Raw genomic sequence first — 55,944 nt, 5'->3', positions numbered from 1 at the left:
AGTGCTCGGCGATCTCTGAGCCGCCTTTGGCAATCGTGGATCCGGTACGGAGGGCCGAGCTGAGCCGTTCCAGTCCGAGGTCCTTCGACGGCAGTCGCTCTGTGGTCAGGAAACGATCGACAGCCGCCGGATGTCCGATGACCGCCAGGCCATCGCCGTCACTGATCAGCTGGATCTCGCTTTCCAACGTCTGCTCCTCAGGGTATGCCGTGAATGGCCACACGCTACCGTCAGCGTCGACGACCTCACCATGGGCTACTCGACTCACCGCCGCGACGTTCGGTCGCCGTTGAGGCTCCTCCTGATTGCGTTGTTGCCGGCCGGAGTTGTCGGATCCGGGCCGCGCTGTTCGTAGCTACGGTGAACGCCGCCCACGAGGGCGTCGTCACGATCACCGGAGGTGCCCGCCGATGTCGCATCCACAGGTCAAGGTCCACCGCATGTTCGAGCTCGTCGAGCCGATCGCCACCGTCACCTTCTCCGAGGTGCCGAACGAGGCGTTCCTGGCCCTGGGCATGCGCAACTACTGGGACGGATACTTCGCGGGCCGCGCGGCGCCGCTGGGGCTGGCACCGGCCGCGGTGGTGCATGCGGTCTTCTACAACTTCGCCGACGGTGAGGTGACCCGTCACATCCCGTGGGTCTGGGGGAAGATCACCCCGCAGGAGGCGATCGCCGTGCGCGAGCGGGGCAGCGCCTCCGCGCTGCGGCAGCTGATCGGGGAGCTGGCCGACTCGCCGGGCCTGGCGCGCGCCGCTGACCTCGCCACGCGGGCGGCGGTCAGCGCACCGACCGAGGGCCGGGTGCTGTATGCCGGACTCAAGGCGCTCGAGGTGCCGGCGGAGCCGGTGGCCCGGCTCTGGCACGCGGCGACGTTGCTGCGGGAGCACCGCGGGGACGGCCACAACGCCGCCCTGGTCGCGGACGGCATCGGCGGCACCGAGGCGCACGTCCTGCTCGCTCTGTCGCTCGGCATGAGGGCGCACGAGTTCGGCCGGGTCCATCACCTGCCCAGGGCGCAGCTGGCCGCTGTCGTCGACGGGCTGCGGGGCCGTGGCCTCGTGGACGCCGCCGGCGGGTTCACCGACGCCGGCCGGGAGCTCAGGGAGCGGATCGAGTCCCGCACCGACGAGCTGGCGGCGCCGGCGTACGAGGTGCTGAGCGCGGGCGAGCTGGACGAGCTGATCGCCGGGCTCGAACCGATCGCCGCCGCCGTCCAGGCCGCAGCCGACTGAGCGGCGACGAGCCGGCGACCGCGACCCAGCTGAACTTCCGGACCGCCGCCGACCGCAGCAGCGGCGGATGGAATGGGCATGCAGGTGCCGGGGAGGGCACCGGCATGCCGGCCGGGCCGGACCGCCGCCCCGCCCGCAGGGTCGAGCGGGGCATGTCACTCCATTCTCTCGGGACGAGCAGTCACCGGATCTGCTAACGGGCCTTGAGGGACCCCAGGGTGAGCCACCCGGACACGGTGTCCTGACCGGTGTTGGCGAAGCGCAGCGGGATACCGCCGGGCATGGGGTTGGGCAGCCGCATGACGATGTCGTAGCGGCCCGGCCGCAGGCCCAGGGTGTTGATCCGGGACGACAGCTGGGTGGGCTCCTCGCCGGGCTGGATGCCGGCCACCGTCCAGCGGGTGGGCCAGCGCCGCACGATGCGGCCCGAGCGGTCGACGGCGGCGAGCTCGGCGGGCCAGTCGTAGTAGAACGGCGCGGTGCCGCGGTTCGCGATGCCTACCGATACGCGGTCGCGGGTCAGTTTCGTCTCGGTGACGGTCAGTTCGTAGCCCAGCGACTTGGCCGCGGTCACGGCCCGCTGGTACTTGTCGCCGGTGAAGCCTGCCCCGGCGAACGCGGCGTGGTTGATCAGCCAGGAGGCGTGCGTCGCGTGCACGGATGCGGTGTAGTCCTCGTACTGGTCGCAGCTGACCGGCTGGTCCCACAGGCACGACTGGATCTCGGGGCGCAGCTCGCCGCCGATGGGCTGGCGGCGCCATTTGTCCGTGACGCCTTCGTCGATCAGTCGTTGGACGAAGTGCCAGGACGTGGGCGGCAGGGTCTCGAAGGCGAACGAGTCGTCGTGGTAGCCGATGTCGAGGTTCTTGTTCTGCGCGCTGGGATAGCGCGCCAGCAGCCGGGTCTCGTCGAACGCGGACTCGTAGCGCTGCAGGATCCGGGTGAGGATGTCGTCGCCCGGCATCCAGTTCTCCGGCTCGGTGGTGCCGTCGTGGGGCCAGGTGTGCCACTCGCCCCAGAAGCCGATCAGGCCCAGGGTGATGAAGCCGATCCGCGGATCGCCGTCGTACCGCCGGCCGAGGGCGGTGATGAAGTTCTCCAGGGCCGCGACCAGGCGGGGGTCGTTGTAGTCGGGGGCGACGCTGACGCCGTCGTTGCCGAAATCGGCGTACGGGCGGGTGAGCAGTCCCTGGTCGAGCAGGTACCGCGGGATCCCGCTGGGACGGCCGGGATAGTCGAGATAGAACCGGAACACGCCCTGGTGCCCGCGGCCGGCGATGGCGCCCAGCTGGGTCTCGAACGCGGTCCAGTCGAACTGTCGCGGTCCGGTCATCACGTCGCTCAGCGGCAGGTAGAACCATTCCATGCTGTGCGGGAAGGTCCGGTGGTCGCCGGCGAACGGCAGGAAGCCCTTGAGGGGGTTGTCCGCCGGGGCGGAGGAGTAGGGCAGCGACGTCCACGCCGGATTCGCGACGGCCGGCGTGCCGGCGGTCAGGGTGAGGGCGGTCAGGACGGCGACGGCCGCGCGCAGTGATCTTCGCATGGGGGCTCCTCGGTTCAGGGCGGGCGTCAGCCGACGGTGATGCGGTCGATGTCGGGTGCCCAGCCGGTGGGGTTCGCGATGGTGATGGCGGCGGTGCCGGCGGGCAGGCTCAGCGTGACGGTGGCCGAGCCCACGGTGTTCCAGTCGGCGGTCGGGGCGAACGTCACCGTCTGCCCGTTGACCACAGCCGTACGGGTGACCGCCGACGAGTAGTGGATGGTGACCGCGGCCGCGCCCCGCCGGTGCCTCCGGCGACACCGTTGACGGTCAGGGCCGCACCGTTGCCGATGTAGCCCACCTTCGAGCCACCGGAGCACGCCGCGCAGGTCGCCACGACAGCGCCGTTGGTCAGCGTGTTGCCCGCGGCCTCGGCCTCGTAGCTGACGGGCGAGCCGCCGTTCGAGGAGCCGACGGTGACGGCCCCGAGGCCGAGCCAGCCGTCGGACTGCTGGGTGGCGTTGGCGAAGCGCAGCTTCTTGGCGTCGGCGGTGACGGACTCCAGGGGGTTCTTGACCCGCAGCACCCACTGGTAGTTGCCGGCGGCGACGCCGGAGAGGTTCACGCTGTGCTGGAAGTACTGCCGGTGGCCGAAGTCGCGGTAGCTGGGGTCGGCACCGGCGTTCCACTCGGGGAAGTTCCGGATCGTCAGCGGCTGGACGGTACGCAGGTCCCAGGGCGTGTCCCAGGTGCCGACGACGCCGGCGCTGTTCTTGAGGCCGAGGGTGACCGTCCAGGGGTAAGAGAACGGCGCCACGCCGGTGTTGGCGATCCGGACGCCGACCTTGGCCGTGCCGCTGGCGGTGTCGGTGTCGGTGTAGTAGGCGTTGTCGACGGTGAGGTTGTAGCCCATCAGCCGGACGGCGGCGGCCACGTTGGCGTCACCGGCGGCGTAGTTACCGCTCTGCTCGTTGATCATCCAGGTCGGGTGCAGCAGTTCGATGCAGGCCTTGAGGTTGTCGACGGCGCCGGAGCCACCGGGCCAGTTCTGGAAGGCAGTCGACTGGATCTCCGGCCGCAGCTCGCCGCCGATCGAATTGGTGATCCACTTGTTCTCGGTGCCGGCGGCCAGGGTCCGGGTCAGTTGCGAGTAGGACGCTCCGCCCAGCGACGCGGGCAGGGTCACGCCCTGCAGCGGTGAGCCCTCGCGGTAGCAGAACGAGTCGTCGTGGTAGCCGATGTCGCGGCTGTTGGCGGCTCCGCCCGCGACGTCCGGGTACCGGATCTCCAGCTTCGTACGGTTGAAGGCGTTGTCGAACGCGGCGACGAGCTGGGCGCCGTTGGCGTCGGTGGGCATGTAGTTCGGCCGCCCGTCGGCCGTGTCGGTGTCATAGGGCCAGGTGTGCCACTCGCCCCACAGCCCGACCAGTCCCATGTGGATGAAGCCGAGGCGGGGATCGCCGTCGTAGCGGGCGCCGAACGCGGCGATGAAGTTCTTCAGCGCGGTGATCGCGAACGGGCTGTCGTAGTCGGGGTGGGTGACGTTCCAGTAGGTGTCGGCGCGGTTGGCCACGGTGCCGGTGAAGCACGGCGGGATGGCGTTGGCGGGGTGGGTGCCGGTGCCGCCGGGGTAGGTCAGATAGACGCGGATGGCGGCCTGATTGCCGTTGTTCGCGGTCTCGGCCAGCATGCTGTCCACGATGGACCAGTTGTAGCTGCCGCAGGTCGACGCGTTGGTCATGATCTCTGACAGGCCGAAGTATCCCCAGGTCAGCGAGTGGGGGTAGCCGACGTTCTGGCCGGCGCCGGGGGAGTAGAACTTCGCCCATCCCTTGAGCGGGTTGTCGACCGGGCCGGGCGCCGCGGTCAGTGGGTGGGCCTGGAGCGCCGGGTCGGGGGTGGCGGGCGCCGCCGGGCGTGGGGGCGGGCCGGCCGGGGCGGCCTGCGCACCGGCCGGGGCGAGCAGGACCGATGCGGCTCCGATGAGGGTGGCGGCGAGAGCCACCAGGACGGGGCGAGCTGACTTCATGGGGATCTCCGATGGGGGTCGGGGTCTTGACGTTACGGGCTCATTTCGAGGAGCTATTGACAAAATATTGAAGGTCTACATCATTATTCGAGAACGGGGCGGCTGGCAAGAGCTGACCCGGATCCGGATATGAGGCGACCGATGAGCTCGACGAAACAGCGCGACGACCGTCGTGCGGCGTGGTGGTTCCTGCTGCCGGTGGCGGCGGGTTTCGTGATCTTCTACGGCTATCCGGCCGCCCGCGGCGCCTGGTACTCGGTCACCGACTACACCATGCTCAACACGCCCTCGTTCGTGGGCGCGGAGAACTACACCAAGCTGCTGGCCGACGACCAGTTCTGGCGCTCCTTGCGGGTCACGGCCTGGTACGTCGTCCTCAACATCGTCTCCCAGACCGTGCTGGCGCTGGGCATCGCGGCCCTGATGCACCGGCTGACCGGCTCGGTGCTGTTACGGGCGACGCTGCTGGTGCCGTGGCTGGTCCCCAACGTCACCATCGGCCTGCTCTGGATGTGGCTGCTCGACACCAACCTGGGGTTCGTCAACCACCTGATCACCTCGTTCGGCCTGGCCCCGGTCGGCTTCCTCACCGACGCCACCCTGGCCATGCCGTCGGTCGCCGGCATCAACACCTGGGCCTACACCGGCTACACCGCGCTGCTGCTGTACGCCGGGATGCTCCAGATCCCGTCGTACCTGTACGAGAGCGCCGCGATCGACGGCGCCGGCGAGTGGCGGATGTTCCACCGCGTCACCCTGCCGCTGCTGCGCCCGGTGCTGGCGCTCGTGCTGGTGGTCTCCCTGATCGGCTCGTTCCAGATCTTCGACACCGTCGCGGTCACCACCCAGGGCGACCCGGCCTCGGCCACCCGGGTCATCTACCTCTTCATCTACGAGCAGGCGTTCAAGTACTTCCACCTGGGCTACGCCGCCGCCGCGGCGGTCTGCCTGGCGCTGATCCTCGGCGTGTTCACCGCCGTACAGATGCGTCTGCTGCGGGCGTCCCGCTCGGACCTGGCGTAAGGGGCCTTACTCATATGCGCAAGACCTTCCGTCCCGGCCGGTTGCTGGCGTGGACGCTGCTGGCCGTGGTCGTCGTGGTCACCGTCTTCCCGTTCTGGTGGATGGTCCGCACGGCGCTCACCCCCGCCGCCGACCTCTACACCGACAACGCCGGCCTGCTGCCGCACGACCCGACCCTGATCAACTTCGCCCGGGTGCTGGGCCTGACCGCCGAGGCCGAGGCGCGCGCCGCCGGCGGTTCGGGCGCGCAGCTGCACTTCACGCGGTACCTGCTCAACTCGGTGGTCTACTGCACGTTGATCGCGGTGTTCCAGACCCTGTTCTGCGCGATGGCCGGCTACGCCTTCGCCCGGCTGCGCTTCCCCGGCCGCGACCTCACGTTCGCCGTGGTGATCAGCGCCCTCATGGTCCCGCCGATCTTCACGCTGCTGCCCAACTTCGTCCTGGTCAAGGATCTCGGCCTGATCAACACCATGGCCGGGATGGTCGCGCCCTCGATCCTGATGACCCCGTTCGCCGTGTTCTTCCTCCGCCAGTTCTTCCTGTCCCTGCCCCGCGACGTGGAGGAAGCCGCGATCCTCGACGGCAACGGCCCGTGGGGCGTCTTCTGGCGCATCGCCCTGCCGATGAGCCGGGGCCCGCTGATCACCATCGGGATGACCACGACCGTCTGGGCCTGGAAGGACTACCTCTGGCCGCTGCTGGTCGGCCGGGGCGAGGAGAACCGCCTGGTCACCGTCGCGCTCGGCGTGTTCCTGCAGCAGTCGCCCAACACCCAGCCGGACTGGACCGGGCTGATGGCCGCTTCGACGCTGTCGGTCGTTCCCGTGCTCGTGCTGCTCGGCTTCGTCGGCCGGCGGCTGGTCCAGTCGCTGAACTTCACCGGCAACAAGTGATCCCCCCACCCCGCAGAGAAGAGAATCCGATGATCCGTAAGACGCGTGCCGGTGCGGCACTGCTGACGCTGGCCATCGCGGCCGGCCTGACCGGTTGCTCCAGCTCGGGCGACGACGCCGGTGGTGCCGTCACCCTGGACTACTGGCTCTGGGACGACAACCAGAAGGCCTCCTACCAGGCGTGCGCCGACGCGTTCACCGCCGCCAACCCGAATATCAAGATCCAGATCACCCAGTCCGCCTGGGAGCAGTACTGGCAGGGCCTGACCACCCAGCTCGCCGCCGGCGAGGCCCCCGACGTGTGGACCAACCAGGGCTCCTACTACCCGCAGTTCGTCAGCTCGGGCCAGATCCTGGACATCCAGCCGTACGTGACCGCCGACAAGATCGACCTGGCGCAGTACCAGAGCGGCCTGGCCGACCTGTTCACCAAGGACGGCAAGCGCTACGGCCTGCCGAAGGACTGGGACACCATCGCGCTGGTCTACAACACCGACCAGCTCAAGGCCCAGGACATCACCCCGGCCGACCTGAAGGACCTGAGCTGGAACCCCGCCGACGGCGGCACCTTCGAGAAGATCATCGCCAGGGCCACCGTCGACACCGCCGGCCGCAACGGCCTGGACCCCGGCTTCGACAAAACCAAGATCAAGACGTACGGCTACCTGCCCGAATGGGGCGACGGCGCGCAGGGCCAGAACGGCTGGGGCATCTTCGCCGCCGCCGACGGCTTCACCTATCTCGACAAGAACCCGTGGGGCAGCCGGTACAAGTACGACGACCCGAAGCTGGCCCGGACCATCGAGTGGTTCAAGTCGCTCATCGCCAAGGGCTACAGCCCCCCGCTGGACAAGTCGTCCACGCTCAGCCGCGACGCGCTGCTCAATGCCGGCAAGGGCGCCATCACCACCGCGGGCTCCTGGATGATCAACAACTATCTCGGGGACGGAGCCAAGGCCACGTTCGCGTTCGCGCCGCTGCCGGCCGGGCCACAGGGCCGCAAGACGCCGATCAACGGCCTGTCCGACGCGATCTGGGCCGGCACCGAGCACAAGGACGAGGCCTGGAAGTGGGTCAAGTTCCTCGCCTCATCCAGCTGCCAGGACCTCGTCGGCGGCAACGCCGCGGTGTTCCCGGCCATCAAGTCGGCCAGTGACAAGGCCTTCGCCGCGCACAAGAGCAAGGGCCGCGACGTCCAGCCGTTCGTCGACGAGGCGCAGGCCCCCGGCGGCACCTTCTTCCTGCCGATCACCGAGCACGGCAACGAGATCAGCCAGATCGTCCAGGACGCCATCCAGTCCTCGGTGCTCGGCCAGAGCGACTCGGCCACCGCGCTCAAGAAGGCCAACGACCAGGTCAACGCCCTGTTCAAGTAGCACCGACCGGACAACCCGGCGCGGCGGGAACAGCCTCCGCCCGCCGCGCCGGAGCCTTCACCTGACCGCGCAACCCTGCCAAGGAGAACCATGGCATCGCTCATCGAGCTGGCCGGCCGCACGTTCGCCCTCGTCCACGAAGGCCCCGGCCACCCGCGGGCAGCCGACGGTGGCCTGATCCTGCCGCCGGGCCGCGTCGCCCTGCTGCACGAACTGGGCGACGCCCTGTTCTACCGGCACGGGCAGAATTCCTGGAGTCCCTGCGGCTGGCGGCGGCTGAGCGAACCGCCGCTGCGCATCGCTGATCCGCGGCGGCGCCTGACCGCCGACGACGACGTCTGGGACGACCCGGCGCGCCACCACTCCTCGGCGGTGGCCGCCCTCGACGGCGGCGACGGCAACATCCTGCTGCTCGGCGGGCTCGGCCTGGGCACCGCCCGCCTCGCCGCCGACCACGACACCCTGGCCGGCTGGTACGAACACGGCGCCCAGCCCTGGTTCGCCGCCTACGGCCCGGAGGACGAGGTGTTCGCCGCGTACACCAGGCAGCTGGCCGGGCGGCTGGGCCGGCGCAACCGTCGTGCCGGCAACGTCTGGTGCTCGTGGTACGCGTACTACGAGGCGATCACCGAGCAGCAGCTGGCCAAGGACCTGCAGGACCTGCACGGCCTGCCCTTCGACGTGGTGCAGGTCGACGACGGCTGGGAGCTGATGGTCGGCGACTGGGAGCCCAACGACAAGTTCCCGGCCGGCATGCGGGCGCTGGCCGACCGGATCAGCGACGCCGGCATGACCCCCGGGCTGTGGCTGGCCCCGTTCATCGCCCTGCCCGGATCCCGGTTCGCCCAGCGGCACCCCGAGCTGTTGCTCAGAGACACCCGCGGCGAGCCCGTGGTCGCCGGGAACAACTGGGGGACCGGCTACCACGCCCTCGACCTGTCCCGGCCGGCCGCCCTCGACCACCTCGCCGAGGTGATCCACCGGGTCGTGCACGACTGGGGGTTCAAGTACCTCAAGCTGGACTTCATCAACGCCGGGGCGGTGCCGGGCCGGCGCGCCGACGGCGCCGAACGCGAGCAGACCTACCGCGACGCCCTCGCGCTGATCCGTCAGGTCGCCGGTGACGACGTCTACCTGCTGGGCAGCGGCGCCATCCTGTTGCCGTCCCTCGGGATCCTCGACGGCCTGCGCAGCGGGCCCGACGTCGCCCCGATGTGGCAGAACTACGCCAGCGACGACCCGTCCGACGCCATGGCCCGCAACGCCGTGGTCAACACCGTGCACCGGCTCTGGCACCAGCCGCTGACCGAGGTCGACCCGGACGTCGTGTATTTCCGCAGCCGCCTCAACCTGCTCACCGACCAGCAGCTCGGCTGGCTGCGCGACCTGGCCGACATCTGCCGGTTCCGGGCCCTGTCCGACCCGCCCAGCTGGCTCAGCGCCACCGAGCTCGACGACCTGCAGACCTATCTGGCGGCGCGACCGGAGATCCGGCGACGCGGCCGCTACCTCTTCACCGTCGACGGGAGGGAGGTGGACTTCGCCCCGGCGATCACCCCGGCCGCGCAGGCGTACCCGATCACCTGACCCGGCGCCTTGCCATCCCCCCGCTGTTTTGTAAAGCTCGAAGCGTATTTGGGCGGCTACCCGCCGCTCAACGATGAGGGACATACCTTGACGGAACTGGTGACGGCCGGGGCGGACCTGCCCCGGCTGCGTGAGCTGAACTCCCTGAGCGTCGTGCGGGCGCTGCGCGCCCACCCGCCGGCCACCGTCACCGAGCTGTCCCAGCGCACCGGGCTGTCCCGGCCCGCCGTCGACGTCATCGCCCAGGGGCTGGTCACCGACGGCTGGGCCAGCCTGCTGGAGCCCGGGGCCAGCAGCGTCGTCGGGCGGCCCGCCCGCCGATACCAGTTCCGGGCCACCGCCGGCCACGTCATCGGCGTCGACGTGGGGGTGCACAAAATACTGGCCCTGATCGCCGACCTCGACGGCACCATCGTGTGCAGCGTGCGCCACTCGGTGGCCGCGGACGCCGGCCCCGATGCCCGCCTCGCCGAGCTCGACGCGGTCATCAACGCCTGCCTGACCGAGGCGGGCATGACCCCGTCCGACATCTGGGCGGTCACCGTCGGGGTCACCGGCGCCGTCGACGCCACCGGGCGGACCAGCTACTTCACCCCGCTGCCGGGCTGGCGGAGCGTCGACCTGACCGCCCACCTGGGCGGCCGGTTCGCCTGCCCGATCCTGGTCGAGAACGACTGCAAGCTCGCGACCCTGGCCGAACGGTGGAAGGGCGCGGCCAGCGACGCCGATGACATCGTCTATCTGCTCGCCGGCATGCGCACCGGCGCGGGCCTGATCATCGACGGCATCCTGCGCCGCGGCTTCGGCGGCGCCGCCGGCGAGGTCGGCGCCCTCAAACAGGTCCGCTGGCTCGACGCCCCCGCCCACCTGCAGAACTGTCCCGGCGTCCCCGCCACCGTCGGACCCGACGACGCCGCCGCCTGGGTCTTCAACGCCGCCCGCGAGGGCGACAAGGCCGCCCACCGCGCCGTCAACCGCTACGTCAAGGACCTCGCCGTCGGCACCGCCGCGCTGGTGCTGACCCTGGACCCGCAGGTCGTCATCTTCGGCGGCGGCTTCTCCCGCTCCGCCGACCTGATGCTCGACCCGCTGCGCCGTGAGCTGGAGCGCCTGTGCCTGCGCATGCCGGAGGTGCGCGCCTCCACACTGGGTGCGGACGCCGTCGCCCTCGGGGCGCTGAAGCTGGCCCTCAACGAGGTCGACGACCGGCTGTTCAGCGCCGGCCTCTCCGCCCCCGTGGCCCCCCGCCGCCGGTGACGCCGGACGACCTGGCCCAGGCGAGATCGCTGATCGGGGGACGTCAGCCGGCCACCGGCGTCCGGGTTGATCGCGCCGGCGGTGCCGGGTCCGGGGCCGGCGGGGGACCGCTCGGCCCGGCCGGGCCGGGCGCGCCGTCGATGCGGGCCGCGGCCAGCGCCGCCAGCGGCAGGAGCAGCGTGGCCGTGCCGGGCACGAACGACAGCCCGTCGAACGAGTAGCCGCTGCCGTCGATGTCGAAGACCAGGTTCGGCACGAACATCAGCGGCAATCCACCCACCAAGAACGCCAGGAGCGTGCCGGGCAGGGCGGCCACGGCCAGCCCGGCCCACAGGGCGGCGGTCCGGCCGCGCCCGCGCGCCCGGTGCCGGCGCAGCAGCGCGAGACATCCGACGGCGAGCGGCAGGGCGAGGAACGCGGCGTACGCGGCCGGGCCGGTGTCGTCGTCGGACAGCGGCGGCGGGATCAGCCCGGCCGCGACGGTGAGCACGATCGGCGACCCGAGCAGCAGGACCGCGGCCCAGGCCGGCACCGGGCGGCGGCTGAGGGCCAGAGCCGGGACGACAGCGAGCAGGATGCCGGCCACCGCCAGGCCGATCGTGGTGACCTCCAGGCCGATCGGCAGGTACGGGTGGTTCACTCCCGGGGTGCCCTGCAGCATGATCAGAGGCAGGACGCCGGCCGCCATCAGTACACCGACGGTGACCCGGCGCAGCGCGGCACCGTGCAGCCGGCCGGGCAGCGTGCGCCCGGACACCAGCCAGCCGGCGACCACCGGCACCACACCGGTCAGCAGGGCGAGCCGCAGACCGCCGGGCCCCGTGACGTCCATCCGGTGCAGCACCGCGTTGGCCAGCGTCATCCCGGCACCCACCAGCAGCGCTGCGGCCGGGCCGGACCGGCGGTCGGCGGTGAGGACCAGCATGGCCAGCCCCGCCAGCAGGATCGCCGTGGCCCGCAGCTCCGCGGTCCACATGGCCAGCTCACCGTCCCCGCCGGGCATCGGCGCGGACTGCGAGACGTCGCTCATCCCGGGGGTCAGGATGGTCAACGTGTACGCCCAGCCGATCACGGCCACAGCGAGCGCACCGGCCCCGGCGACCACCACGGCCACCGGCATCGGCCGCACTTGCGCAGGTGCCACCCGCACCGGGGCCGCCACCGTGCTGCGGTGCGGGCGGAGCGCGCCGAAGCCGTACGTCAGGGTGAACGCCGCGAAGCAGGCCAGCGTCAGCGCCCAGGGGCCCTGGTAGGAGAACGCGCGACTGGTGGCCCCGTCGATGATCTCCTCGAATTCCGGGGGCGCCCCGCGCATGGTCAAGGACGCCACCATCGTGGCCGACCAGTCGCGGCTGCTCAGCGCGAGCGGCACGGCGGACGCCACCGCGGCGAGCGCGCAGACCACCGGTACGCCGATGAGCGTCAGCGCCGCGGCCCTGGCCCGCCCGGCGGCCCGTACGGCGGCGGCACCGATCGCCGCGATGCCGGTCGCCCAGATCAGCAACCCGGTCAGCACGCCGGCCACGTAAGGCACCTCCCCGCCGGGGAGCGCACCGAGCAGGACCATCGGCGCGAAGGTGAGCGGCGCGAGCACGGCCGGGCCGGCATCCCCGAAGCGGCCGGAGCGCGAGTACGGCAGGCGCCGGCCCAGCCACCGGCCGGCCGGCAGGCACCAGGCCAGCGTGATCAGGGCCCCGGCCACCAAGGTCAGCCACTCGCCGCCGGGCGAGAAGGTATCCACGCCGACCAGCTCCAGCAACCGGCCGGCCAGGCTCCCGGAGTACGCCGACACGGACAAGGTGATCAGTGCGGCGACCAGCAGGCCCACGGCCGGAGCGCCGGGTGCCAGTGATTCACCCCAGCCCCGCGGGGCCCCGCCGGCGTCCCGGATCGGCGGCGCGGCGACCAGGCTGAACGCGTACCGCAGGCGCTCTTGGGCCGTGGCCCGCTCGGCCTCCAGCGTGTGCAGCTCGGCGAGCCACTCCGCGTGCATCTCGTCGCGCAGCTCGGCCGGCCAGCGCCGGGCGGCCCGGGCCAGGCACCAGCGGGCGAAGCGGTCCACGGGCCTCATGCCGTCGCCGGCTTCGTCACGCCGAGGCCCCGGTTCAGCTGGGCCTGCAGCGCCGCGACCTCGGCGTACGCCGACGCTCGCCCGTCCGGCGTGAGCCGGTAGTAGCGGCGGGCCGGGCGACCGGCCTGGACCGGGTCGATGTCCTCCCAGTACGCCTCGACCCAGCCGGCGTTCTGCAGGCGCAGCAGGATCGGGTAGAGCGTGCCGCTGGGATGACCGCTGGCCCGCATGAGGTCGAGGCCGTACCGGTCGACCTCGGGATCTTCGAGGAAGGCGGCCAGCACCTTGGAGACGGCGGCGGTGACCCGGAGAGGAGTTGCCATGCCGGCACCGTAGCGGACCCTCACCAGTTTTTCTACATAGGGTCTGCCGCGCCGGGCCGCAACGAAAGTACGCTGGCCCGGTGATCGACTTTCGGACCGCGGTGGAAGCGCGCGACCCCGACGCCATCGCGGCGACCCTGGCCGACGAGGTGGTGTTCCGCAGTCCGGTGGCGTTCAGGCCCTATCCGGGCAAGGCCCTCACCGCGGCGATCCTGCGCGGCGTGCTGAGGGTCTTCGAGGACTTCCGGTACGTGCGTGAGCTGGGCGGCGACGGCGGCCGCGACCACGCGCTGGTGTTCGAGGCCCGGATCGGCGACGTCGCCGTCGAGGGCTGCGACTTCCTGCACCTGGACGAGAGCGGCCTGATCGACGAGTTCACGGTCATGGTCCGTCCGCTGTCCGCCGCCCAGGCCCTGGCCGCCGCGATGGCCGAGCAGTTCGAGCGGATCCAGCGCGAGGCGGTCGCGTCCAGCGGGCCGCGGGAGGGTCTCTAGGCTGGGGGGATGAAGGTTCTGTCCATCCAGTCGGCGGTCGCCCACGGCCACGTCGGCAACTCCGCGGCCGTGTTCCCGCTGCAGCGGCTCGGTGTCGAGGTCGTCCCGGTCCTCACGGTGAACTTCTCCAACCACACCGGCTACGGCGCCTGGCGCGGGCCGCTCATCCCGCCGGCGGACGTGGCCGAGGTCCTGCTGGGCGTGGAGGAGCGGGGCGTGTTCCCGCAGATCGACGCCGTGCTGTCCGGCTACCAGGGCGGGGTCGGCATCGGTGACGTCATCGTCGACGCCGTCCGCCGGGTGAAGGCGGCCAACCCCGCGGCGCTGTACGCCTGCGACCCGGTCATGGGCAACGCCAAGTCCGGCTGCTTCGTGGCGCCGGAGATCCCCGCTCTGCTGCGGGACCGGGTCGTGCCGGTGGCCGACATCATCACCCCGAACCAGTTCGAGCTGGGCTTCCTGACCGGCACCGAGCCGGCGAGCATCGAGTCGACCCTCGCCTCGGCCGACCAGGCCCGGGCCATGGGACCCTCGACCGTCCTGGTCACCAGCGTGGAACGCCCCGACCGGGCGGACGGCACGATCGAGATGCTCGTGGTGGACACGGCCGGCGCCTGGCTCGTGAGCACCCCGCACCTGCCGTTCAAGGCCAACGGGTCCGGCGACGTCACGGCTGCCCTGTTCACCGCCCACTACGTGGCCACCAAGGACGCGGCGCTGTCGCTGGAGCGTACGGCCTCCAGCGTCTTCGACCTGATCGAGACCACGTACCGCTCCGGCGAACGGGAACTGCAGCTGGTGCAGGCCCAGGAGTTCTACGCGACGCCGCGCATGCAGTTCAAGGCCGAGCAGGTGCGCTGAGCCCCACGGGCGGTCCAGGCCGGCGCCTCCAGCGCGGCAGTCACCTCGGGCAGGGGCTGACCGCACGCCGGCCCGGCCGCTGGGCCGGGCCGGCTGTCCGCCGGGTGGTGGGTCAGGCCTCGGCGGCCTGCAGGATGAGGTCGGCGACCTCGGCCGGGTGCGAGGCGAAGACCGCGTGGGAGGCGCCGTCGATGCTCACGGTCCGGCCCTTGGCGCGTTCGGCCATGAAGTGGTGCGCGGCGGCGGGGATGTTCTTGTCCGCCTCGGCGATCAGGAAGAAGCTCGGGACCGTCGTCCAGGCCTGCTCACCCTCGGCCGGCTCCTGCAGCGCGGCCAAAGTGATCGGGCGCTGGGTGGCGGCCATGATCCGGGTGGTCTCCTCGGGCACGTCGGCGGCGAACTGCTGGCGGTAGAGCTCCTGGGCGACGTACATGTCCTGGTTGCCGTCCGGCAGCGGGACCGGGCGCAGCGTCTCGGCCAGCGTGCTGCCCGGGTATTTGCCCGACAGGGTGGCGGCGCTGTCGCCGGCCTCGGGGGCGAACGCGGCGATGAAGACCAGCGACCTGACGTTGCTCGCGCCGGCCCCGGCCTTGCTGATCACCATGCCGCCGTACGAGTGCCCGACCAGCACGACCGGCCCGCTGATCGAGTCGACCAGCGCCCGGACCTGCGCGGCGTCGAACGCGACCGAGCGCAGCGGGTTGGGCGCGGCGATCACCTGATGTCCGGCGGCCTGCAGCCGCTGCGCGACCGGACCCCAGCCGCCCGACTCCGCGAAGGCGCCGTGGACCAGGACGACGGTGGGCTTCTCCGACATGACTTCCTCCTCATAGCTGCCGACGGGTCCATTGTCGGACAGTCCGGCGGCCGGTGGCATCCGTCAGATGACGGGCCGACCCCCTGGGATCAGCGGACCTCGGCACCCAGGGCGAGGCCGAAGCCGGCGCCGTTGCGGGCCAGGCCGACCAGCAGCAGGCCGGCCCATTCCAGGGCGTGGGCCATGTCGAGGCCCCCTGCGTCGAGGCCGCGCAGACCCAGGCTGTCCAGGAACTCCGCGACACGGGCTTTCGCCTCGGCGCTGTCGCCGGCGAAGAACGCGTCCAGCGGCTTGTCTCCGGCGAGAACGCCACCGAACACCGTGTTCAAGGCCTTCACGACGTGTGCACCCTCGGGGGCGGCCGCGGCGATCTGCTGGGCGATGGAGTTGCCCGCGGTGGTCACGAGTCCACTCGCGTCGGCGTTGAACGGGTTGGTGATGTCGACGAGGATCTTGCCGGCCAGCGCCTCGCCGTAGCGCGCGACTGCTTCCACCGCACCGGCGTACCGGACGGCCACGATGACGATGTCTCCCGCCGGCCTCGCGCCGAGGGCGCCGACGGTGGCGCCGTTGCCGATGCGGTCGGCGAGCGCCCGGGCCTTGGCGGTGTCGCGGCTCATGAGCTCGACGGCGTGGCCGTGCCGGGCCGCCCGGGTGCCGATGGCGGCGGCCATGGTGCCCGCGCCGATGATGCTGATGGTGGTCATGAGGTGTCTTCCTTTGTTCGTCCAGGGACGGGTTGTCGTGGGGGACGCGCTCAGATCGCCGTGGTGCCGCCGTCGACGACCGTTGACGTATCTCCCGCCGCGGGATCACGGACTCGAACTGACTCCATTCGCCTGTCGTGCCGATTTTTCTGATACCGAATGCGCTCCGGCCCATCAGGTCCTTTTGAGCGTCCATCGGCCCGAGTTCGGTGTCCAAGACCTCTTTCAGTCATTGCGATACCTCAGGACATCGCCGGACCGGGAGGCTCCATGGATCTGGACCTGCGCAAGGTGCGCTACTTCGTGGCCGTCACCGGCAAGTGCACTTCGGCCGGGCCGCCGAGGAGCTGCACATCGCCCAGCCCGTGCTGAGCCGGCAGATCCGCGCGCTGGAGCACGATCTCGGCGCCGCGCTGTTCACCCGGGACAGCCACGGCGTCGCGCTGACCGACGCCGGCCGGCAAGGAGCAGATCACCGAGGCCGACCTGGACGGCGAGCCGCTGCTCTGGCCCGCGGCCCGAACACGCAGCCCACCCGGCGCACCCACCCCAATGCCGGCTACCTGGTGCACGGGGTGGACGAGACGCTCGAGCATGTCGCGGCCGGCCGAGGCATCTCGTTCCTGGCCCGTTCGACGACGGTTTTCTACGCACATCCGGAAGTCAGCTTCGTTCCCGTTCCGGATCTGGCGCCCGACCAGGTGTGCCTCGCGGTGGCGGAATCGCGGAATTCTCCCGTGCTCGACGATTTCCTCGCCGCGGCCCGGGCCACGGCCGAGATCACGGCCGAATGCGGCAATCAGGAAATGTGGCAGCGCCCCGATAACTCCGTTGAGCAAACCGCAGGCGACTGATCCGCGAGCGCGCTTCGTCGTGACGGGTCAGGGCATTTCAGTTCTCCTTGCTGCTGGTGTCCGCCATGGTGAGCCAGTGCTCGGCGTCGAGGGCGGCCGCTGCGCCGGTGCCGGCGGAGGTGATGGCTTGGCGGTAGGTCGGGTCGGCGAGGTCGCCGGCGGCGAAGACCCCGTCCAGGTTCGTCCGGGTGGAGCGGCCGGTGGTCCGGACGTAGCCGTGCTGATCGAGGTCCACCTGCCCGCGGAACAGCTCGCTGGCGGGGTCGTGCCCGATCGCGACGAAGACGCCGGTGACGGGCAGGCTTCGTTCCCGGTGGGTGCCGGTGTGCCGGACGCGTAGGGCGGAGACGGTGTCGTCGCCGTCGACCGAGACCGTTTCGTGGTTCCACAGGACGCTGACCTTGGCGTCGGCGGCGGCTCGTTTCTGCATGGCTCTGCCGGCGCGCAGGGTGTCCCGGCGATGCACCAGGGTCACCGATCGGGCGAAGCGGGTCAGGAACGTCGCTTCCTCGACCGCACTGTCGCCGCCACCGACGACGGCGACGTCCTGATCGCGGAAATAGGCGCCGTCGCAGGTCGCGCAGCTACCCACGCCGCGGCCGACGAAATCTTCCTCCCCCGGCACGCCCATCCGGCGCCAGCGTGACCCGGTTGCCAGGACCACCGCCCGCGAGCGCAGGACCCGGTCCTCGGTCGTGATCGTCTTCACCGAGCCGGTCAGGCTCACCGCGACGGCGTCCTCCTCCAGGAACACCGCGCCGAAGTTCGCCGCCTGACGGCGCATGGCGTCGACCAGGTCCGGCCCGAGGACACCGTCGGCGAAGCCCGGATAGTTCGCGACCGTGCTGGTCGTCATCAGGGCACCCCCGGACGCCGACCCTTCGACCACGATCGGTTGCAGATCGGCGCGGGCCAGGTAGATGGCGGCGGTGTACCCGGCCGGTCCGCCGCCGAGAACGACAACCTCGGCATTCATCGGGTGACCGCCTCGAGCAGCTCCTTGCGGTTCAGGCTCATCTGCGGCACCGCGCTCGTGCGCCGGTACCGGATCGTGCCGTCGGCGGCGAGGAGGAACGTCCCGCTGTGCTGGATGGCCAGGAACGTGCCCAGCCCGGCGGCGGCGTGCCCGCTCCCGGAGGCCCACGCGGTGACGGCGGCCGAGGGCACCTTGGCCGCGACGGCGGCGGCCTCGGGGGCACCGCCAGGGGCGATCAGGATGACCGACGCGCCGCCGAGGTTGCCGGCTTCGGCCAGCTCGGCCAGCGACCGGGCGTGCCGGAGACAGATCGGGCAGTCGGCAGCCCGCAGGAAATACGCGACTGTGGACCGGCCGCCGCGGACGCTGTGCAGGCTGGTGCGGTTGCCATCGGGTGAGACGAGGGTGAGGTCGGGCATGACGGTGCCGACGTCGGGAACTGCGGTGGTGGTGGACATGAGGTACCTCCCGGTCGAATTGATATAGTCAACTAAGCTGCTTAAATAGTCAGGTTAGCTGCCTAATTTGTCAAGGGGGTCGCCGGTGGTTGACGAATCGCCGCTGCAACAACTCGCCGACGCCGGCAGCGACGAGCTCGGCCGCCTCCTGCTGCGCGCCGTCCGCGCCGTCAACGAGCAGGTGATCACCCGCCTCGTCGCGCTCGGGCACCCGACCATCCGCGGCCCGCACACCGCCGTGTTCGCCAACCTCGACGCCGGCGGCACCCGCGCCGTGATTCTCGCCCAGCGCGCAGGCATGACCCGGCAGTCCATGAGCAACCTGATCCGCGAGCTCGAAACCAGCGGGTACGTCGACGTCCAGCCGGACCCCCAGGACGGCCGCGCCGCCCTGGTCCGACTCACCCCCCGGGGCGAACAGTTCTGCCTCGACGCGGCCCGCATCATCACCGAGGTCGAGGCCGAATGGGCCGACCGCCTCAGCGACCCCCATCTCAAACACCTGCGACAGTCGCTGCACACCCTGATCGACGAAGCACCTCCGGCCTGACCGTCGGCGCGCCACGACGTACTGGATCTTCCGGACGCGCTCGGTTACCAAACCGTTACACGCTGAACTCTTGCTGGACATCCGGCAGCCGGGCCCTAATTTGTACAGGGAATCAACAAATCTCGATACGTGGGTTGTGGCGAGCACCGCTGTCCACCCAGGACAAGGAGAGCCCGTGTTCCGTCCGCGCCGATTGCTGACTGCGGCTTCTCTCGCCTTGACCCTGGTGCTGACCGTCCTCAGTGGGCCGACGGCCGCGCAGGCCGCCGCGGCCGACCCGGAGCCGTACTCCGTGCTGGTCTTCTCCAAGACCGCCGCCTTCCGGCACGACGCCATCCCGGCCGGGATCGCCGCCATCAAGCAGCTCGGCGCCGACAACGGCTTCACCGTCGACGCCACCGAGGACGGCGCCGCCTTCACCGACGCCAACCTGGCCAAGTACCGCGCGGTGGTCTGGCTCTCCACCACCGGCGACGTCCTCGACCCCGGCCAGCAGGCCGCCTTCGAGCGCTACATCCAGGCCGGCGGCGGGTACGCCGGCATCCACGCCGCCTCCGACACCGAGTACAGCTGGCCCTGGTACGGCAAGCTGGTCGGCGCGTACTTCGCCAGCCACCCGGCCAACCAGCAGGCGACCGTGAAGGTGGAGGACCACGCCCACCCGTCCACGGCCGGGCTCCCGGAGCGCTGGTCACGGTTCGACGAGTGGTACAACTTCCGGTCCAACCCGCGCGGTGACGTGCACGTGCTGGCCAGCCTGGACGAGACCAGCTACACGCCGGGGGCCGGCGCGATGGGCGCCGACCACCCGACCGCGTGGTGCCGCGACTACGACGGCGGACGGGCCTGGTACACCGGCGGCGGCCACACGATCGAGTCGTACTCCGATCCGGCGTTCCTCTCCCACCTGCTGGGCGGCATCCGGACCGCGGCCGGGCAGCTGGACGCCGACTGCGGCGCCTCGCTGACCGCGAGCTTCGAGAAGGTCACCCTGGACAGCAACACCAGCAATCCGATGGAACTGGACATCGCCGACGACGGCCGGGTGTTCTACGTCGAGCGGGACGGCCGGGTCCGGATCATCAAGCCCGCCACCGGCACCACCGTCACCGCGGTCGACCTGGACGTCTTCACCGGCAACGAGGACGGCCTGATCGGCATCCGGCTCGACCCCGACTTCGCGGCCAACGGCTGGGTCTACCTCTACTACGCCCGCAACGACGGCGTCGCTCGTAACCTGCTGTCCCGCTTCACCGTCACCGGCGACACCATCGACCCGGCCACCGAGAAGGTCGTCCTGCAGGTCACCACCCAGCGCAACACCTGCTGCCACGCCGGTGGGAGCATGACCTTCGACAACGCCGGCAACCTCTACCTGGCCACCGGGGACAACACCAACCCGTTCGAGTCGGACGCGTTCACCCCGATCGACGAGCGTGCCGGCCGGCAGGACTACGACTCTCAGCGCAGCGCCGGCAACACCAACGACCTGCGCGGCAAGGTGCTGCGGATCCACCCGGAGGACGACGGGACGTACACGGTCCCGGCCGGCAACCTGTTCCCGGCGGGCACCGCGCAGACCCGCCCGGAGATCTACGCGATGGGCTTCCGCAATCCGTTCCGGATCGGCGTCGACCCGGCCACCAACACCCTCTACGTCGCCGACTACGGCCCTGACGCGAGTGCCACCAATCCCGACCGGGGTCCGGAGGGGACGGTGGAGTGGAACATCGTCGCCGCCCCCGGCAACTTCGGCTGGCCGTACTGCATCGGCGCGAACTACGCGTACAACGACTACCAGTTCCCCTCCGGCCCGAGCGGGGCGAAGTTCAACTGCGCGGCGCCGGTGAACAACTCGCCCAACAACACCGGCCTCACCACGCTGCCGCCGGCCGTCAGCGCCACGGTCGACTACGACTACGGCGGCAACCCGCGCTTCCCCGAGATCGGCGGGGGCGGTGCCCCGATGGGCGGCCCGGTCTACCGCTACGACAAGGATCTGAACTCCGCCCGCAAGTGGCCCGCCTACTACGACGGCAAGGCGCTGCTGGGCGAGTGGAACCAGTCGAAGATGTACACCATGCAGGTGTCCGCCGACGGCCGGTCCCTGGTCGACATCAACCAGTTGCTGTCCGGGATGAGCTTCATCCGGCCGATGGACTTCGAGTTCGGCCCGGACGGCGCGATGTACATGATCGAGTGGGGCACCGGCTTCGGCGGCAACAACGACGACTCCGGGATCTACCGGATCGACTACATCGCCGGTGACCGGGCGCCGATCGCCGCGGCCGCCGCCACCCCGACCTCCGGGCCGGCCCCGCTGTCCGTGAAGTTCTCCAGCGCGGGATCGCGCGATCCCGACGGCGGGGCGCTGACCTACGCCTGGACCTTCGGCGACGGCGAGACCTCCACCGAGGCCAACCCCACCCACACGTACGCCGCAGCGGGCGACTACACCGCGCAGCTGACCGTCACCAACCCCAAGGGCCGCAGCGCGGTGGCGAACGTACCGGTGACGGCCGGCAACACCGCGCCGGCGGTGAGCATCGAGTTCCCGCCCGACGGCGGCTTCTTCGACTGGGGTGACCAGGTCCGGTACACGATCAAGGTGACCGACCCGGAGGACGGCGAGATCGACTGCGACCGGGTGCGGTTGCAGGTGCTGCTCGGCCACGACGAGCACGCCCACCCGCTGGAGCAGCACACCGGCTGCACCGGCACCGTGCAGACCACCCTCGCATCGGGCCACGGTGCGGAGGCCAACGTCTTCGCGGTCTTCGAGGCCACCTACACCGATGAGGGCGGCTCCGGCGGTGCCGGTCCGCTCACCGGGCGGGCGATCGAGCGGTTGCAGCCCAAGCGCAAGCAGGCCGAGTACTACACCGGCACCGGCCGGGTGCCCGGCGGCGTCGGCGGTGGCGACCCCGGCGTGGGCCGCGAGGCCGGCAGCGACCCGGCCGGCGGCGGCCAGAACATCGGCTTCATCGAGGACGGCGACTGGTGGTCGCTGGATCCGGCCGACCTGACCGGCATCGAGTCGATCCGCTTCCGGGTCGCGTCCGCCGCGGCCGGCGGCCGGATCGAGGTACGCGCCGACGCCGTCGACGGCCCGCTGGTCGCCACGGTCGACGTGCCGGGCACCGGCGGCTGGCAGACCTGGGCCGACGTCACCGCACCGGTCACCGGCACCAACGCCGGCTCGCTGTTCTTCGTCGCCCGGGACCCGGCCGCCGGGACGGGATCGCTGTTCAACGTGAACTGGCTGGACTTCCTCGGCCGCGGCGTCACCGAGAACGCGCCTCCGAAGGTCAGCGCGGTCGCGACTCCGGCCGCCGGCACCGCGCCGGTCACCGTCGCGTTCGACGGTACGGCCACCGACGCCGAGGGCGACACCCCGCTGACCTACGCCTGGGACTTCGGCGACGGCGGTACGGCGACCACCCTGGACGCCGGTCACACGTACCGGGTGCCCGGCACCTTCACCGCCACCCTGACCGTCACCGACAGCCGCGGCGCCAAGTCGTACGCCAACGTGCCGGTCAAGGTCGAGGTGCCCAGCACCGCCTGCTTCGGGGCCCGCTCGGACGACTTCCTCGGCAGCGCGCTGGCGCGTGACCGCTGGACCGTGGTCCGGGAGAACCAGCTCTACTCGGTCGCCGACGGCACGCTGAAGCTGCCCACCGCCTCGGGTGACCTCTACGGCACCCGCAACGACGCCACCAACCTCGTCCTGCAGCCCGCGCCCAGCGGCGCCTGGCAGGCCACCACGAAGATCTCCGTGCCGATCACCGCGACCTATCAGCAGGCCGGCCTGATCGTGTACGGCGACGACGACAACTACGCCAAACTCGACCTGCTCTACAACGGCGCCCGCACGGTGGAGTTCATCCGGGAGACCGCCGCGAGCCCGCGCAACGAGACCGGCGACAGCACCGCGGCGCCCGCCGGTGACGTGGTGTACCTGCGGCTGACCAGCGACGGGACGAACCTGACCGCGGAGGCCTCCGCCGACGGCCGGACCTTCACCCCGGTCGGCCGCTCCGCCGCGCTGGCCGGCATCGAGAACCCGCGCGTCGGCCTCTTCGCCCTCAACGGCGGCACCACCGCGCCGGTGGTGGACGCGGCGTTCGACTGGTTCCAGTTCACCCCGGACGCCCCGGCCGGACCGGTCGTCCCGTCCGACGAGTTCACCGGCGCGGAGCTGGACAAGTGCCGGTGGAACGCGATCGTCCGGGAGGACCCGGCGGCCTACCGGGTCACCGACGGGGCGCTGCGCATCGACGTGCCCGACGGCGACATCTACACCGGCGGCAACACCGGGCCGACGAACTTCGTCCTGCAGACCGCGCCGGCCGGCGACTGGACCCTGCAGACCAAGGTCGACGGCAGTCTGCTGGACGAGCAGTACCAGCAGGCCGGGCTGCTCGTGTACGGCGACGACGACAACTACGTCAAGCTCGACTTCGTCGCCGACAACGCCGCGGGCCAGCCGGTCAGCCGGCGGATCGAGTTCCGCAGTGAGATCGGCGCCGTGGTGCAGGACCCGCAACCGCAGGCCGGCAGTCTGACCTCGGCGGTGTGGCATCTGCGGCTGGCCAAGGTGGGTAACACCTACACCGCCGCGTACTCGGCCGACGGCACGGAATGGACGACGTTGGCACCGCTGACCAACGCCGCCGTCGGGGCCACCCCGAAGGTGGGGCTGTACAGCCTCGGCGCCGCCCAGACCGCCTCGAAGACCGTCGCGTTCGACTACTTCCGGATCAGCGCCGAGGACGCCGACACCACCGCCCCGGCGACCGCCGCCAAGGTGTCCGGAACGCCGGTCGAGGGCTGGTACACCGGCGCCGTCACGGTCACCCTGACCGCGGCCGACGAGACCGGTGGCAGCGGGGTGGCGGGCACCGATTACCAGCTCGACGACGCCAGCACCTGGACCGCGTACACCGCCGGGGTGCCGGTCAGTGGTGACGGCCCCCACGAGGTGCGGTTCCGCTCGACCGACGCGGCCGGCAACGTGGAACCGGCGAAGTCGGTCACCGTCAAGATCGACAGTACGGCCCCGGTCACCTCGGCCCAGTTCGCGCCGGCCAACGACAACGGCTGGCACAACGGCGCCGTCCCGGTGGTGCTGAAGTCGGCCGACGCCGGATCCGGGGTGGCGCTCCTGGAGTGGTCGCTGGACGGGGGTGCCTGGACGCCGTACACCGCGCCGGTGGACGTGACCGGGGACGGCGAGCACGAGCTGCTCTACCGGGCCAGGGACAAGGCCGGCAACGCCGAGACGCTCAAGTCGGGGGTCGTCCGGATCGACGGCACCAAGCCGACCCTGCTCGTCTCCGGGCTGGCCAACGGCCAGCTGTACGGCGACAGCCAGGACATCCGCACCTCGTGGCAGGCGGTCGACCCGACCTCCGGCATCGGGACCACCACCGGCACCCTCGACGGGCGGGCGTACACCAGCGGCTCCCTGCAGGCGCTGTACGAGCTGCCGCTCGGCCTGCACGAGCTGACCGTGACCGCGACCGACAAGGCCGGCAACAGCACCGCGACGACGGTCCGGTTCTTCGTCACCACCTCGTTCCGGGACATGCAGAACCTGCTGGACCGGTTCAAGGCGACGGGGCGGCTCTCCACCAAGGCCCACCGGCAGCTCTCCACCCGGCTGGACACCGTCCGGGCCGCGGAGGCGGCCGGCGAGGACGAGCGGGCCGTGCGGCAACTGGCCACCTTCAAGACGCTGGTCAGCGACGCCACGCTGGTCACCGACACCGACGTGCGGGATACCCTGCTCCGCGACGCCGACGCGATGACCGAGCGGCTCGGCGGCGTCGCCAGCAAGGCCGGAGTACGGGCGAACGACGGCAAGCCGCTCGACCGGGCCGGCCGGCTCGCCGCGGACCCCACCCGCATCTCCCCGGACCGCCCGCTGTGACGGGGGTGAGGCGTCGTACCCGGGGAGCGGCCGCCGTCCTCGCCGGTCTGCTGCTGGCGCTCCTGCCGGCGGCCGGCCCGGCGTGGGGGCACACCGGAAAGCTCAAGCTGGAGGTCGCCGGCGACGGCGCCACCGGCGTCACCGTGCAGGCCCGCCACGGCGACGGGCACCGGCTGGACACAGTGGTCCGGCTGGTCCTGACCGCCACCGCCGCCGGTGGGCGGACCGTCGGGCCGGTGCAGCTCGAACCGGCCGGCGAGGGGCAGGGCTTCTACTCCAGCGGCCCGGTCCTGACCCCGGGCAAATGGCGGGTGACGGTCACCGCGCCGAAGCCGCACGCCGGCAAGGCGACCGTCGAGGTGCGGGCCCGGGCCGCCCAGACGGCCCCGGCGCAGGTCGCGCCGGTCGCCGCGGCGAAACCCGGCGGGCCGGCCGGCACCGCGTCCTCGTGGCGGTGGTGGCCGGTCCTGCCCGGCGTCCTGGCCGCCCTGGCGATCGCCGCGGCGGTGGTGCTGACGGTGCGCCGCCGCAGAACCCGGAGCTGATCCTGGACCGGTGACGAGCGTGTGCCTCCGAAGTGCGGAATGATCGCTGCGGCGAGGTTCCGGAGGACGGAGTTCACATGTCCAGTCTCGAATTGGTGGTCGCGGTCGGCGTCGCGATCCTGGTGGGGGCCGGCCTGTCCCGCCGCCTCGGGATCGCGCCGCCGGTGCTGCTTCTGATCACCGGCGTCCTCCTCGGATTCGTGCCCGCGCTGCGCGAGGTGCACCTGCCGCCCGAGGCGGTGCTGCTGCTGTTCCTCCCGGTGCTGCTCTACTGGGAGGCGTTCATGTCCTCGCTGCGCGAGATCCGCAGCAACCTGCGGGTCATCGTGCTGCTGAGCACCATTCTCGTGGTCGCGACCGCGGCCGGTGTGGCCGCGGCCGTGCACGCGCTCGGCGTCGCCTGGGGACCGGCGTGGGTGCTGGGCGCCGCCGTGGCGCCGACCGACGCCACCGCGGTCGGCGTGCTGGGCCGGATGCTGCCCCGCCGGATCGCGACCACTCTCAAGGCGGAGAGCCTGGTCAACGACGGCACGGCGCTGGTGATCTACACGCTGGCGGTCGGGGTCACGCTGGGCGAGGAGCACCTGAGCCCGGGACGGGTCGCCGGGCTGTTCACGATGTCGTACCTCGGCGGCATCGCGGCGGGCCTGCTGGTCACCTTCGGCATCCTGCAGATCCGCCGGCGGCTGACCGAACCGTTCCAGCACAACCTGCTCGCCCTGCTCACCCCGCTCACGGCCTACCTGCTGGCCGAGGCGGCCGAGGTGTCCGGCGTCCTGGCGGCGGTGGTCAGCGGGCTCTGGGTGGGCCGGGTCTCGCCGCGGCTGTTCCCCGGCCACGCCCGCCGGTACGTCCAGACGACCATGAACTTCCTGACCCAGCTGGCCAACTCGGCGCTGTTCGTCCTGGTCGGCCTGGAGGCGCAGTCGGCCGTACGCGGGCTGGACAGCACCGGGCTGACCCACGGGCTGCTGGTGGCGGTGGTGGTCTGCGCGGTCATCGTCGCGGTGCGCTTCGGCTGGCTGTTCACCAGCCCGTACCTGATCCGGGCGATCGACCGCCGGCCGCAGCAGCGCGAACGACGCCTCAGCGGGCGGCCCCGGGCGTTGATGTCCGCGGCCGGTTTCCGCGGCGCGGTGTCGATGGCAGCGGCACTGGCCGTGCCGCACACCCTGCCGTCCGGCGAGGAGTTCCCGGACCGGGACCTCATCATCTTCGTCACGGCGGTGGTGATCGCGGTGACTCTGCTGGTCCAGGCGCCGCTGATGCCCCGGGTGATGCGCTGGGCCGGGCTGGGCGCGGACGGGGAGGCCGAGCGGGAACGCCGGGCGGCGGAGATCACGTCGCTGGAACAGGCTCTCGCCGCGCTGCCGGAGCTGGCCGCCGACCGGGGCACGAGTGACGAGATCACCCAGCAGCTGCGGGCGGACTACGATCGCCGGCTCCGGGTGCTGCGCGACGCCGGCTCCGGCCCGGACCAGGAAGCGGCCCGGTACGAGCAGCAGTACGCCGACCTGCACCTGGCGGTGATCGACCACCGCCACGACACCGTCGTCCGGATGCGCGACCAGGCTGAGATCGACGACGAGGTGCTGCTGAGCGTCCAGGACGGCCTCGACCTCGAACAGGACCACATGACGCAGCGCCGCGACAACGACACCCCCGCGGAGAGCCACGGCGGGTAACGTCGCCCGGCATGACAGCTGAAAGCCTGCGATCGGTGGAGATCGAGCGGACCGGGACCGGCGCGTACGACGTGCGCAACGTGCGGGGCGGGATCATCGAACTGGGCACGGGGGACGACGACCGGTTCACCCCGGTGGAGTTGCTGCTCGCGGCGCTGGGCGGGTGCACCGCGATCGACGTGGACCTCGTCGCGAGCCGCCGGGCGGAACCGGCCCGGTTCGTGGTCCGGGTGCGCGGCGACAAGGTCCGCGACGAGGGCGGCGCCAACCGGATGGAGAACCTGGAGGTCGAGTTCGACGTCGAGTTCCCGCCGGGGGCGGACGGGGACCAGGCGCGGAAGATCGTGCCGCGCCTGATCCAGCAGTCGCACGACCGGCTCTGCACCGTCAGCCGCACCGTGGAGCTGGGCACGCCGGTGTCGACCCGGCTCTCCTGAACCGCTAGCGCGCCCGTCCGCCGTAGGGTTTGTTCGGCGGTACGGTGCGCAGCACCGCAGTCGGCGCGTCGGCCAGGCCGCCGCCCACCTCCAGGTGCGGTTCAGCGGGGTGCTTCCTCCTGCGGACCACCATCAGCACGAGCGTGCCCAGGCCCGCGGCCACCAGGAGCCCGCCCAGCAGGGTGAACATCAGCGAACCACTGCCGTTGTCGCCGGCGGTCCGGGCGCCGGCCGACGGCACCACCCCGGCCAGGCCGGCCTTCGGCGCGGGCTCCTCGGCTGCTGCGGGCGTGGTCGCCGGGGTGGTGGGCGACGGCGACGTCCTGGTGGGGGTGGGCAGGGCGGTCAGGATCAGCCGTACGGTCGCGCCGCGGGCGGTGCCCGGCACGGTCGCGCGAGCGGTGCGGTAGCCGTCCTTGCCCGCGACGACCGTGACGGGGCCGACGGCGATCGGCGTGCTGTCGCTGGCCCGGATCGAGAACCGGCCCTTCCCGTCGCTGGTCGTCCGGTACTCGTGCCCGGCGCTGTCCCGGACCGTCAGGCTCGCGTCCCTGATCGCCTTGCCACCGGCGTCGCGGACCCGGCCGGAGACCCGGCTCACCGCCGAGGACGACGGCTTGTTCCCGCCCCGCACGATGATCAGCTGGTGGTCGAAGGCGGTCTGCGCGCCGATCCGTACGCTCACCGCGAGGTTGCGGCCGCTCTCCTCGCCGGGGCCGACCTTCGGGGCGACCACCGTGGCCTCGAAGGTCCGGCTCTGCCGGGGTCCGAGGTCCGGGGCCGCGGCACATCCGGTGGTGCAGCGCAGGCCGCCGGAGACGGCCACGAAGACCTTCTCGGTCCGCTGGTTGTTGTTCGTGGCCTGGAACCGCACGCGCACCGTCCCGCCGGACGGCACGCTCTCCGGCGACACGCTCAGGATGCGGATGGCCGGAGGGGCCGCCGCCGCGGGCGCCGCGTGCCCCGCGAGCATCGCCCCGGCCAGCGCCACCGGCGCCGCGGCCCGGAGCAGCCGGACCCGTGAGCTCGTCACGTCGAACCACCTTCTGCACGGCGAGCGACACCGGTCGATGACGCCGCGGGCCACTATGCCCTGTCGCGGGTGGCTCGCGCGACCCGGCGGCCGGGCCGTGGTCAGAAGAACGGGATGATCCGGACCGGCGGGCGGGCCGGGGGACGGGGCGGCGGCAGGTAGCGCGGTGGCGGGCGGTAGCCGGGTCCCGGGCGGTATCCCGGCGCGCCGTAGTCGTAGATCCGCGGTGGCGGTGCCGGCAGGTTCAGCCGGGGCAGGTCCAGCCTGGGCAGGTCCAGCGGCGGCAACGGCTTGAGCGGCAGCTTCAGGTCGCCGGGCTTGCCGGGGCGGGGTCGTGGCGGCGTGCGGCGGGCCAGCGTCTCGGCCACCGTACGGTCGATCGTGGTGCTGCCGGCCGACAGCGACGCCATCAGCATCCTGCGGGTCGTGGCGACCCGTTCGGCGTCCGGCACGGCTCGCTCGACCGCCCGGGTCACGTCGGTCTGCTCGACGATGACCCGGGCCTCCTCGGCCACGTCCGGCTGACCGGGCCCACTCCGACCGGGCCGGCCCGGGCCGCGTCCGGCCAGGGCGGCGTTCACCAGCCGGTCGTACGCCGCACCCAGCCGTTCCTGCAGGGCCGTGTCGGCGACCTCGGTGAACGCCTGGACCAGCGGATCGAGGATCGGCATCGCCTCGGTCAACGGCTTGAGCAGCGCCACGATCCGCTCGCTGACCACCTTCTCCAGCTGCAGGGTGACGGTCCGGCGGCCGTCGACGACCAGGTCGATGCCGGGCTGCGGGGATGCGCCGACGGCGGCGCGGGCGGTCGCGACCTGCTCCGGGGTGACCGTCCTGGGCAGCTCCGTGCGGCCCTGCGCCGGCAGTCGCAGCTCGGCCGGGGCGCCCACGATCCGGTTGCGCCGGGCCGTCTCGTCGGCGACCATCCGGTCGATGGCGGTGACGCTGACCCCGTGGGCGATGCGGGCCTGCTCGGCGGCTGCCCGGACCTGGTCCAGCAGGTCGCCGATCCTGGCCTCCCGGCTCAGGGCGTCCCGGTAGGACTGCGGCAGCGACCCGTACACCTTGTCCCAGAGCTGGTCGGCGACCCGCCGGTTGAGATCGGCCTCGATCTGCCGGGTCACCTCCGCGTAGCCGCGCTGCGCGACCTTCAGCCGCAGGCGCAGGTCCTCGGAGGGCACGCCGAGGTGCATGCCGAACATGGTGAACGCGGCCAGGGTGGCGAGCCCGGCCGCGGCCGGCCCGCTGAACCGGGTGTAGAACGCGGTGCTCCGCCGGGCCGCGGAGGCGACCCGCCACCGCCATCCGCGGCCGGCGCCCCGCTCCTTCGGCTGCCGGCCGAGCAGCAGGCAGGTGAGCAGGTACACGGCGGCCAGGACGAAGAAGACGGCCAGCTCACTGAGCTTGACACGGTCGGCGAAAAACCCGGACACCGCCTCGAAGGTCCGCTGCATCGTGCCGAGCCGCTCCGCGCCGATGGAGTCACCGAACAGCCGCAGGTACGCCGCGAGGAGACAGTAGAACGTCGCGGCGAGACCGATCGGCACCAGGTAGAGGATCCCGACGGCGCTCAGGTGGTACTCCAGGCCGGTGCGGACCCCGTCCGGCCCGGCGGCACGCCGCACCTGGCGGCGGCACCACCACACCAGCAGCCAGATCCCCGCGACCACCGACACGAACGGCGTGACGGTCAGGGAGAGGATGAGCGCCGCCAGCACGAGCAGCCCCACGACGACCGGGGTCCCACGTTCCCGCACCGGCATCCGCCACCTCCGTCGCGCAACGACGTTCCGCTACCAGGGAACCACGCTCCGGCAACCACCGTCGAGGCAGATGACCGCCACCGTCGTCGGCGCGGTTGCGCGGCGACGGTCGATCAGGCCGGTCCCGGGGCGGACGACTCGAGGAGGTCGCGGGCGCCCTGCCGGAGCAGCGCCGCGGCCACCGAGGTCCCCAGGGTGATCGGATCGGTCGCCCATTCGTGCACGTCCAGCACGGTCTTGCCGTCCCGGCTGAGCACCCGGGCCCGCAGGCCGAGGCGCCCGTCAGGCTCCGTGCGGGCCAGCGCCGCGATCGGGGAGTGGCAGTTGCCCTGCAGGATGTGCAGCATCGTCCGTTCCGCGACGGTCTCCTGCCGGGCCCGCGGGTCACCGAGGCCGGCCGCCAGCTCACGGGTGCTCGCGTCGTCCTCCCGGCATTGCAGCACCAGGGTGCCGGAGCCGACGGCCGGGACCATCGTGTCGATGTCGATCGGGTGGGTGATCCGGGCGTCCTGCCCGATCCGGGTCAGGCCGGAGACCGCGAGCAGCAGGGCGTCGTACCGGTCGCCGGCGTCGAGCTTGGCGAGCCGGCTGTTCGCGTTGCCCCGGATGGCCACCGGCACCAGGTGCGGCCAGTGCAGGCCCAGCTGCGCGACCCGGCGGACCGCGGAGGTGCCGATCCGGGTGCCGGCGGGCAGCTGCTCGATCCGCAGCCCGCCGGGGTGCACGAGGCAGTCCCGGACGTCGTCCCGGGCCAGATAGGCAGCCATCACCGTGCCGGCGGGGGCCGGCCGGTCCCCGGGGACGTCCTTGACGCAGTGCACCACCAGGTCCACGTCCCCGCCGACCAGGGCGGCGTCCACCTCCTTGGTGAACGCTCCCTTGCCGCCCAGCGCGGCCAGGTCGCCGAGCCAGCGGTCGCCGCTGGTCGACATCGACCGCACCGCCACGGTGATCCCGGGGTGCCGGGCGGTCAGCATCGCGCGGACCCGTTCGGCCTGGGCCAGGGCCATCGGGGAGTTCCGGGTGCCGATGCGCAGCAGGCGGGAGTCGGACATACCGGCGAGGCTAGTCCGCCCGATCCGGCGGAGGGCGACCAGGTCGCACGACCCGGCCGGCGATCCGGAAGTTTTCTGAGAGGCCCGCCGCCGGGGCCGGTCCGACCGGTGGATCTCTCAGAGTTCTCCCAGAAGCTCTGCGAAAGCGGCCAGCCGGGTCGGCCAGCATCGCCGCCATGACGATGATTGAGGTACGCGGACTGACCAAGAGGTACGGGCCCGACACCGTGGTGGACGACCTGTCGTTCACCGTCGAGGCCGGGCAGGTCACCGGCTTCCTCGGCCCGAACGGCGCCGGGAAGACCACCACCATGCGCATGATCGTCGGCCTGGCCGCGCCGGACCGGGGTTCCGTCACGGTCCACGGCCGCCGCTACACCGACTTCCCGGTGCCGCTGACCGAGGTCGGCGCGCTGCTGGACGCCGGCGCCGTGCACGGCGGGCGGAAGGCGTACGACCATCTTCTCGCGCTGGCGGCCAGCAACGGCCTGCCCCGGCGCCGGGTCGGCGAGGTGCTCGACCTGACCGGGATGCGGGCCGCGGCGGGCAAGCGGGCCGGTGACTTCTCGCTCGGCATGCGCCAGCGGCTCGGCATCGCGGCGGCCCTGCTGGGCGACCCCCGGGTGCTGATCTTCGACGAGCCGGTGAACGGGCTGGACCCGGAGGGCATCCGCTGGGTCCGGGAGCTCATGCGCTCGCTGGCCGCCGAGGGCCGCGCCGTGCTGGTCTCCAGCCACCTGATGAGCGAGATGGCCCAGACCGCGGATCACCTGGTGGTGGTCGGCCGGGGGCGGCTCATTGCCGACACGTCGGTGAGTGAGCTCATGAACGCCGCCGGGGGCGGCACGGTGCAGGTGCGGGCGAACGATCCGGATGCCCTCGCGCTGCGGTTGTCGGCGGCGGGCGCGACCGTACGGGAAGGGCTCGAGTCGACCCTCGTCGTGGCCGGCATGAGCGCCGAGGACATCGGCAAGCTGGCCGCGTACCACGGGGTTGTCCTCAGTGAGCTGACCCCGCAACGGGCGTCGCTGGAGGACGCCTTCATGGCCCTGACCAAGGACAGCGTCGACTACCAGGGGGTGCCCGCATGAGCCGCACCCTGCTGGCCGAGTGGATCAAGATTCGCAGCCTGCGCTCCACCTGGTACACGCTGGCCTGCCTCTTCGTGGTCGGCCTGGGCATCACGGCCCTGTCCTCCAACTCGGCCCGCGAGGCGTACGCGGAGGCCGGCGCCGCCTGGGACCCGGCGGCGCACAGCCTGACCGCGTACATCGTCGCCCAGCTGATCATCGGGGTGCTCGGCATCCTGGTCGTGACCTCCGAGTTCGCCACCGGTCTCATCCGGACGACGCTGACGGTCACGCCCCGTCGGCACCGGGTGCTGGCGGCCAAGGTGGTGATCGCCGCGGCTGTCGCCGTGGTGGCCGGCCAGGTGCTGATGGTCGCCGCGTTCCTGATCGGACAGCCGCTGATCGACCGCCAGGGTGTGCCGAGCGCCGGGCTCGGCGATCCCGGCGTGCTGCGGGCCGTGCTCGCCGGTGGTCTCTACCTCACCCTCATCGCGTTGCTGTCCGTCGGGCTCGGCACGATCATGCGGGCCACCGCGGGCGCGCTCGCCACCCTGGTGGGCATCATCTTCCTGGTGCCCGCCCTGGCCGGCATCTTCCCGTCCTGGATGAGCGGCCTGTTCGACTTCTGGCCGACCCTCGGCGGGGCGGCCGCTCTCGCGACGGTCCCGGACGCGGACTTCCCGCACCCGTGGTGGAACCTGGCCGGTCTGGGCCTGGGAGTCGCCGGTGTGCTGGTGGCCGCGTTCGTGGTCCTGCGGCGCCGAGACGTGTGATGACGGGACGCGACATCGGCCGGGGGCTGGCCGCGGCGGCCGGCGCGCTGCTCGCCATGGCCGGCACCGCGGTCGCCGGCCTGCTCCTGCTGGAGGCTGTGCCGCTACCCGGGCCCGGACTGTCCGGCGGCGGAGATCCGGGAGGCCGTTTCGAGCGCCTGACGGCGGCGGTCGTCGCCATGGCGGCCGGGGGCCCGGCTGATGTCGGCCTCACCCCGGCCGGCGGCCTGCCGATCACGGTGCAGGGCCGGATCGAGGTGCTGCCGCTCGGCGTCTCCGTGGTGGGCGCGATCGTTCTCGGGACGCTGCTGCTGCGCCGCGGCGGTGCCGGGCTGCTGGTCCGCGGCGCGTCCGCGGTGGTCGCCTTCGCGGCCGGTCTCGGCGCAGTGGCCGCGGTGGCGCGCGGAACGCTGACGCTGCCGTCCGGCAGCGCCCGGGCGGCCGGCGGGGGAGTGGGGGCGTGCGCTTCGGGCACCCGTACGCCGTTCGCCGGTGCCTCCGTCGACAAGCTGGAGGCCGGCTTCTCCGTGGCCGTCGGACCCACCGTGGCCGGCGCGACGGTGGGGGCGCTGGCCGTGGTCGGGCTGTGCTGGCTGGCCGTCCGGTTCCCGGCTGTCGGGGGAACCCTGCGCGCCGCGCGGTGGCCGGTTGCCGGGGCGGGCATCGTGTGTGTGCTCGCGGCGTGGGCGGTCGGTGGTCCGGCCGTCGCCGGCGGGGTGCTGCTCGCGCTGCCGATGGTGGTGGGCGGCGCGCTGCTGCTCGGGCTCGGTGTGCCCTGGTCGTTCAGCTCCGGCGGCATGCTCTCGTGCGTCGTGGACGGCGGTTGGTCGCCGCCCGGGCGCGGTGCCCTCGTGGTCCTGTCCGGTGTTGTGCTGCTCGCCTGCGCTGTCGCGGTCGCTGCGCGTACCGGTGGAGACCGGGCCGGTGGCCCGCTGCGCCGGGCGGCCGGGCTCGCCGTGCGGTTCGCCCCGGTGGTCGCGGCCGTGCTGGTCGTTCTGACGCTGCTGTCCCGGGTGTCGGTGGAGCTGGGCGTGCAGGCGTTCATCATCGCGGTCCCGGTCCTCGACCTGCGGCTGGCCGCGAGCCCCTGGGGCGCGCTGGCGGCCGGGCTCGGCGCCGGTGCCGCAGCCGGCTTCGCCGCGAGCCTGCTGGTTGACGCCGTCCGGCGCCGGACCTCCGTAGGCTGGCGGGCATGACTGCCCGGGAAGAGGCTGAGCGGCTGCTCGTGGTGGACGACGAGGCCACCGTCCGGGAGCTGCTCGCCGCGACACTGCGGTTCGCGGGCTTCCGGGTGACCTCGGCGGCCACCGCGGCCGACGCGATCGCCTCGGCCACCGCGGACCCGCCCGACCTGGTGCTGCTCGACGTGATGCTGCCCGACATGGACGGCTTCGAAGTGGTCCGGCAACTGCGCGAGCACCGTACGCCGGTGCTCTTCCTCACCGCGCGCGACCGGCAGGCCGACAAGGTCACCGGGCTGTCGCTGGGCGCCGACGACTACGTGACGAAGCCGTTCGACCTGGAGGAGCTGATCGCCCGCATCCGGGCCATCCTGCGGCGCACCGCCGGGCACCACGACGGGATCCTCACCGTCGGCACGCTGGCGCTGGACGTGGAGGGGCACCAGGTGACCCGGCACGGGCGGCCGGTGCGGGTGTCGGCCACCGAGTTCCGGCTGCTGCGCCACCTCATGGAGAACGCCGGGCGGGTGGTTTCCAAGGCGCAGATCCTGGACCGGGTGTGGCACTACGACTTCGGCGGCGACGCCAGCATCGTGGACACGTACATCTCGTACCTGCGGCGCAAGGTCGACGGCGAGGAACCGAAGCTGATCCACACCGTGCACGGCGTGGGTTACGTGATGCGGGAGCCGCGACCGTGAGTCTGCGCGTACGGCTGCTGGTGCTCACCACGGCCCTGCTGCTGACCGGGCTGGCCCTGGTGGGCACGGTCGTCTCCGACCGCCTGGAGCACTACCAGGTCGACCGGCTCGACAGCCAGCTGGGCTCGCTCACCGCCCTGATCTCCCGCCTGCCGGTCAGCGGGCCGCGTGATCCGGGCACCACGGGTGCCCGGGCCGACCTGCTCGACCCGGCCCTCGACCTGGTCGGGGCGCCCTACCTGGTGTACCTGGACGCCGGCGGCGCGGTCGCCGACGGCCTGCACACGTCCCGGCTGAGCACCGCGAGCCTGCCGCCGCCGGCCGAGTTGCGGACGGTACCCACCGACGGGTCCGCGGTCTTCCTGAGCGCCGCCGACGACTCGGGCCGCTGGCGGGCCGTCGCCCGGCGGACCACCGGCTGGAACGGCACCGTGATCGCCGCTGCGCCGATGACCGCGGCCGACGCCACCGTGGCCCAGCTGCGCACGACCAGCCTGATCAGCGGGCTCGTGCTGCTGGTGGCGCTGACGGCGGTGGGCTGGTTCGCGCTCGGCCGGGGGCTGCGCCCGCTGCGCCGCATCGAGCACACCGCGGCCGCGATCGCCGCCGGCGACCTGACCCGGCGCGTGCCCGCCCTGGCCCCGCCGGGCACCGAGATCGGCCATCTGGCGGCGTCGCTCAACCTGATGCTCGGCCAGCTCGAACGGGCCTTCGCCGATCGGGCCGCCTCCGAGGCCAGGATGCGCACGTTCGTCTCGGACGTCAGCCACGAGCTGCGGACCCCGCTGTTCGTCATCAAAGGCTCGACCGATCTGCACCGGATGGGTGCGCTGGCGGCCCCGGCCGACGTCGACGCGGCCCTGCGCCGCATCGACAGCGAGGCGACCCGGCTGACCCGGCTCACCGAGGACCTGCTGCTGCTGGCCGAGCTGGACGACGCGCCCGAGGCCCAGCTCGACCGGGCCCCGATGGACCTGCGGACGCTGGCCACCGATGCCCGGCACGACCTGCACGCCCTCGACGCGACCCGGCCGGTCGAGCTGACCGGACCCGGCGGGACCGGCCCGCCCGGCCCGGCCCCGGTCGACGCCGACGAGGCCCGGCTCCGGCAGGTCGTCACCAACCTGGTCGGCAACGCGGTCGCGCACACCCCGGCGGGCACAGGCGTACGCATCGGGGTGGGCACGCTCGACGGGCGTGCCGTGCTGGAGATCGCCGACCACGGCCCGGGGATGACGGCCGAGCAGGCCGGCCGGGTCTTCGACCGCTTCTACCGCACCGACCGCTCGCGGAACCGCCTGGGCGGCGCCAACGCCGGGCTGGGATTGGCGATCGCGCGTTCCCTGGCCCGGGCGCACGGCGGCGATGTCGAGCTGGAGACCTCGCCCGGCGCAGGCGCCTGTTTCCGGCTCACGGTGCCGCTGCTCGACGCCGCCTGAGCGGCGTTCACCTCTCTCAGTGCGGGTCGGCCAGACCGGCTCGCCACGCCCAGGCGGCCATGCCGACCCGGTTGGTGAGCCCCAGCTTCGCCTGGATGTTCGCGACGTGCGTCTTGGCGGTCCCGGCGGAGATGAACAGCTCGGCGCCGATCTGCGCATTGGTGAGACCCTGAGCGACCAGCCGTACGATCTCGGTCTCCCGGTGGGTCAGGGGATTGGGCGCCGCGGGCCGGTCGGCCCTGGCCACCGCGCGTAGCAGCCGTACGGTGACCTGGGGGCTGATCAGCGCGTCACCGGCCATCGCCGCGCGGACGCCCTCGACCAGGAGCGTCGGCCCGGACCGCTTGAGCAGGAAACCACATGCGCCGTTGCGCAGTGCGGTGTCCACGTACTCGTCGAGGTCGAAGGTCGTGACCACGACCACCCGTAGACCCTCGTGGCTGAGCCGCCGGGTCAGTTCCAGCCCGTCGATGCCGGGCATCCGGATGTCGGCGAGCACGACGTCCGGCCGCAGCCTGCGCGCCAGGCTCAGGGCTGACGTCCCGTCGGTGGCCTCGCCGACCACGGTGATGTCGGGCTGGGAGTCCAGGACGAGGCGGAAGCCGCTGCGTACGTCGGGCTGATCGTCGGCGAGCAGGACGCGGGTGCTGTTCATGCCGCCACCCCGGGAATGACAGCGACGACTTCCCAGCCACGCTCACACGGCGCCGCGGTCAGAGTGCCGCCACGCGCGGCAACCTGCTCCCGCAGGCCGGAAAGGCCCCGCCCGCCGCGCCGGGCACGCCGCTGCGCCGGCGACGGCCCGGCCGTGTGGTCACGGACCCGGACCTCGACGCCGGAGGCGTCGCCGGTGAGGGACACGTCGACCCGGGTCGCTGCCGGTGCGTGCCGCCGGACGTTGGTGAGGGCCTCGACCACGATCCGGTACGCCACCGCGGCGCTGTCGCGTGGCACCTCGTCCATCTGGAGGCTCTGGACCAGGCGCGTGTCAACGTGGCCGGCGGCGCGGAATCGGTCGACGAGGCCGGGCAGGTCGTCCAGCGTGGGCAGCGGCCGCACCGTGCCGGCGTCCGGTTCGTGCAGCATGCCGACCATCCGGTCCATCGTGGCCAGCGCGGCCAGACCGGCGGCCTCGATACGTGCCAGTGCCGGGCCGGCCGCCTCCGGCGTGCTGTCGGCGACGAATCGTGCCGCCTGGGCCTGCGCCACGATCCCGCTGATGTCGTGGGCGACGAAATCGTGCAGGTCACGCGCCACCTGCAGGCGCTGGGCATGCCGGGCCTGCTCGACGGCCACGGCCCGCCGGTGGGCCATCAGCCGCGGGTAGCCGCCGACGACGACCGCGACGACGGCGGGCGTGGTCCAAACGGCCGCTGCGACGAGCCGTTGTGCCGCGGCCATGTCCTCGGTGATCGACCAGAGGAGCAGAGCCATCGCGGCACCGGCCAGCCCGGCGGCGGGAGCGACGTGCCGGTGAGGTGCCCAGCGCACCGCGACGGCCAGCAGCACGGCGAGGACCGCCATCACAAGCACGAAAAGGTACGTCGGGCTGCCGAGGTCCTCCACGAACGAGGCGACCAGCGCGGAACAGCTCGCCGCCATGCTGATCCAGCCGAGGTGCCGACGCGTCATCACTCGATCGTAGGCGGGCACCGCCGTATGCCGATCGGCACAGAACACCGCGGCCGGCGTGCCCCACCTCGCCACATCGGCAGATGGTGGCGCACCTCCGGCCCGGCCGAGGCTGGTGGGAGCGCGGCGAGCGTACGCCGCGCTTCTCCGAGGAGTGCCATGTCCAAAAGGGGTAAGGGCGGGACCGGTTGGTGGCGGCGCTGGCCGGCCTGGTCGGGCTACGCGGCGGCCGGCTGGTCGCTGATGTACGCCATGCTCGGGCTGTACTGGACGTCGGGCGGTGACGGTTTCCCGTTCGCGCCCATCGACGACGACCACAAATCGGCGTCCATCCTCGAGGGCAGCCCGGTCGAGGTCACCGCACCGCTCATGGCGGTGCTCGGTCTGCTCGGCACGGTCGTCGCGCTGGCGATGGCCCGGGGCGCCGGCTCCGGCCGCCGGTCAGTGGCAATGATCGCCTTCGGCTGGATCGCGGCGGCCGGCCTCAGCCTGATCATCCCCGACTACATCCTGATCGGTGTGCTGGCGTTCGGGTCGCTGTTGCTGGTGTTCGCCTTCACCGGCGTGCCCGGCCCGCAGGACGGCATCGGGGACATCCTGTACTGGCATCGCGTCAACCTGTTCATCCTGTTCGCCGGCGGGTTGTTGTGGGCCGCGGCCACGCTGGCGTACCAACGGCGCAGGCGCGCGGCATGTCAGCACTGCGGCCGCCGGCACGGCCCGCCCGGTGACGGCCCGCCTCGGGAGGCGTTACTGCGGTGGGGGCGCTGGGCGGTCGCGGTCGCCTGCCTGGCACCACTGCCGTACGAGATCACCAGAGTGGCCTGGTTCTTCGGCCTTCCACTCGGCATCAGCCGGGACTTTCTCACCATGATGCAGAACACCGGCGGCATGCTCGCGATCGGGCTGGGCTGCGCCATCGCCTCGGCGCTCGGTGGTGTGCTCACCCACGGCCTGGTCAGCCGCTGGGGCGAGATCTACCCCCGATGGATCTGGTTCAAGGCCGGAAAGCCGGTGCCGCCGGCACTCGCGACCGTGCCGGCTTCCATCGTCGCCGTCGCCCTCATCCCGGCCGGGCTGATGATGGTGTGGGACCCCACGATCAGCGACGGGTGGGGACTGCGCCTACCCAGCGTGGCCTGGATCCTCTGGGGTGCCGCCCTCGGCGCGGCCACCATCACGTACCACCTGCGCCGGCGCGGCGCCTGCCGACATTGCGGACGCGGAACGAACGCCGTCCGGTTGAACGACAAGCTGAGCGCCGGGGTGGCCCGGCCTCTGTAGCGTGTCGGCGTGAGCCGGACCCGCACCTGGTGGCCGATCGTCCTCTGTCTGGTGGCGGCGGTCACGCTGCTGTACGCCGTGGTCCTGCCGGGCGGCTACCTGACCTGGTTGTGGGTGGCCATGGTCCTGTGGCTGGTGGCCGTCGTGGGCTGGCTGGCCTCGCTTCGCGGCCGGTCCTGGCCGGTCCGGTCGGTTCTGCCGGTGTTGTCCGTCGTGACGATGGTGGTGGCCGGCTCGGGCGTGGCCGGCCGGGTGCTGTTCCCTCTGCACCGGGCGGGCCTGGAGCGGATGACGACGTCGCGGCTCGGTGCGGGCCATGGCCTGTACCGTTTCTCGGCCGTGTGGAGCCATGGCGGTTGTACCGCCTACGTGACCGAGGACAGCGGCATGTCGTCCTTCGCCGGTCTGGTGCGGTGCTCACCCGGCGTGCGGCTGTCGCCGCGCCTGGGCGACACTGCCGGCGACGCCGAGTTCGAGTCGCTCGGCCACGACTGGTACGCCTTCAGCGTCCCGCGTTCCGGCTCATCGGTCTGGGGTTTCAACCCGTTCGCCGTCGGAGCCACCCCCGAGGCCTGACGGTCCGCGCCGGATCAGCACGATGCCGGTGGTCAGGGCCCAGAGCAGCACGCTGTAGAGGGAGATGCGTTCGGCCAGACCGGTGGGCACCCAGCCGTACGTCAGCGGGATGTTGACCAGCCCGGCGACGCCGGCGGTGACGCTCAGGACCGCGAGCCGGCGGGGGAGCCCGAGCGGCCGGTGGGCGAGGCCGGTGACGACGGCCAGGGCGTTCCCGGCGATGATCGACAGGAACGCTCCCACCAGGTAGAGCACCAGAGTCCCGTCGTCGAAGCGCGCCGGCCCGAGCGGGAACACGGCGAACAACACCAGGGCCACGGCCTGCGCGATGCCGAGCGCGGGGAGCACCCGCCGGCGCCGGCCGGTGAGCCGGCGGCCGAGGGCGATGCTCACGGCGGCGAAGAGCGCACCGGAGAGGATCCAGGCCGCGCTCATCACCCACCACAGCGGCGAGGAGATGAGGAAGCCGCGGAACTCGCCGGTGAACCGGCTGCCCAGGAAGTTCACGTAGTCGTCGACGTAGCTGTACGGGCGCACGTCCCACGCGGCAGCGACGACCGCCTCGGCGATCAGGTCGACCAGGACCGCCGCCACGAGGGCGGGTCCGGCCCAGCGCGCGACGACCGGCTGCGTCCGCTGGTCCGCGCTCACGGGATCAGGATGATCTTGCCGAGGGCGGTGCGGTCGGCGGACTCGGACAGGGCCACCGCCGCGGCCACCTCCGACAGCGGGTAGCGGGCGGCGATCTGCGCGGTGAGCTCGCCGCTGCGCTGCAGCTCGAAGACCCTTGTGAGATCCGTACGGAGGCGGGCCCGGAACGCCTCCCGCTTGGCCGAGCCGGGCTTGCCGGCCCCGGCCCAGACGTTGTAGAAGCTCGCGTGCCGGCCGGTCGGCCGGTAGTTCCAGAACGCGAGCTTGCTCAGCAGCGCCAGGAAGGTCAGCACCACCGGGCTCTGGTCGTCCAGGCTGCTCGCGACGCTGTACGCGACGAGCGTCCCGGTGCGGCTCAGCAGCCGGTACGACTGGTCGACGCTCTTGCCGCCGAGGTGGTCGAACACGGCGTCCACGCCGCCCGGGGCGAGTTGCCGGATCCGGCCGGCCAGGTCGGCGTCGCGGTAGTCGACCGGCTCCACCCCCAGCGCGCGCAGCGCCTCGTGGTGGCGCGGGCTCGCGGTGCCGATCACCCGGGCGCCGGCCCGCCGGGCCAGCTGCACCAGGATGGTGCCCACGCCGCCGCCGGCGCCGAGCACCAGCACGGTCTGCCCGGCCCGGACCCGGGCCCTGCCGTGCAGCATCTGGTACGCGGTCAGCCCGTTGACGATCAGCGTCTCCGCCTCGTCGGCGCCGATCCCGTCGGGCACCTCCACCAGGTCGGCGGCGCTCAGCACGACGGCCGTGGCCCAGGCGCCGGTCTTGGTCAGGGCGGCGACCCGCCGGCCGGTGAGCGAGCCGTCGACGCCCGGACCGACCTGTTCAACGATGCCGACGAGGTCGTAGCCCGGCACGAACGGGAACGCAGGCTGCCCGTAGTAGCGGCCGCGGCGCATCGCGCTCTCGGCGAACGACACCGCGGTGGCCTCGACCCGGACCAGGGCCTGGCCGGCGCCGGGCGGCGGCAGTACGCGCTCGATCAGTCGCAGGCCGGCCGGCTCGACCTTGCCCGGCAGCACCACCTCGGTGGCGGTGTTCGTCCCCGTCATGGCCTCGGCCTCCCGTTCGCTGACGCCCCATCACTCTGTTAATGGCCGTAACTATGCATCGGTACGTCAGGACGCGTCAACCGGTAGCGCACCGGGACGGCCCGTTACGATGCGACGATGGCTGACGACCCGCAGGTGATGAACAGGCGCGAGCGCTTGCGGGTGCAGACCCTGCAGGAGATCGAGGACACCTCGTTCGCGATCATCGACGCGGACGGTGTCGACGCGCTGTCGATCGCCGCCCTGGCCCGCAGCATGGCGATGTCCGCACCGGCGGTGTACCGCTACTTCCCGTCGCGCGACGCACTGCTGACCCATCTGATGACCCGGTCGTACGAACAGCTCGCGGCGGCCATGATCGAGGCGGCCGTGGGCGGGCGGCGGACCCCGCGTGTCCGGGTGCGGCTGATCGTCGCGGCGTACCGGGACTGGGCCCTGCGCCACCGGCGCCGGTACGGGATGCTCTTCGGCCAGCGGATCGGCGGCGTGCCCGGCGATGCCGGGCCGCAGACCCCGCTGGACCGGCCGATGGCCCTGCTGGTCGGCCTGCTCGAAGCCGGTGCGGACCCCATGCCGGCCGCCGGCGGCAGCGGCGACCGCACGCTGGACGGGCAGCTGCGGGAATGGGCCCGGGCGCGGGACCTGCCCGGTACCTCCCCGCGGGCCGCGCGGGCGGCCATCGTCATCTGGACGCGGGTGCACGGGATCGTGAGCCTGGAACTGACCGGCATGTTCGACAACAACGCCGTCGACGTCCAGCGCCTGATCGACCAGGAGGTCGACAACGCCGTCCAGTCCCTGGCGTCGCCGACCCCCTGAACCGCAGATCCTGATCTTGACCACTGCGGTGGCCTGCTCCCGCAAATGACCGAAACTTTCGGCAAGGAGTGGTCCATTCGCCCCGGACAAAACGGCCATGCCGTTCTCGGGCGCTTCCTTCCTCAATTCCGCCGCAAGCGTCCTGAGCTGGAATAACGCTCTGCACGAGACACTTTGTCCGAGTTCGTAATTCCGGTGTGTTTCCGGAAGTTGTTGACTTCGGGATGGCCGCCGATCGATACTTCTGCCGTCAATCGATAGATGGACATGAACCCCGCCTGGTCGCCCCGCCAGGCTTCCCCCGAGGAGGACGTCCGCTATGCAAGTAGCTCCCGTGCAACCGAAGGGCCGCCGGCGCGGCCTGGTCAGAACGCTGTTCGGTGTCGGCTGCGCCATGGCGATCGCCCTCGCCGGCACCGCGATGGCGGTCGACGCCAGCGCCGAGGCCAACCGGACCGTCACGTCGAACACCACCGGCAGCCACAACGGCTACTTCTTCTCGTTCTGGAAGGACAGCGGCAACGTCTCCATGACGCTGGGGCCGGACGGCAACTACACGTCCCAGTGGAGCAACGTCAACAACTGGGTCGGTGGCAAGGGCTGGGCCACCGGCGCCCGCCGCACGATCAACTACTCCGGCTCGTTCAACGTCAACGGCAACGGCTACCTGGCGCTCTACGGCTGGACCCGCAACCCGCTGGTCGAGTACTACGTGGTCGAGAACTTCGGCAACTACAACCCGAGCACGGGTGCGACCCGGCTGGGCACGGTGACCTCCGACGGCGGCACCTACGACGTCTACCGGACCCAGCGGGTCAACCAGCCGTCGATCGAGGGCACGGCGACGTTCTACCAGTACTGGAGTGTGCGGCAGCAGAAGCGCACCGGCGGCACCATCACCACCGGCAACCACTTCGACGCCTGGACCCGGTCCGGCCTGCAGCTCGGCTCGCACGACTACCAGATCATCGCGACCGAGGGCTACCAGAGCAGCGGCAGCTCGAACATCACCGTGAGCAGCGGCGGCACCACGGTCCCGAACCCGGGCCAGACGACGACCCCGCCGCCCGGCGGAAGTGGTGGCTGCACCGCCGCGGTGACCGCCGGTGACTCGTGGTCCGACCGCTACAACCTGAACGTCGCGGTCAGCGGCTCCAGCAACTGGACCGTGACGATGAACGTGGTGGCCCCGCAGAAGGTCATGTCGACCTGGAACATCTCCGCGAGCTACCCCACCGCCCAGACGCTGGTCGCCAAGCCGAACGGCAGCGGCAACAACTTCGGCGTGACGATCCAGAAGAACGGCAGCACCACCTGGCCGAGCGTCTCGTGCCAGGCCGGCTGATCCGGACCAGTCGGGTCCGAGAGAGGAACGCGCCGCATGCGAACCACATCACGCCGCTGGAGAGGGTTGCTGACCGGCCTGACGGTCGCCGCCCTGGCCGCCCTGGGCTTCGTCGCCACCACAGTCACCGCCACGCCGTCCCAGGCGGCCACCTGTAACGGCTATGTCGGGCTGACCTTCGACGACGGCCCGTCGGGCAACACCCAGGCCCTGCTGAACGCGCTGCGCCAGAACGGCCTGCGGGCCACCATGTTCAACCAGGGCAACTACGCCTCGCAGAACCCGGGGCTGGTCCGGGCCCAGGTCGACGCGGGGATGTGGGTGGGCAACCACAGCTACAGCCACGCGCACCTGACCCAGGGCAGCCAGGCCAGCATGGACTCGGAGATCAGCCGGACCCAGACGGCGATCGCCAACGCCGGCGGGGGCACGCCCAAGCTGTTCCGCCCGCCGTACGGCGAGACCAACGCGACCCTGCGCTCGGTCGAGCAGAAGTACGGCCTGACCGAGATCATCTGGGACGTCGACTCCCAGGACTGGAACAACGCCAGCACCGACGCCATCGTGGCGGCCAACGCGCGGCTGACCAACGGCCAGATCATCCTGATGCACGACTGGCCGGCCAACACCCTGGCCGCCATCCCGCGCATCGCCCAGGGGCTGGCCAGCCGCAACCTGTGCGCCGGCATGATCTCCCCGTCGACCGGCCGGGCGGTCGCCCCGACGGGCACCTCCAACCCGACCACGCCGGGCCCGAACCCGACGACGACGCCACCGCCGCAGGGCGGCGGCAGCTGCACCGCCACGTTGTCGGCCGGTCAGAGCTGGAGTGACCGGTACAACCTGAACGTCGCCGTCAGCGGCTCGAACACGTGGACCGTGACGATGAACATCCCGGCTCCGGAGAAGGTCCTCTCCACCTGGAACATCAACGCGAGCTACCCGAGCGCGCAACAACTCGTCGCGACGCCCAACGGCAGCGGCAACAACTTCGGCGTGACGATTCAGAAGAACGGCAGCACCACCTGGCCGACAGTCTCCTGTCGAGTGGGCTGACCCGGATGATGGCGCGGCAGCTGCGGCTGCCGCGCCATCGATCGGCCGGCGGGTGTGCGCGAATGCCTCATGGCCCGCGCAGACCCGCCGTCGTAGCGTGAGCCCATGACCTTGACCGACGCGCCCGGTGGCCACGCCCCGGTGACCTTCGACTCGGGGCGGGACGCCGGGTGGCGTTCCGTGGTGCTGCAGCGGGTCACCAACGAACGGACGGCCGCCGGCCGCGATGTGAGTACGGTCCCGGGCGGCTCGGAATGACCCCTCCCGGGCGGGCGACCACCCTGCGGTGGCAGACGCACTCGACCGACAACAAGAAAACCTGCAAGCGCCTTCCACTTCGGCCGGATGTTCGGCGCCGCGGTCGGCGAGCCGCCGCGGCGCACCTGACCCGGTTGCGGGTCGAGGCGGCCTGCCGGCACCTGGAACGGGACCACACGTCGGTCACCGATGTCGCGTACCTGTGCGGCTTCAGCAGTTCCGCCCACCTGGCCGCCGCCCTGCGCCGGCACACCGGCCTGACACCCTCCCAGTACCGCCGCCGGCACCGGGCGCGTTGACGGGCCGGCGGTGACAGCAAGAAATCGTCATCGCGGCAGCACGGCGATGTAAGCGCCGGTCGACCGCCGGTTCCTGGGGTGAGCAGCATGTCGATCACGAGGCCCGGCCTGGACAGGCGCGGTGGCCGGTGGTTGCGTGGAGGGCATGCGCCGCCGGACGTCCGGCCGCTTGCCGCTCGGCTTTCCGGAGGACAGGCCCGGTCCCGGACACGATCCGAGGCTCAGTCCTGCGAATGGAGGAGCAAGGCCATGACAGCGATCCATCCCGGTGCCACCACGGCACCGCATCCCGCGGAGCCCGTCGCGACGCCCGGGCCGGACCGGCGCGGGCCGTCGGCCGGTGTCGTCGGTCTGACCGTCAACGACGTCGGGCACACCGTCGACCTGGAGCCGCGGGTCAGCCTGCTCGACGCACTGCGGGAGCACCTCGGCCTGACCGGCACGAAGAAGGGCTGCGACCAGGGCACCTGCGGCGCCTGCACAGTCTGGGTGGACGGTCGCCGGGTGCTCGCCTGCCTGACGCTGGCGGTCACCTGCGAGGGCCGTGCGGTCACCACCATCGAGGGCCTCGGCGGCGACGGCGGCGACCTGCACCCGATGCAGCAGGCGTTCATCGAGCACGACGCCTTCCAGTGCGGCTACTGCACCTCGGGCCAGATCATGTCCGCGGTGGCCCCGCTGCGCGAGGGCAACGCCGGCGACGACGCCGCCATCGCGGAGTTCATGAGCGGCAACATCTGCCGCTGTGCCGCGTACCCGAACATCCGGGCCGCCATCCGCGCGGTCCGCGACGGACGGCAGGGGGCCGGCGATGCGACCCCTTAGTTACGTACGCGCCCGCGACGTCGACGAAGCGGTGACCGCGGTCGCCGGCGACCCCGCGAGCACCTTCCTGGCCGGGGGCACGACCGAGGTCGACCTGATCCGGCTCGGGGTCACCGCACCGGACGTCCTCGTGGACATCAACGCCCTGCCGCTCGCCGACGTGTCCGGCACGGCCGATGGTGGCCTGCGGATCGGCGCGCTGGCCCGGATGAGCGACGTGGCCCGCCATCCCGTGGTCGTCGCCGGCTATCCCGGCATTTCCCAGGCGCTGCTGCTGGGCGCGTCCGAGCAGCTGCGCAACATGGCGTCTATGGGCGGCAACCTGTGCCAGCGGGTGCGGTGCGCGTACTTCCGGGACGGCGTCTCGCCCTGCAACAAGCGCGCGCCGGGCAGCGGCTGCTCGGCGCTCGACGGCTTCAACCGCGGCCACGCCCTGCTCGGCACCAGCGACCACTGCATCGCCACCCACCCCTCGGATGTCGCGGTGCCGCTGGTCGCCTTCGACGCCACGGTCCGCACGACCGGGCCGAGGGGCAGCCGCTCGATCCCCATCGACGACTTCTACCTGCTGCCCGGCGACACGCCGGAACGCGAGCACCCCCTCGAACACGGCGAACTGATCACCGCCATCGAGGTGCCCGGCCTGCCGCTGGCCCGGACGTCGTGCTACCTGAAGTTCCGCGACCGGCAGTCGTACGAGTTCGCCCTGGTCTCGGTCCTCGCCGCGATCCGGGTGGAGCGGGGCACGGTCGCCGAGGTCCGGCTGGCCCTGGGCGGCGTGGGCACCAAGCCGTGGCGCGCCCGGCGAGCCGAGGCGGCGCTGACCGGCGCACCGGCGACCGTGGAGGCCTTCGCCCGGGCTGCCGCCGAGGAGATGCGACCGGCGATCACCCGTCCCCTGAACGCCTTCAAGGTCACATTTGCCGAGCGCGCCGTCGTGCGAGCGCTGACCACCGCGATGCAAGGAGCACAGCGATGAGCCCCGCGGTAGGAAGACCCGTCGACCGGGTCGACGGCCGGGACAAGGTCACCGGCGGGGCCCGGTACACGGCGGAGATCGCGCTGCCCGGCCTGGCGTACGCGGTCATCCTCGGAGCCGCGGTGCCGGCCGGGCGGGTGACCTCGGTACGGGCCCGGGCCGCCCTGGACCAGCCCGGCACCCTGGCCGTCCTCACCCACGAGAACCTGGAACGGATCGCCGCTCCACCGCATCTGCTGCCGTCGCTGGTCGGCCAGGCGGCACCGGGGGAGAGCTTCTTCCCGATGCAGGAAGACGTCGTGCACTACCAGGGGCAGCCGGTCGCGGTGGTGGTCGCCGACAGCCACGAACGGGCCCAGTACGCCGCGTCGCTCGTCGAGGTCGACTACGAGCGGGCGCCGTCGGTCACCACGATCGACGAGGGCCGGGACCGGGCGTACGAGGCCGAGCGGCTGTTCGGCGGCCTCGCCCCCGGGCGCAACGAGCGCGGCGACGTGACCACCGCCCTGGCCGCCGCCCCGGTACGCGTCGAGACCACGCTGCGGATGGCCGCGAACCACCACAACACCCTGGAACCGTCGGCCACCACGGCGGTCTGGCACGACGGCCGCCTCACCCTCTACGACTCCACCATGGGCGTACGCGCCACCCAGCTCACCGTCGCGCAGCTGCTGGGCCTGCCGCTGTCCCGGATCCGGGTGATCACCGAGTACGTCGGCGGCGGCTTCGGCGGCAAGGCGATGGTGTGGCCGCACGTCACCCTGGCGGCCATGGCGGCCCGGCACGTCGGGCGCCCGGTGAAGCTGGTGCTGACCCGGCCGCAGACGTACACCTCGCACGGCCACCGCGAGGAGCAGGAGCAGCGGGTCACGCTGGGCGCGGGCGAGGACGGCCGGTTGACCGCGATCCGCCACGAGAAGCTGTCGATCACCTCGCCGTTCGACGACTGGGCCGAGCCCGCCACCGGGGTGTCCGCCCAGCTGTACGCCGTTGACCACTACCTGGGCGTGCACCGGCTGATCAAGGGCAACACGATGACGCCGACCTTCACCCGCGGCCCAGGGGAGACCCTCGGGGTGTTCGCGCTGGAGACGGCGATGGACGAGCTCGCCGCCCGGGTCGGGGCCGACCCCGTCGAGCTGCGGCTGCGCAACCGGGCCGGCACCGACCCGTACGGGCACCCGTGGTCCAGCGACGGCTTCGCCGAGTGCCTGCGGGCCGGCGCGGAGGTGTTCGGCTGGCAGCAGCGCGATCCGCGGCCGTGCTCACGGCGTGAGGGCGACTGGCTCATCGGGTCGGGCATGGCCGCCGCGGCGTACCCGATCGCGTTCTTCATGCCGGTGCAGCACGCCCGGGCCCGGGTCTACGCCGACGGCAGCGCGGTGTTCGGGGCCGGCGCCCAGGAGTTCGGCACCGGCGCCACCACGGCGATGACCCAGGTGGCCGCGGACGCGCTCGCGGTGTCCCTGGACGCCGTCCGCTTCGAGGCGGGCGACACCGACCTGCCGAACACGTCGTCGGCCGTCGGCTCGTCCGGCGCGATGATGGTCAGCTCCGCGGTCCACGACGCCGGGGTGCGGCTGCGCGACCGTCTGGTCGCGATGGCGGTGGCCGACCCGAAGTCACCGCTGCACGGCGCCGACCCGGCGAGGATCGGCGTGCACGAGGGCCGGATGGCAGTGGCCGACCGGCCGGACGCCGGTGAGACCTACGCGGATGTCCTGCGGCGCAACCGGCTGCTCGACGTCGAGGCGCTGGGCAGCTGGACGCCGCCACCGCTGGACACCCCGCACGGCCTGCTGACCTTCGGCGCCCAGTTCGCCGAGGTGGCCGTGGACGCCGACCTCGGCCTGGTGCGGGTACGCCGGCTGGCCGGGGCCTTCGCGCCCGGCCGGGTGCTGAACCCGAAACTGGCCCGCAGCCAGCTGATGGGCGGCATGCTGTGGGGCCTGAGCCAGGCCTTGCTGGAGGGCAACCGGATGGACCCCCGGTCGGGGCGCTGGGCCGCCGGCAATCTCGGTGAGTATCTGGTGCCGGTCAACGCCGACGCACCCGATGTGACGGTCGAGTTCGTCGAGGTGGAGGACCCGGTGGTGGGGCCGCTCGGGGTGAAGGGCGTCGGTGAGATCGGGCAGGTGGGGGTGGCCGCGGCGATCGCGAACGCGGTCTTCCACGCCACCGGCCGGCGGATCCGCGAGCTGCCGATCACCGCCGAACTGGTGATGGAGGGCCGGGCCACAAGATAATTCACCGCGTCGTGTCGGATCGGTTCCCGTGTGTTCGTGGGGAGGATGAGACAACCGATCAAGGAGGAACCGACATGACCGCTGTCTACACCTGGGATGTGTTCTCGACCCTCGACGGCTACGGCTCGTACGCCGAGGGGGCGGACTGGGGCGGCTACTGGAGCAAGCAGGGCCCGGAACTGCTCGCGCACCGGGCCGCATTGTTCGGCACCGAGCAGCGGATGGTCTTCGGGGCCACCACGTTCCGGGAGAACGCCGAGATCATGTCCTCGGGCATCGATCCGCACACGCTCGACGAGTGGAACGTCCGGACGATGCGCATGCCGGCCACCGTCATCTCCTCGACGTTGCGGGACACCCTGGGCTGGCCGGACGCGACCATCGTCAGCGGTGACGCGGTGGCGATCGTCACCCGGCTCAAGCAGGAGTCGGACGTGCCGCTGCGCTCGCAGGCCAGCCTGTCGCTGAACTGGTCCCTGCTGGCCGCCGGCCTGGTCGACCGCATCCAGGTGACGATCTTCCCCGTCATCTCCGGCCGGACCGGGACCAGCCCGATCCTCGGCGGTGCGGGCGACTTCGACCTCGAACTGCTCGAGAGCCGCACCCTGGACGGCCACACCCAGGAACTGGTCTACCGGCCCACCGCCCACCGACAGCACTGACATCCAGGGCCGTCATCGTGCCCTCCGAGCCCTTGCGGCGCTGCGCCGTCGGTCGGGGCCGCCGCGCCGGGCCCCGAGCGGCTACCTTGTGTCGCATGCGTCTGGCACCACCGGTACCCCCGCGGTCACCGACCACTGTGCGGTTCGCGTCCGCGCTGTTGTTCGGTGTCGTGGGGCTCTCCCTGCTGTCCGCCGTCCTGGAGCTGGTCTTCGTCAACACGGACCTGAGCGTCTACCGCGATGCCTACACCGGCGACACGGGATCCGGATTCCGGAGCATCGTCGGCGCGACGCTCGACATCTTCTTCGTCGGCGGGGCCGCCCTGCTGGCCGTGCTCAACGGTGAGGGCCGCAAGAACGCCCGGGTGACCACGTACGTGCTCGGCGGGATCTTCCTGGTGTGCGGCGGGCTCGGCAACCTGTCGGACCCCATCCACGCGCCGTCCGGCTCCGCGGGCGAGGGTACGGTCGCGCGGTTCCTGCCGGCCGCGTACGGCATCAGCGCCGGCCTGCTCGACGCGCTGACGGTCCTGGCCGCCCTGGCGGCCCTCGTGCTGCTCGCCCTGCCGCCCTCCAGCCGTTTCTTCGAGGCCGTCCAGCGCAACCGGTACGTGCTGGTCGTGGCGCCGCAACCGCACTTCGGCCCCGACATCCCGAGCGGAGGCACACCGCAGCGCGACCTGCCACCACACACCGGCAGCATTCCGGCGAGCGACCCGTGGGCCCAGCCGGACGGCCACTGACCGCCGGACGACCGCGGGACGCCCGCCGGTGACGTTACGATGAGTGCCTCATGGCTTGCGGGAGGATCCGGTGGCGCTGACCGACGAGGCGATCACGCGGATCCGTGGGCTGATCCAGTCGGGGGAGCTGCCGCCGGGCGCCCGGCTGCCCACCGAGCAGCAGTTGTCGCAGGAGATGGGCCTGTCCCGCAGCGGCGTCCGGGAGGCCGTCAAGGTGCTCGAGGCGGCCCGCGTGCTCGACGTGCGCCGCGGCGACGGCACCTATGTGACCAGCCTGGCGCCGCGGCTGCTGCTGGAGGGTCTGGGGGTCGCCGTCGAGCTGCTGCGCGACGACACCTTGCTGGAGGTCATGGAGGTGCGCCGGATGCTGGAGCCGGTGGCCACCGGCGTCGCCGCCCTGCGGATCACCGACGCCGACGTGGCCCGGCTGGGCGAGATCCTCGAGGACATGCGGGGCGCGGCCGAGGACGCCGAGCAGCTCATCCGGTACGACGCCGCGTTCCACCGCACGGTCATCGCGGTCACCGGCAACGAGACGCTGACCTCGCTGCTCGACGGGCTCTCGGGGCAGACCCTGCGGGCGCGGGTGTGGCGGGGGCTGATCGAGGGTGGCTCCGCACACGTCACGCTCAGCGAGCACGAGGCGATCTACCGGGCGCTGCGGGACCGGGACCAGCTGCTCGCCCAGGCGAGCGCGCTGATCCACGTGAACACGTCCGAGTCCTGGCTGCGTACGGTGTTGGCCGCCGCCCCGCGGCACCAGCTGTAGCGCCGCGCTCAGGTCTGGGCCTTGCCGCCGGTGATCCGGGAGACGACCAGCGCGACCAGGATGACCGCACCGTTGAGGAAGTTGGTCCACTGGGCCGGCACGCCGCCCAGGGTCAGCACGTTGATGATCATGAAGAGCAGCAGCACGCCGGTGAAGGCGCCGAAGACGGTTCCCTTGCCGCCGTTGAGGCTGACGCCGCCGATGACGGCCGCGGCGAAGACCTGGAAGATCGCCCCGTCGCCCTGCGCCGCCGTGACCGACGCGAGCCGTCCGCTGATCAGCAGGCCGGCCAGGGCGGCCAGCGTGCCGGCGATGATCAGGGTCAGCCACACGACCCGGTCCGTCCGGATGCCGGCCGCCCGGGCGGCGTCGACGTTGCCGCCGATCGCGTAGAGCGAGCGCCCGGCCCGGGTGTAGCCGAGGACCACGACGGCCACGGCGAACAGGGCCAGGGTGATCCAGATCGACGCGGGCACGCCCAGCCAGGATGTGGAGCCGAGGTAGGTCATGGACTCCGGCAGGGCGAAGAAGGTCTTGCCGCCGGAGATGCCGGTGAGCAGGCCGCGCAGGACGATGAGCATGCCGAGCGTGACGATGAAGCCGTTGAGCCCGAAGCGCACGATCAGCAGGCCGTTGAAGGCGCCGATCAGCGCGCCGGTCAGCAGCACCAGCGGGACGGCGAGGGCGCCCGGAAGGGCGTGCACGCCGAGGCCGTGGGTCACCGCCGGGTCGACGATCAGCCAGGCCGCGACGCCCGGGGCCAGCCCGAAGGTGGACTCCAGCGACAGGTCCATCTTCCCGGCGATCAGCACCAGGGTCTCGGCCAGCACCACGATGGCGATCTCGGACATGCTCTGCAGCACGTTGATGATGTTGTCCGGTTGCAGGAACACCGGGCTGACGATGAAACCGACGATGGCGACGGCGACGATGGCCGGCACCAGCGCGAGGTCGCGCAGCCGGGCCAGGGCGAGGGTACGGCGGGCGGCCGGCGGTGCCGGGGCGGCCGGGGGAGCGGTGGTGCCGGAGAGCGTGTCAGACATGGTCGAGATCGACCCCTTCCATGGCGGCTACCAGGTCGTTGTCGCGCCAGCCGGACGGCATGTCCCGCACGACCCGGCCCCGGACCATGACCAGGACCCGGTCGCAGACGCGCAGATCGTCGAGCTCGTCGGAGACGACCAGCACGACACTGCCGCGCCGGCGGACCTGCTCGACCACGCCGAGCAGGGTCTGCTTGGATCGCACGTCCACGCCGGCGGTCGGGGTGACGAGGACCAGCAGCTTGGGGTCGCCGGCCAGGGCGCGGCCCATGACCACCTTCTGCTGGTTGCCTCCGGACAGGTCGGAGACCGGCACCTGCGGGCCGGACGCCTTGATGGCCAGGTCCTTGATGAACCGGCCGGCGAAGGCATCGCGCCGGGCCGACGAGATGAGACCGCGCCGGCCGACCCGCTCGGGCACGGTCATGGTGATGTTCTCGGCCACGGACAACAGCGGCACCAGGCCCTGCCGGTGCCGGTCCTGCGGGACGAGGCCCACGCCCGCCGCGAGCGCGTCCGGCACGCTGCCCCGGCGCAGCGTACGGCCGTCGACGGCGACCGTGCCCCCGGCCGGCCGGGCCAGTCCGACCAGGGCCTCGGCCACCTCGAACTTGCCGCTGCCGCCCCCGCCGGCCAGCCCGATCACCTCGCCCGCCCGGGCCTCGAACGACGCCTCGGCGCCGGAGGCCGTGACCAGGTCACGGACGACGACGCGGACCTCGGCGTCCGCGGCCGGCGGCCGCCGGTGCGGGTCGGCGGCCAGGCTGACGTCCTCGCCCGTCATCGCCGCCACCAGGGCGGCGCGGTCGAGCTCGGCCACCTCGGTGGTGAGGATGTGCCGGGCGTCGCGGAAGACGGTCACCACGTCGCAGATCTCGTAGATCTCCTGCAGGTGGTGGCTGATGAACAGGAAGGTGACGCCCTGCGCGCGCAGGGCCTCGATGCGGGCGAAGAGCCGGGTGATGCCGGTGCCGTCGAGCTGGGCGGTCGGCTCGTCGAGGATGATGAACCGGGCGCCGAAGGACAGCGCCCGGGCGATCTCCACGAACTGCCGCTGCTCGACGGTCAGCGCCGACGCCGGCTGGTCCACGTCCACGTCGACCGACCAGGTCGCCAGCAGCTCGCGTGCGGAGCGGCGCAGTGCGGCCCAGCGGATGAGACCGCCGGCGCCGCGGTCGTGCCGGTTGAGGAACAGGTTCTCGGCGACGGTGAGGGTCGGGATGATCGTCGACTTCTGGTAGACGCAGGCCACCCGCCGGCGCCACGCGTCCCGGTCGCCGAGCGGCGGGGCGGGCCGGCCGCCGAAGGTGATCCGGCCGGTGTCCGGCGCCTGCAGCCCGGTCAGCATGGCGACCATCGTCGACTTCCCGGCGCCGTTGCGGCCGACCAGGGCGTGCGTCTCGCCGGGCCGTACCGTGATGGCGGCCCGGTCGAGCGCGACCGTGGATCCGTAGCGTTTGCTGATGTCGGCGGCCTCGACGACCGGCTCCCCGGTCGTCATGAGTTGTTGCCCCACAGCGACGTGGCGTCGTACTTCGCCGTCTTCTCACCGCCGATCGTCGCGCCGTCCGCGGTGACCAGCGGCGCGGAGAGCTGATCCTCGAGCAGACCGTCGCGCACCTTGATGATGGTGCTGTCGTGATCGGTCGGCCCGGGCTGGAACGTCTTGCCGTCGACGGCGGCCTTGGCGTAGAAGAGCCCGTACTTGGCGTACAGGTCGGCGGGCTGGCTGACCGTCGCGTCGATGAGGCCGGCCTTGATGTCCTTGAGCTCCTCGGGGATGCCGTCGTTGGAGACGATGAAGACGTGCTTGGGGTCGCTCGGGGGCACCAGCCGGCCCTTCTGCTTGAGCACCTGCTTGGTGCCGGACAGGGCGAACGACGACTGCATGTAGACGCCCTTGAGGTCGGGGTCGGACGCCAGCCGCGTCTGCAGCTTGGACGCCGCGACGTCGCCCTTCCAGTCGGTCACCTCGCCGAAGACCTTGATGCCGGGGAAGTCCTTCTTCATGCAGTCGTTGAAGGCCTCGGTGCGGTCGCGGCCGTTGATCGACGCGAGATCACCCTGGAGCATCACGACCTTGCCCTTGCCGCCCAGCTTGGCCCCCAGGAACTGGCACGCCTTGGTGCCGTAGGCGCGGTTGTCGGCCCGCACCACCATGGCGACCGAGCCGGTGTCGGGCCGGGTGTCGATGGTGACGACCGGGATCTTCTTGGCGGCGAGCTGGTCGAGGCTGGGTGCGATGGCCGCGGTGTCCTGCGGGGCCATCACCACGGCCTTGACGCCCTGGCTGACGAAGGTCTGCACGTTCGAGATCAGCGTGGCCACGTCGTTCTGCGAGTTCGTCGTCTTGAGCTCGACGCCCAGCGCCCGGGCGGACTCGGGCACGTACCGGATGTAGGAGTTCCAGAAGTCGGTGTCCGACCTCGGGTAGTCCACGCCGACGATCGGGGCGGTGGCGCCCCCGCCCTCGGCCGCGGGCGAGTCACGGTTGCAGCCGGCCGTGGCCGACGTGACGCCGACCGTCGTGACGACCGCCAGACCGAGCATTATTCTGCGGTTCATCGGAGTCCTCCATCTGATGAGTCGGCGCCGGCCCACCGGGGGCCGTCGGGATACCGGTACGCCGCCAGGGTCGCCGGCAGCATCTGCGCGCTCATCCCGGCCGTCCGGGGCGCCATGTAGCGGCCGTTCTCGATGCGTACGGGGGCGGTGAAATGCTCGTGCAGGTGGTCGACGTACTCGATGGCGCGGCCCTCGGCCGTGCCGCTGACCGCGATGAAGTCGACCATGGCCAGGTGCTGCACCAGCTCGCAGAGGCCCACACCGCCCGCGTGGGGGCAGACCGGGACGCCGAACTTGGCCGCCAGCAGCAGGATCGCCAGGTTCTCGTTGACGCCGCCGACGCGGCAGGCGTCGATCTGGACCACGTCGACGGCACCGGCCTGCAGCAACTGCTTGAACATGACGGCGTTGTGCATGTGCTCGCCGGTGGCGACCCGGATCGGCGCCAGCGCGGACCGGATCGCGGCGTGCCCGAGGACGTCGTCCGGTGAGGTCGGTTCCTCGATCCAGTACGGGTCGAACGGCGCCAGCT

At 72.0% G+C, this 55,944-nt stretch carries 53 protein-coding genes (2 of these 53 cut by a window edge); 32 read left to right on the top strand and 21 right to left on the bottom strand.

The window, feature by feature from the left end; all coding sequences use genetic code 11:
- On the bottom strand, positions 1-187 hold the beginning of the coding sequence (locus ACWEOZ_RS20950) for a hypothetical protein (protein ID WP_451912348.1). The gene continues 1,091 nt to the left of window position 1, outside the view; the window shows 187 of its 1,278 coding nt (coding positions 1-187); the start codon lies at positions 185-187; the stop codon falls past the left edge of the window.
- A gap of 223 nt (positions 188-410) precedes the next feature.
- Here ACWEOZ_RS20950 and ACWEOZ_RS20945 point away from each other — a divergent pair, with 223 nt between their 5' ends.
- Positions 411-1,235, top strand: a complete 825-nt coding sequence (locus tag ACWEOZ_RS20945; protein ID WP_451912347.1) for an SCO6745 family protein — start codon at positions 411-413, stop codon at positions 1,233-1,235.
- Between the two features lie 193 nt (positions 1,236-1,428).
- On the opposite strand, the gene ACWEOZ_RS20940 is transcribed toward ACWEOZ_RS20945, so the two are convergent.
- The 3 genes from ACWEOZ_RS20940 to ACWEOZ_RS20930 are packed head-to-tail and all read right to left on the bottom strand — an operon-like array spanning position 1,429 to position 4,744.
- Positions 1,429-2,778 carry a DUF4832 domain-containing protein gene (locus ACWEOZ_RS20940; RefSeq protein ID WP_451912346.1) on the bottom strand — a complete coding sequence of 450 codons (1,350 nt, stop codon included), beginning with the start codon at positions 2,776-2,778 and terminating at the stop codon, positions 1,429-1,431.
- 26 nt (positions 2,779-2,804) lie between these two features.
- The gene (locus ACWEOZ_RS20935) at positions 2,805-2,945 is read right to left on the bottom strand and encodes a hypothetical protein (protein WP_451912345.1); all 141 of its coding nucleotides are present in this window, start codon (positions 2,943-2,945) and stop codon (positions 2,805-2,807) included.
- Positions 2,942-4,744 carry a DUF4832 domain-containing protein gene (locus tag ACWEOZ_RS20930; protein ID WP_451912344.1) on the bottom strand — a complete coding sequence of 601 codons (1,803 nt, stop codon included), beginning with the start codon at positions 4,742-4,744 and terminating at the stop codon, positions 2,942-2,944. Before ACWEOZ_RS20930 ends, ACWEOZ_RS20935 begins: the two co-directional genes overlap by 4 nt.
- Positions 4,745-4,885: 141 nt before the next feature.
- On the opposite strand from ACWEOZ_RS20930, the gene ACWEOZ_RS20925 reads away from it, so the two are divergent.
- From ACWEOZ_RS20925 to ACWEOZ_RS20905, 5 genes are all read left to right on the top strand, one after another.
- Positions 4,886-5,767: a carbohydrate ABC transporter permease gene (locus ACWEOZ_RS20925; protein WP_451912343.1), complete on the top strand. Its 882-nt coding sequence runs from the start codon at positions 4,886-4,888 to the stop codon at positions 5,765-5,767.
- A 14-nt stretch (positions 5,768-5,781) separates the two neighbouring features.
- Complete coding sequence (locus tag ACWEOZ_RS20920) at positions 5,782-6,663, top strand: carbohydrate ABC transporter permease (RefSeq protein ID WP_451912342.1); 882 nt, start codon at positions 5,782-5,784, stop codon at positions 6,661-6,663.
- A 29-nt stretch (positions 6,664-6,692) separates the two neighbouring features.
- Positions 6,693-8,039 carry an ABC transporter substrate-binding protein gene (locus ACWEOZ_RS20915; protein ID WP_451912341.1) on the top strand — a complete coding sequence of 449 codons (1,347 nt, stop codon included), beginning with the start codon at positions 6,693-6,695 and terminating at the stop codon, positions 8,037-8,039.
- A 90-nt stretch (positions 8,040-8,129) separates the two neighbouring features.
- Positions 8,130-9,626 carry a glycoside hydrolase family 36 protein gene (locus ACWEOZ_RS20910; RefSeq protein WP_451912340.1) on the top strand — a complete coding sequence of 499 codons (1,497 nt, stop codon included), beginning with the start codon at positions 8,130-8,132 and terminating at the stop codon, positions 9,624-9,626.
- 87 nt (positions 9,627-9,713) lie between these two features.
- Positions 9,714-10,883, top strand: a complete 1,170-nt coding sequence (locus ACWEOZ_RS20905) for an ROK family transcriptional regulator (RefSeq protein WP_451912339.1) — start codon at positions 9,714-9,716, stop codon at positions 10,881-10,883.
- Positions 10,884-10,926: 43 nt separating this feature from the next.
- On the opposite strand, the gene ACWEOZ_RS20900 is transcribed toward ACWEOZ_RS20905, so the two are convergent.
- Positions 10,927-12,954, bottom strand: coding sequence for a hypothetical protein (locus ACWEOZ_RS20900; RefSeq protein ID WP_451912338.1), 2,028 nt, complete (start codon positions 12,952-12,954; stop codon positions 10,927-10,929).
- Positions 12,951-13,277 (bottom strand): PadR family transcriptional regulator, encoded by a 327-nt coding sequence (locus tag ACWEOZ_RS20895; protein WP_451912337.1) that lies wholly within the window; start codon positions 13,275-13,277, stop codon positions 12,951-12,953. Before ACWEOZ_RS20895 ends, ACWEOZ_RS20900 begins: the two co-directional genes overlap by 4 nt.
- 80 nt (positions 13,278-13,357) lie before the next feature.
- Between ACWEOZ_RS20895 and ACWEOZ_RS20890 the strand changes: the two genes are divergently transcribed.
- Complete coding sequence (locus ACWEOZ_RS20890; RefSeq protein ID WP_451912336.1) at positions 13,358-13,771, top strand: nuclear transport factor 2 family protein; 414 nt, start codon at positions 13,358-13,360, stop codon at positions 13,769-13,771.
- A gap of 9 nt (positions 13,772-13,780) precedes the next feature.
- A complete protein-coding gene (gene pdxY, locus ACWEOZ_RS20885) occupies positions 13,781-14,632 on the top strand; it encodes a pyridoxal kinase PdxY (protein WP_451912335.1) in 852 nt (283 codons plus the stop codon).
- Positions 14,633-14,744: 112 nt separating this feature from the next.
- On the opposite strand, the gene ACWEOZ_RS20880 is transcribed toward pdxY, so the two are convergent.
- A complete protein-coding gene (locus ACWEOZ_RS20880) occupies positions 14,745-15,449 on the bottom strand; it encodes an alpha/beta fold hydrolase (protein WP_451912334.1) in 705 nt (234 codons plus the stop codon).
- Between the two features lie 89 nt (positions 15,450-15,538).
- Entirely contained in the window at positions 15,539-16,156 is a 618-nt protein-coding gene (locus ACWEOZ_RS20875) for an NADPH-dependent F420 reductase (protein ID WP_451912333.1), read from the bottom strand.
- A gap of 320 nt (positions 16,157-16,476) precedes the next feature.
- Between ACWEOZ_RS20875 and ACWEOZ_RS20870 the strand changes: the two genes are divergently transcribed.
- Positions 16,477-17,010 carry a LysR family transcriptional regulator gene (locus ACWEOZ_RS20870; RefSeq protein WP_451912332.1) on the top strand — a complete coding sequence of 178 codons (534 nt, stop codon included), beginning with the start codon at positions 16,477-16,479 and terminating at the stop codon, positions 17,008-17,010.
- 37 nt (positions 17,011-17,047) lie between these two features.
- Here ACWEOZ_RS20870 and trxB read toward each other — a convergent pair whose 3' ends face one another.
- Positions 17,048-17,986, bottom strand: coding sequence for a thioredoxin-disulfide reductase (gene trxB / locus ACWEOZ_RS20865; protein WP_451912331.1), 939 nt, complete (start codon positions 17,984-17,986; stop codon positions 17,048-17,050).
- On the bottom strand, positions 17,983-18,444 hold the full coding sequence (locus ACWEOZ_RS20860) for a redoxin family protein (RefSeq protein WP_451912330.1): 462 nt from the start codon (positions 18,442-18,444) through the stop codon (positions 17,983-17,985). The genes trxB and ACWEOZ_RS20860 overlap by 4 nt, the downstream gene beginning before the upstream one ends.
- Positions 18,445-18,529: 85 nt before the next feature.
- On the opposite strand from ACWEOZ_RS20860, the gene ACWEOZ_RS20855 reads away from it, so the two are divergent.
- The 5 genes from ACWEOZ_RS20855 to ACWEOZ_RS20835 all read left to right on the top strand — a co-directional run bounded on the left by ACWEOZ_RS20855 (position 18,530) and on the right by ACWEOZ_RS20835 (position 27,596).
- On the top strand, positions 18,530-18,994 hold the full coding sequence (locus ACWEOZ_RS20855) for a MarR family winged helix-turn-helix transcriptional regulator (protein WP_451912329.1): 465 nt from the start codon (positions 18,530-18,532) through the stop codon (positions 18,992-18,994).
- A gap of 175 nt (positions 18,995-19,169) precedes the next feature.
- Positions 19,170-24,929, top strand: a complete 5,760-nt coding sequence (locus ACWEOZ_RS20850; protein ID WP_451912328.1) for a ThuA domain-containing protein — start codon at positions 19,170-19,172, stop codon at positions 24,927-24,929.
- A gap of 5 nt (positions 24,930-24,934) precedes the next feature.
- A complete protein-coding gene (locus ACWEOZ_RS20845; RefSeq protein WP_451912327.1) occupies positions 24,935-25,474 on the top strand; it encodes a hypothetical protein in 540 nt (179 codons plus the stop codon).
- Between the two features lie 77 nt (positions 25,475-25,551).
- On the top strand, positions 25,552-27,159 hold the full coding sequence (locus tag ACWEOZ_RS20840) for a Na+/H+ antiporter (RefSeq protein WP_451912326.1): 1,608 nt from the start codon (positions 25,552-25,554) through the stop codon (positions 27,157-27,159).
- Between the two features lie 11 nt (positions 27,160-27,170).
- Positions 27,171-27,596, top strand: coding sequence for an OsmC family protein (locus ACWEOZ_RS20835; RefSeq protein ID WP_451912325.1), 426 nt, complete (start codon positions 27,171-27,173; stop codon positions 27,594-27,596).
- Positions 27,597-27,600: 4 nt separating this feature from the next.
- Here ACWEOZ_RS20835 and ACWEOZ_RS20830 read toward each other — a convergent pair whose 3' ends face one another.
- The 3 genes from ACWEOZ_RS20830 to hemC form a co-directional block, all read right to left on the bottom strand.
- Positions 27,601-28,629 (bottom strand): carboxypeptidase-like regulatory domain-containing protein, encoded by a 1,029-nt coding sequence (locus ACWEOZ_RS20830; RefSeq protein WP_451912324.1) that lies wholly within the window; start codon positions 28,627-28,629, stop codon positions 27,601-27,603.
- A 101-nt stretch (positions 28,630-28,730) separates the two neighbouring features.
- Positions 28,731-30,386 (bottom strand): hypothetical protein, encoded by a 1,656-nt coding sequence (locus ACWEOZ_RS20825; RefSeq protein WP_451912323.1) that lies wholly within the window; start codon positions 30,384-30,386, stop codon positions 28,731-28,733.
- A 119-nt stretch (positions 30,387-30,505) separates the two neighbouring features.
- Entirely contained in the window at positions 30,506-31,447 is a 942-nt protein-coding gene (hemC, locus tag ACWEOZ_RS20820; protein WP_451912322.1) for a hydroxymethylbilane synthase, read from the bottom strand.
- A gap of 182 nt (positions 31,448-31,629) precedes the next feature.
- Here hemC and ACWEOZ_RS20815 point away from each other — a divergent pair, with 182 nt between their 5' ends.
- Genes ACWEOZ_RS20815 through ACWEOZ_RS20795 form a run of 5 tightly spaced genes read left to right on the top strand, consistent with a single transcriptional unit; the run spans position 31,630 to position 36,611 of the window.
- Entirely contained in the window at positions 31,630-32,538 is a 909-nt protein-coding gene (locus ACWEOZ_RS20815; protein WP_451912397.1) for an ABC transporter ATP-binding protein, read from the top strand.
- Positions 32,535-33,290, top strand: coding sequence for an ABC transporter permease (locus ACWEOZ_RS20810; protein WP_451912321.1), 756 nt, complete (start codon positions 32,535-32,537; stop codon positions 33,288-33,290). The genes ACWEOZ_RS20815 and ACWEOZ_RS20810 overlap by 4 nt, the downstream gene beginning before the upstream one ends.
- On the top strand, positions 33,290-34,486 hold the full coding sequence (locus ACWEOZ_RS20805) for a streptophobe family protein (RefSeq protein WP_451912320.1): 1,197 nt from the start codon (positions 33,290-33,292) through the stop codon (positions 34,484-34,486). Before ACWEOZ_RS20810 ends, ACWEOZ_RS20805 begins: the two co-directional genes overlap by 1 nt.
- A complete protein-coding gene (locus tag ACWEOZ_RS20800; RefSeq protein ID WP_451912319.1) occupies positions 34,483-35,172 on the top strand; it encodes a response regulator transcription factor in 690 nt (229 codons plus the stop codon). Before ACWEOZ_RS20805 ends, ACWEOZ_RS20800 begins: the two co-directional genes overlap by 4 nt.
- Positions 35,169-36,611 carry an ATP-binding protein gene (locus tag ACWEOZ_RS20795; RefSeq protein WP_451912318.1) on the top strand — a complete coding sequence of 481 codons (1,443 nt, stop codon included), beginning with the start codon at positions 35,169-35,171 and terminating at the stop codon, positions 36,609-36,611. Before ACWEOZ_RS20800 ends, ACWEOZ_RS20795 begins: the two co-directional genes overlap by 4 nt.
- Positions 36,612-36,627: 16 nt before the next feature.
- Here the strand turns inward: ACWEOZ_RS20795 and ACWEOZ_RS20790 are convergent, their stop codons facing one another.
- Positions 36,628-37,266: a response regulator gene (locus tag ACWEOZ_RS20790; RefSeq protein ID WP_451912317.1), complete on the bottom strand. Its 639-nt coding sequence runs from the start codon at positions 37,264-37,266 to the stop codon at positions 36,628-36,630.
- Positions 37,263-38,243, bottom strand: coding sequence for a sensor histidine kinase (locus ACWEOZ_RS20785; protein ID WP_451912316.1), 981 nt, complete (start codon positions 38,241-38,243; stop codon positions 37,263-37,265). The genes ACWEOZ_RS20790 and ACWEOZ_RS20785 overlap by 4 nt, the downstream gene beginning before the upstream one ends.
- A 159-nt stretch (positions 38,244-38,402) precedes the next feature.
- On the opposite strand from ACWEOZ_RS20785, the gene ACWEOZ_RS20780 reads away from it, so the two are divergent.
- Entirely contained in the window at positions 38,403-39,527 is a 1,125-nt protein-coding gene (locus tag ACWEOZ_RS20780) for an NYN domain-containing protein (RefSeq protein ID WP_451912315.1), read from the top strand.
- A 9-nt stretch (positions 39,528-39,536) separates the two neighbouring features.
- On the top strand, positions 39,537-40,103 hold the full coding sequence (locus ACWEOZ_RS20775) for a hypothetical protein (protein ID WP_451912314.1): 567 nt from the start codon (positions 39,537-39,539) through the stop codon (positions 40,101-40,103).
- Here the strand turns inward: ACWEOZ_RS20775 and ACWEOZ_RS20770 are convergent.
- Both ACWEOZ_RS20770 and ACWEOZ_RS20765 read right to left on the bottom strand, forming a co-directional pair.
- Positions 40,050-40,754: a DUF998 domain-containing protein gene (locus ACWEOZ_RS20770; protein ID WP_451912313.1), complete on the bottom strand. Its 705-nt coding sequence runs from the start codon at positions 40,752-40,754 to the stop codon at positions 40,050-40,052. The genes ACWEOZ_RS20775 and ACWEOZ_RS20770 overlap by 54 nt on opposite strands.
- Positions 40,751-41,803 carry a medium chain dehydrogenase/reductase family protein gene (locus ACWEOZ_RS20765; RefSeq protein ID WP_451912312.1) on the bottom strand — a complete coding sequence of 351 codons (1,053 nt, stop codon included), beginning with the start codon at positions 41,801-41,803 and terminating at the stop codon, positions 40,751-40,753. Before ACWEOZ_RS20765 ends, ACWEOZ_RS20770 begins: the two co-directional genes overlap by 4 nt.
- Before the next feature lie 117 nt (positions 41,804-41,920).
- Here ACWEOZ_RS20765 and ACWEOZ_RS20760 point away from each other — a divergent pair, with 117 nt between their 5' ends.
- The 11 genes from ACWEOZ_RS20760 to ACWEOZ_RS20710 all read left to right on the top strand — a co-directional run bounded on the left by ACWEOZ_RS20760 (position 41,921) and on the right by ACWEOZ_RS20710 (position 51,804).
- Positions 41,921-42,622, top strand: coding sequence for a TetR/AcrR family transcriptional regulator (locus tag ACWEOZ_RS20760; RefSeq protein ID WP_451912311.1), 702 nt, complete (start codon positions 41,921-41,923; stop codon positions 42,620-42,622).
- A gap of 319 nt (positions 42,623-42,941) precedes the next feature.
- Positions 42,942-43,967 (top strand): glycoside hydrolase family 11 protein, encoded by a 1,026-nt coding sequence (locus ACWEOZ_RS20755; protein ID WP_451912310.1) that lies wholly within the window; start codon positions 42,942-42,944, stop codon positions 43,965-43,967.
- A 36-nt stretch (positions 43,968-44,003) separates the two neighbouring features.
- Positions 44,004-45,023, top strand: coding sequence for a polysaccharide deacetylase family protein (locus ACWEOZ_RS20750; RefSeq protein WP_451912309.1), 1,020 nt, complete (start codon positions 44,004-44,006; stop codon positions 45,021-45,023).
- A gap of 105 nt (positions 45,024-45,128) precedes the next feature.
- Positions 45,129-45,281: a hypothetical protein gene (locus tag ACWEOZ_RS20745; RefSeq protein ID WP_451912308.1), complete on the top strand. Its 153-nt coding sequence runs from the start codon at positions 45,129-45,131 to the stop codon at positions 45,279-45,281.
- A complete protein-coding gene (locus tag ACWEOZ_RS20740; protein WP_451912307.1) occupies positions 45,278-45,580 on the top strand; it encodes a helix-turn-helix domain-containing protein in 303 nt (100 codons plus the stop codon). The genes ACWEOZ_RS20745 and ACWEOZ_RS20740 overlap by 4 nt, the downstream gene beginning before the upstream one ends.
- Before the next feature lie 249 nt (positions 45,581-45,829).
- Positions 45,830-46,405 (top strand): (2Fe-2S)-binding protein, encoded by a 576-nt coding sequence (locus ACWEOZ_RS20735; RefSeq protein ID WP_451912306.1) that lies wholly within the window; start codon positions 45,830-45,832, stop codon positions 46,403-46,405.
- Positions 46,392-47,384 carry an FAD binding domain-containing protein gene (locus tag ACWEOZ_RS20730; protein WP_451912305.1) on the top strand — a complete coding sequence of 331 codons (993 nt, stop codon included), beginning with the start codon at positions 46,392-46,394 and terminating at the stop codon, positions 47,382-47,384. The genes ACWEOZ_RS20735 and ACWEOZ_RS20730 overlap by 14 nt, the downstream gene beginning before the upstream one ends.
- Positions 47,381-49,630 carry a xanthine dehydrogenase family protein molybdopterin-binding subunit gene (locus ACWEOZ_RS20725; RefSeq protein WP_451912304.1) on the top strand — a complete coding sequence of 750 codons (2,250 nt, stop codon included), beginning with the start codon at positions 47,381-47,383 and terminating at the stop codon, positions 49,628-49,630. Before ACWEOZ_RS20730 ends, ACWEOZ_RS20725 begins: the two co-directional genes overlap by 4 nt.
- Positions 49,631-49,704: 74 nt before the next feature.
- Complete coding sequence (locus ACWEOZ_RS20720; protein WP_451912303.1) at positions 49,705-50,292, top strand: dihydrofolate reductase family protein; 588 nt, start codon at positions 49,705-49,707, stop codon at positions 50,290-50,292.
- A gap of 95 nt (positions 50,293-50,387) precedes the next feature.
- A complete protein-coding gene (locus ACWEOZ_RS20715; protein ID WP_451912302.1) occupies positions 50,388-51,035 on the top strand; it encodes a hypothetical protein in 648 nt (215 codons plus the stop codon).
- A gap of 70 nt (positions 51,036-51,105) precedes the next feature.
- A complete protein-coding gene (locus ACWEOZ_RS20710; RefSeq protein ID WP_451912301.1) occupies positions 51,106-51,804 on the top strand; it encodes a FadR/GntR family transcriptional regulator in 699 nt (232 codons plus the stop codon).
- 8 nt (positions 51,805-51,812) lie between these two features.
- Here ACWEOZ_RS20710 and ACWEOZ_RS20705 read toward each other — a convergent pair whose 3' ends face one another.
- The 4 genes in view from ACWEOZ_RS20705 to ACWEOZ_RS20690 are tightly spaced (each overlapping or abutting the next) and all read right to left on the bottom strand, a layout consistent with a single transcriptional unit that may run on beyond the window.
- Positions 51,813-52,847, bottom strand: a complete 1,035-nt coding sequence (locus ACWEOZ_RS20705) for an ABC transporter permease (RefSeq protein WP_451912300.1) — start codon at positions 52,845-52,847, stop codon at positions 51,813-51,815.
- Positions 52,840-54,348 carry a sugar ABC transporter ATP-binding protein gene (locus tag ACWEOZ_RS20700; protein WP_451912299.1) on the bottom strand — a complete coding sequence of 503 codons (1,509 nt, stop codon included), beginning with the start codon at positions 54,346-54,348 and terminating at the stop codon, positions 52,840-52,842. Before ACWEOZ_RS20700 ends, ACWEOZ_RS20705 begins: the two co-directional genes overlap by 8 nt.
- A complete protein-coding gene (locus tag ACWEOZ_RS20695; protein ID WP_451912298.1) occupies positions 54,345-55,412 on the bottom strand; it encodes a sugar ABC transporter substrate-binding protein in 1,068 nt (355 codons plus the stop codon). Before ACWEOZ_RS20695 ends, ACWEOZ_RS20700 begins: the two co-directional genes overlap by 4 nt.
- Positions 55,409-55,944, bottom strand: partial view of an enolase C-terminal domain-like protein gene (locus tag ACWEOZ_RS20690; protein WP_451912297.1) — the final stretch only. It continues 787 nt past the right edge of the window; only the last 536 of its 1,323 coding nucleotides appear in the window; its start codon lies off the right edge, out of view; the stop codon is at positions 55,409-55,411. The genes ACWEOZ_RS20695 and ACWEOZ_RS20690 overlap by 4 nt, the downstream gene beginning before the upstream one ends.

The sequence above is a fragment of the Actinoplanes sp. NPDC004185 genome, from assembly GCF_053603475.1.
The sequence above is the reverse complement of the archived record's forward strand: the minus strand, read 5'-3'. Positions and strand labels throughout refer to the sequence as shown.

What these genes read in the sequence shown, in the direction of transcription:
- pdxY (WP_451912335.1), top strand. Translation starts at nt 13,781, where the DNA reads ATGAAGGTTCTGTCCATCCAGTCGGCGGTCGCCCACGGCCACGTCGGC.
- ACWEOZ_RS20910 (WP_451912340.1), top strand. Translation starts at nt 8,130, where the DNA reads ATGGCATCGCTCATCGAGCTGGCCGGCCGCACGTTCGCCCTCGTCCAC.
- ACWEOZ_RS20860 (WP_451912330.1), bottom strand. Translation starts at nt 18,444, where the DNA reads ATGTCCACCACCACCGCAGTTCCCGACGTCGGCACCGTCATGCCCGAC.
- hemC (WP_451912322.1), bottom strand. Translation starts at nt 31,447, where the DNA reads ATGTCCGACTCCCGCCTGCTGCGCATCGGCACCCGGAACTCCCCGATG.
- ACWEOZ_RS20925 (WP_451912343.1), top strand. Translation starts at nt 4,886, where the DNA reads ATGAGCTCGACGAAACAGCGCGACGACCGTCGTGCGGCGTGGTGGTTC.
- ACWEOZ_RS20930 (WP_451912344.1), bottom strand. Translation starts at nt 4,744, where the DNA reads ATGAAGTCAGCTCGCCCCGTCCTGGTGGCTCTCGCCGCCACCCTCATC.
- ACWEOZ_RS20900 (WP_451912338.1), bottom strand. Translation starts at nt 12,954, where the DNA reads ATGAGGCCCGTGGACCGCTTCGCCCGCTGGTGCCTGGCCCGGGCCGCC.
- ACWEOZ_RS20945 (WP_451912347.1), top strand. Translation starts at nt 411, where the DNA reads ATGTCGCATCCACAGGTCAAGGTCCACCGCATGTTCGAGCTCGTCGAG.
- ACWEOZ_RS20735 (WP_451912306.1), top strand. Translation starts at nt 45,830, where the DNA reads ATGACAGCGATCCATCCCGGTGCCACCACGGCACCGCATCCCGCGGAG.
- ACWEOZ_RS20815 (WP_451912397.1), top strand. Translation starts at nt 31,630, where the DNA reads ATGATTGAGGTACGCGGACTGACCAAGAGGTACGGGCCCGACACCGTG.
- ACWEOZ_RS20750 (WP_451912309.1), top strand. Translation starts at nt 44,004, where the DNA reads ATGCGAACCACATCACGCCGCTGGAGAGGGTTGCTGACCGGCCTGACG.
- ACWEOZ_RS20915 (WP_451912341.1), top strand. Translation starts at nt 6,693, where the DNA reads ATGATCCGTAAGACGCGTGCCGGTGCGGCACTGCTGACGCTGGCCATC.
- ACWEOZ_RS20700 (WP_451912299.1), bottom strand. Translation starts at nt 54,348, where the DNA reads ATGACGACCGGGGAGCCGGTCGTCGAGGCCGCCGACATCAGCAAACGC.
- ACWEOZ_RS20705 (WP_451912300.1), bottom strand. Translation starts at nt 52,847, where the DNA reads ATGTCTGACACGCTCTCCGGCACCACCGCTCCCCCGGCCGCCCCGGCA.
- ACWEOZ_RS20765 (WP_451912312.1), bottom strand. Translation starts at nt 41,803, where the DNA reads ATGACGGGGACGAACACCGCCACCGAGGTGGTGCTGCCGGGCAAGGTC.
- ACWEOZ_RS20755 (WP_451912310.1), top strand. Translation starts at nt 42,942, where the DNA reads ATGCAAGTAGCTCCCGTGCAACCGAAGGGCCGCCGGCGCGGCCTGGTC.
- ACWEOZ_RS20835 (WP_451912325.1), top strand. Translation starts at nt 27,171, where the DNA reads ATGACAGCTGAAAGCCTGCGATCGGTGGAGATCGAGCGGACCGGGACC.
- ACWEOZ_RS20790 (WP_451912317.1), bottom strand. Translation starts at nt 37,266, where the DNA reads ATGAACAGCACCCGCGTCCTGCTCGCCGACGATCAGCCCGACGTACGC.
- ACWEOZ_RS20695 (WP_451912298.1), bottom strand. Translation starts at nt 55,412, where the DNA reads ATGAACCGCAGAATAATGCTCGGTCTGGCGGTCGTCACGACGGTCGGC.
- ACWEOZ_RS20720 (WP_451912303.1), top strand. Translation starts at nt 49,705, where the DNA reads ATGACCGCTGTCTACACCTGGGATGTGTTCTCGACCCTCGACGGCTAC.
- ACWEOZ_RS20785 (WP_451912316.1), bottom strand. Translation starts at nt 38,243, where the DNA reads ATGACGCGTCGGCACCTCGGCTGGATCAGCATGGCGGCGAGCTGTTCC.
- ACWEOZ_RS20875 (WP_451912333.1), bottom strand. Translation starts at nt 16,156, where the DNA reads ATGACCACCATCAGCATCATCGGCGCGGGCACCATGGCCGCCGCCATC.
- ACWEOZ_RS20940 (WP_451912346.1), bottom strand. Translation starts at nt 2,778, where the DNA reads ATGCGAAGATCACTGCGCGCGGCCGTCGCCGTCCTGACCGCCCTCACC.
- ACWEOZ_RS20810 (WP_451912321.1), top strand. Translation starts at nt 32,535, where the DNA reads ATGAGCCGCACCCTGCTGGCCGAGTGGATCAAGATTCGCAGCCTGCGC.
- ACWEOZ_RS20800 (WP_451912319.1), top strand. Translation starts at nt 34,483, where the DNA reads ATGACTGCCCGGGAAGAGGCTGAGCGGCTGCTCGTGGTGGACGACGAG.
- ACWEOZ_RS20780 (WP_451912315.1), top strand. Translation starts at nt 38,403, where the DNA reads ATGTCCAAAAGGGGTAAGGGCGGGACCGGTTGGTGGCGGCGCTGGCCG.
- trxB (WP_451912331.1), bottom strand. Translation starts at nt 17,986, where the DNA reads ATGAATGCCGAGGTTGTCGTTCTCGGCGGCGGACCGGCCGGGTACACC.
- ACWEOZ_RS20920 (WP_451912342.1), top strand. Translation starts at nt 5,782, where the DNA reads ATGCGCAAGACCTTCCGTCCCGGCCGGTTGCTGGCGTGGACGCTGCTG.
- ACWEOZ_RS20745 (WP_451912308.1), top strand. Translation starts at nt 45,129, where the DNA reads ATGACCTTGACCGACGCGCCCGGTGGCCACGCCCCGGTGACCTTCGAC.
- ACWEOZ_RS20895 (WP_451912337.1), bottom strand. Translation starts at nt 13,277, where the DNA reads ATGGCAACTCCTCTCCGGGTCACCGCCGCCGTCTCCAAGGTGCTGGCC.
- ACWEOZ_RS20805 (WP_451912320.1), top strand. Translation starts at nt 33,290, where the DNA reads ATGACGGGACGCGACATCGGCCGGGGGCTGGCCGCGGCGGCCGGCGCG.
- ACWEOZ_RS20730 (WP_451912305.1), top strand. Translation starts at nt 46,392, where the DNA reads ATGCGACCCCTTAGTTACGTACGCGCCCGCGACGTCGACGAAGCGGTG.
- ACWEOZ_RS20760 (WP_451912311.1), top strand. Translation starts at nt 41,921, where the DNA reads ATGGCTGACGACCCGCAGGTGATGAACAGGCGCGAGCGCTTGCGGGTG.
- ACWEOZ_RS20725 (WP_451912304.1), top strand. Translation starts at nt 47,381, where the DNA reads ATGAGCCCCGCGGTAGGAAGACCCGTCGACCGGGTCGACGGCCGGGAC.
- ACWEOZ_RS20715 (WP_451912302.1), top strand. Translation starts at nt 50,388, where the DNA reads ATGCGTCTGGCACCACCGGTACCCCCGCGGTCACCGACCACTGTGCGG.
- ACWEOZ_RS20840 (WP_451912326.1), top strand. Translation starts at nt 25,552, where the DNA reads ATGTCCAGTCTCGAATTGGTGGTCGCGGTCGGCGTCGCGATCCTGGTG.
- ACWEOZ_RS20740 (WP_451912307.1), top strand. Translation starts at nt 45,278, where the DNA reads ATGACCCCTCCCGGGCGGGCGACCACCCTGCGGTGGCAGACGCACTCG.
- ACWEOZ_RS20880 (WP_451912334.1), bottom strand. Translation starts at nt 15,449, where the DNA reads ATGTCGGAGAAGCCCACCGTCGTCCTGGTCCACGGCGCCTTCGCGGAG.